At 68.6% G+C, this 55,246-nt stretch carries 56 protein-coding genes and 2 tRNA genes (1 of these 58 cut by a window edge); 27 read left to right on the top strand and 31 right to left on the bottom strand.

Annotated features, from left to right (window positions below):
- The 3 genes from ubiB to KHC23_RS00500 form a co-directional block, all read right to left on the bottom strand.
- Positions 1-10, bottom strand: the start of a protein-coding gene (gene ubiB, locus KHC23_RS00510; protein ID WP_213368240.1) for a 2-polyprenylphenol 6-hydroxylase. It extends 1,559 nt beyond the left edge of the window; only the first 10 of its 1,569 coding nucleotides appear in the window; the start codon lies at positions 8-10; its stop codon lies beyond the left edge, outside the window.
- 4 nt (positions 11-14) lie between these two features.
- Complete coding sequence (gene ubiE / locus KHC23_RS00505) at positions 15-812, bottom strand: bifunctional demethylmenaquinone methyltransferase/2-methoxy-6-polyprenyl-1,4-benzoquinol methylase UbiE (RefSeq protein ID WP_246543949.1); 798 nt, start codon at positions 810-812, stop codon at positions 15-17.
- A gap of 198 nt (positions 813-1,010) precedes the next feature.
- A complete protein-coding gene (locus KHC23_RS00500) occupies positions 1,011-1,487 on the bottom strand; it encodes a hypothetical protein (protein ID WP_213368237.1) in 477 nt (158 codons plus the stop codon).
- A gap of 200 nt (positions 1,488-1,687) precedes the next feature.
- On the opposite strand from KHC23_RS00500, the gene KHC23_RS00495 reads away from it, so the two are divergent.
- The 7 genes from KHC23_RS00495 to KHC23_RS00465 all read left to right on the top strand — a co-directional run bounded on the left by KHC23_RS00495 (position 1,688) and on the right by KHC23_RS00465 (position 8,485).
- The gene (locus KHC23_RS00495; protein WP_213368235.1) at positions 1,688-2,209 is read left to right on the top strand and encodes a GNAT family N-acetyltransferase; all 522 of its coding nucleotides are present in this window, start codon (positions 1,688-1,690) and stop codon (positions 2,207-2,209) included.
- Between the two features lie 6 nt (positions 2,210-2,215).
- A complete protein-coding gene (locus KHC23_RS00490; protein WP_213368227.1) occupies positions 2,216-3,130 on the top strand; it encodes a DMT family transporter in 915 nt (304 codons plus the stop codon).
- A gap of 108 nt (positions 3,131-3,238) precedes the next feature.
- The gene (locus KHC23_RS00485) at positions 3,239-4,513 is read left to right on the top strand and encodes an ABC transporter substrate-binding protein (protein WP_246543947.1); all 1,275 of its coding nucleotides are present in this window, start codon (positions 3,239-3,241) and stop codon (positions 4,511-4,513) included.
- Between the two features lie 19 nt (positions 4,514-4,532).
- Positions 4,533-6,416, top strand: coding sequence for an ABC transporter permease (locus tag KHC23_RS00480; RefSeq protein WP_213368225.1), 1,884 nt, complete (start codon positions 4,533-4,535; stop codon positions 6,414-6,416).
- Positions 6,413-7,198, top strand: coding sequence for an ABC transporter ATP-binding protein (locus tag KHC23_RS00475; protein WP_213368223.1), 786 nt, complete (start codon positions 6,413-6,415; stop codon positions 7,196-7,198). The genes KHC23_RS00480 and KHC23_RS00475 overlap by 4 nt, the downstream gene beginning before the upstream one ends.
- A gap of 14 nt (positions 7,199-7,212) precedes the next feature.
- Complete coding sequence (locus tag KHC23_RS00470; RefSeq protein ID WP_213369041.1) at positions 7,213-7,923, top strand: ABC transporter ATP-binding protein; 711 nt, start codon at positions 7,213-7,215, stop codon at positions 7,921-7,923.
- A gap of 100 nt (positions 7,924-8,023) precedes the next feature.
- Complete coding sequence (locus KHC23_RS00465) at positions 8,024-8,485, top strand: MarR family winged helix-turn-helix transcriptional regulator (protein ID WP_213368221.1); 462 nt, start codon at positions 8,024-8,026, stop codon at positions 8,483-8,485.
- 42 nt (positions 8,486-8,527) lie between these two features.
- Here KHC23_RS00465 and KHC23_RS00460 read toward each other — a convergent pair whose 3' ends face one another.
- The 13 genes from KHC23_RS00460 to KHC23_RS00400 form a co-directional block, all read right to left on the bottom strand.
- Positions 8,528-9,268, bottom strand: coding sequence for an aspartate/glutamate racemase family protein (locus KHC23_RS00460; protein WP_213368219.1), 741 nt, complete (start codon positions 9,266-9,268; stop codon positions 8,528-8,530).
- Between the two features lie 119 nt (positions 9,269-9,387).
- Positions 9,388-10,122 carry a GDSL-type esterase/lipase family protein gene (locus KHC23_RS00455; protein ID WP_213368210.1) on the bottom strand — a complete coding sequence of 245 codons (735 nt, stop codon included), beginning with the start codon at positions 10,120-10,122 and terminating at the stop codon, positions 9,388-9,390.
- Between the two features lie 28 nt (positions 10,123-10,150).
- Entirely contained in the window at positions 10,151-11,221 is a 1,071-nt protein-coding gene (locus KHC23_RS00450; RefSeq protein WP_213368208.1) for an acyltransferase family protein, read from the bottom strand.
- A 133-nt stretch (positions 11,222-11,354) separates the two neighbouring features.
- The gene (locus tag KHC23_RS00445) at positions 11,355-12,146 is read right to left on the bottom strand and encodes an ATP-binding cassette domain-containing protein (RefSeq protein WP_213368206.1); all 792 of its coding nucleotides are present in this window, start codon (positions 12,144-12,146) and stop codon (positions 11,355-11,357) included.
- Complete coding sequence (locus tag KHC23_RS00440) at positions 12,143-12,997, bottom strand: alpha/beta hydrolase (RefSeq protein ID WP_213368198.1); 855 nt, start codon at positions 12,995-12,997, stop codon at positions 12,143-12,145. Before KHC23_RS00440 ends, KHC23_RS00445 begins: the two co-directional genes overlap by 4 nt.
- Complete coding sequence (gene fhuB, locus KHC23_RS00435) at positions 12,994-15,006, bottom strand: Fe(3+)-hydroxamate ABC transporter permease FhuB (RefSeq protein WP_213368197.1); 2,013 nt, start codon at positions 15,004-15,006, stop codon at positions 12,994-12,996. The genes KHC23_RS00440 and fhuB overlap by 4 nt, the downstream gene beginning before the upstream one ends.
- The gene (locus KHC23_RS00430) at positions 14,999-15,913 is read right to left on the bottom strand and encodes an iron-siderophore ABC transporter substrate-binding protein (RefSeq protein ID WP_213369039.1); all 915 of its coding nucleotides are present in this window, start codon (positions 15,911-15,913) and stop codon (positions 14,999-15,001) included. Before KHC23_RS00430 ends, fhuB begins: the two co-directional genes overlap by 8 nt.
- A gap of 5 nt (positions 15,914-15,918) precedes the next feature.
- Positions 15,919-18,357 carry a TonB-dependent siderophore receptor gene (locus KHC23_RS00425; protein WP_213368195.1) on the bottom strand — a complete coding sequence of 813 codons (2,439 nt, stop codon included), beginning with the start codon at positions 18,355-18,357 and terminating at the stop codon, positions 15,919-15,921.
- Positions 18,358-18,482: 125 nt separating this feature from the next.
- Positions 18,483-19,430, bottom strand: a complete 948-nt coding sequence (locus KHC23_RS00420; RefSeq protein WP_246543945.1) for a FecR family protein — start codon at positions 19,428-19,430, stop codon at positions 18,483-18,485.
- A 154-nt stretch (positions 19,431-19,584) separates the two neighbouring features.
- Complete coding sequence (locus KHC23_RS00415; protein ID WP_213368191.1) at positions 19,585-20,079, bottom strand: RNA polymerase sigma factor; 495 nt, start codon at positions 20,077-20,079, stop codon at positions 19,585-19,587.
- A 351-nt stretch (positions 20,080-20,430) separates the two neighbouring features.
- On the bottom strand, positions 20,431-20,631 hold the full coding sequence (locus KHC23_RS00410; protein WP_213368190.1) for a P-loop NTPase family protein: 201 nt from the start codon (positions 20,629-20,631) through the stop codon (positions 20,431-20,433).
- A 57-nt stretch (positions 20,632-20,688) separates the two neighbouring features.
- Entirely contained in the window at positions 20,689-20,925 is a 237-nt protein-coding gene (locus tag KHC23_RS00405; RefSeq protein ID WP_213368188.1) for a P-loop NTPase family protein, read from the bottom strand.
- Between the two features lie 160 nt (positions 20,926-21,085).
- Positions 21,086-21,160, bottom strand: a tRNA-Gln gene (locus KHC23_RS00400).
- A gap of 173 nt (positions 21,161-21,333) precedes the next feature.
- On the opposite strand from KHC23_RS00400, the gene KHC23_RS00395 reads away from it, so the two are divergent.
- Both KHC23_RS00395 and KHC23_RS00390 read left to right on the top strand, forming a co-directional pair.
- Positions 21,334-21,410: transfer RNA gene (locus KHC23_RS00395), tRNA-Pro, on the top strand.
- Positions 21,411-21,539: 129 nt separating this feature from the next.
- Entirely contained in the window at positions 21,540-22,445 is a 906-nt protein-coding gene (locus KHC23_RS00390; RefSeq protein WP_213368186.1) for an amidoligase family protein, read from the top strand.
- Positions 22,446-22,492: 47 nt separating this feature from the next.
- Here KHC23_RS00390 and KHC23_RS00385 read toward each other — a convergent pair whose 3' ends face one another.
- Both KHC23_RS00385 and KHC23_RS00380 read right to left on the bottom strand, forming a co-directional pair.
- Complete coding sequence (locus KHC23_RS00385; RefSeq protein WP_213368184.1) at positions 22,493-23,038, bottom strand: YciE/YciF ferroxidase family protein; 546 nt, start codon at positions 23,036-23,038, stop codon at positions 22,493-22,495.
- A 97-nt stretch (positions 23,039-23,135) separates the two neighbouring features.
- Entirely contained in the window at positions 23,136-23,750 is a 615-nt protein-coding gene (locus KHC23_RS00380; RefSeq protein WP_213368182.1) for a carbonic anhydrase, read from the bottom strand.
- Between the two features lie 111 nt (positions 23,751-23,861).
- Between KHC23_RS00380 and KHC23_RS00375 the strand changes: the two genes are divergently transcribed.
- Positions 23,862-24,773 (top strand): MBL fold metallo-hydrolase, encoded by a 912-nt coding sequence (locus KHC23_RS00375; protein WP_213368180.1) that lies wholly within the window; start codon positions 23,862-23,864, stop codon positions 24,771-24,773.
- A 35-nt stretch (positions 24,774-24,808) separates the two neighbouring features.
- Here the strand turns inward: KHC23_RS00375 and KHC23_RS00370 are convergent, their stop codons facing one another.
- Positions 24,809-25,594, bottom strand: coding sequence for a DUF1499 domain-containing protein (locus KHC23_RS00370; protein WP_213368178.1), 786 nt, complete (start codon positions 25,592-25,594; stop codon positions 24,809-24,811).
- A gap of 25 nt (positions 25,595-25,619) precedes the next feature.
- Positions 25,620-26,348 (bottom strand): HAD family hydrolase, encoded by a 729-nt coding sequence (locus KHC23_RS00365; RefSeq protein ID WP_213368176.1) that lies wholly within the window; start codon positions 26,346-26,348, stop codon positions 25,620-25,622.
- Between the two features lie 57 nt (positions 26,349-26,405).
- On the opposite strand from KHC23_RS00365, the gene KHC23_RS00360 reads away from it, so the two are divergent.
- Both KHC23_RS00360 and KHC23_RS00355 read left to right on the top strand, forming a co-directional pair.
- Complete coding sequence (locus tag KHC23_RS00360; protein ID WP_213368175.1) at positions 26,406-27,812, top strand: extensin-like domain-containing protein; 1,407 nt, start codon at positions 26,406-26,408, stop codon at positions 27,810-27,812.
- 91 nt (positions 27,813-27,903) lie between these two features.
- A complete protein-coding gene (locus KHC23_RS00355; protein ID WP_213368173.1) occupies positions 27,904-29,286 on the top strand; it encodes an aminotransferase in 1,383 nt (460 codons plus the stop codon).
- 235 nt (positions 29,287-29,521) lie between these two features.
- Here KHC23_RS00355 and KHC23_RS00350 read toward each other — a convergent pair whose 3' ends face one another.
- Positions 29,522-30,124, bottom strand: coding sequence for a L,D-transpeptidase (locus KHC23_RS00350; protein WP_246543941.1), 603 nt, complete (start codon positions 30,122-30,124; stop codon positions 29,522-29,524).
- 290 nt (positions 30,125-30,414) lie between these two features.
- On the opposite strand from KHC23_RS00350, the gene KHC23_RS00345 reads away from it, so the two are divergent.
- Both KHC23_RS00345 and KHC23_RS00340 read left to right on the top strand, forming a co-directional pair.
- The gene (locus KHC23_RS00345) at positions 30,415-30,660 is read left to right on the top strand and encodes a hypothetical protein (protein WP_213368171.1); all 246 of its coding nucleotides are present in this window, start codon (positions 30,415-30,417) and stop codon (positions 30,658-30,660) included.
- Between the two features lie 237 nt (positions 30,661-30,897).
- Complete coding sequence (locus KHC23_RS00340; RefSeq protein ID WP_213368169.1) at positions 30,898-31,875, top strand: magnesium transporter CorA family protein; 978 nt, start codon at positions 30,898-30,900, stop codon at positions 31,873-31,875.
- Positions 31,876-31,931: 56 nt separating this feature from the next.
- Here KHC23_RS00340 and KHC23_RS00335 read toward each other — a convergent pair whose 3' ends face one another.
- The gene (locus KHC23_RS00335; RefSeq protein WP_213368167.1) at positions 31,932-32,672 is read right to left on the bottom strand and encodes an SDR family NAD(P)-dependent oxidoreductase; all 741 of its coding nucleotides are present in this window, start codon (positions 32,670-32,672) and stop codon (positions 31,932-31,934) included.
- A gap of 65 nt (positions 32,673-32,737) precedes the next feature.
- A complete protein-coding gene (pdxH, locus tag KHC23_RS00330) occupies positions 32,738-33,364 on the bottom strand; it encodes a pyridoxamine 5'-phosphate oxidase (RefSeq protein ID WP_213368165.1) in 627 nt (208 codons plus the stop codon).
- 39 nt (positions 33,365-33,403) lie between these two features.
- On the opposite strand from pdxH, the gene KHC23_RS00325 reads away from it, so the two are divergent.
- From KHC23_RS00325 to KHC23_RS00290, 8 genes are all read left to right on the top strand, one after another.
- A complete protein-coding gene (locus KHC23_RS00325) occupies positions 33,404-33,895 on the top strand; it encodes an RT0821/Lpp0805 family surface protein (protein ID WP_246543939.1) in 492 nt (163 codons plus the stop codon).
- Positions 33,896-33,985: 90 nt separating this feature from the next.
- The gene (locus tag KHC23_RS00320; protein ID WP_213368163.1) at positions 33,986-34,942 is read left to right on the top strand and encodes a DnaJ C-terminal domain-containing protein; all 957 of its coding nucleotides are present in this window, start codon (positions 33,986-33,988) and stop codon (positions 34,940-34,942) included.
- Between the two features lie 118 nt (positions 34,943-35,060).
- A complete protein-coding gene (gene fabI, locus KHC23_RS00315; protein ID WP_213369028.1) occupies positions 35,061-35,876 on the top strand; it encodes an enoyl-ACP reductase FabI in 816 nt (271 codons plus the stop codon).
- A 26-nt stretch (positions 35,877-35,902) separates the two neighbouring features.
- Positions 35,903-36,526, top strand: a complete 624-nt coding sequence (locus KHC23_RS00310; RefSeq protein ID WP_213368161.1) for a hypothetical protein — start codon at positions 35,903-35,905, stop codon at positions 36,524-36,526.
- On the top strand, positions 36,523-37,110 hold the full coding sequence (locus KHC23_RS00305; protein ID WP_213368159.1) for a histidine phosphatase family protein: 588 nt from the start codon (positions 36,523-36,525) through the stop codon (positions 37,108-37,110). Before KHC23_RS00310 ends, KHC23_RS00305 begins: the two co-directional genes overlap by 4 nt.
- Positions 37,111-37,131: 21 nt before the next feature.
- Positions 37,132-38,511: a leucyl aminopeptidase family protein gene (locus KHC23_RS00300; RefSeq protein WP_213368157.1), complete on the top strand. Its 1,380-nt coding sequence runs from the start codon at positions 37,132-37,134 to the stop codon at positions 38,509-38,511.
- Positions 38,512-38,616: 105 nt separating this feature from the next.
- Positions 38,617-38,967, top strand: a complete 351-nt coding sequence (locus KHC23_RS00295) for a MarR family transcriptional regulator (protein WP_213368155.1) — start codon at positions 38,617-38,619, stop codon at positions 38,965-38,967.
- A 43-nt stretch (positions 38,968-39,010) separates the two neighbouring features.
- Positions 39,011-39,874 (top strand): C40 family peptidase, encoded by an 864-nt coding sequence (locus tag KHC23_RS00290; protein WP_213368153.1) that lies wholly within the window; start codon positions 39,011-39,013, stop codon positions 39,872-39,874.
- Here the strand turns inward: KHC23_RS00290 and KHC23_RS00285 are convergent.
- The 7 genes from KHC23_RS00285 to KHC23_RS00255 all read right to left on the bottom strand — a co-directional run bounded on the left by KHC23_RS00285 (position 39,871) and on the right by KHC23_RS00255 (position 49,622).
- The gene (locus KHC23_RS00285; RefSeq protein ID WP_246543935.1) at positions 39,871-40,503 is read right to left on the bottom strand and encodes an NUDIX domain-containing protein; all 633 of its coding nucleotides are present in this window, start codon (positions 40,501-40,503) and stop codon (positions 39,871-39,873) included. The two genes, KHC23_RS00290 and KHC23_RS00285, sit on opposite strands and share 4 nt — an antisense overlap.
- 41 nt (positions 40,504-40,544) lie before the next feature.
- Positions 40,545-42,182 carry an ABC transporter ATP-binding protein gene (locus KHC23_RS00280; protein WP_213368149.1) on the bottom strand — a complete coding sequence of 546 codons (1,638 nt, stop codon included), beginning with the start codon at positions 42,180-42,182 and terminating at the stop codon, positions 40,545-40,547.
- Entirely contained in the window at positions 42,179-43,339 is a 1,161-nt protein-coding gene (locus tag KHC23_RS00275) for an ABC transporter permease (protein WP_213368147.1), read from the bottom strand. The genes KHC23_RS00280 and KHC23_RS00275 overlap by 4 nt, the downstream gene beginning before the upstream one ends.
- A gap of 2 nt (positions 43,340-43,341) precedes the next feature.
- Positions 43,342-44,448 (bottom strand): microcin C ABC transporter permease YejB, encoded by a 1,107-nt coding sequence (locus KHC23_RS00270; RefSeq protein ID WP_213368145.1) that lies wholly within the window; start codon positions 44,446-44,448, stop codon positions 43,342-43,344.
- A gap of 109 nt (positions 44,449-44,557) precedes the next feature.
- Complete coding sequence (locus KHC23_RS00265) at positions 44,558-46,516, bottom strand: extracellular solute-binding protein (RefSeq protein ID WP_213368143.1); 1,959 nt, start codon at positions 46,514-46,516, stop codon at positions 44,558-44,560.
- 116 nt (positions 46,517-46,632) lie between these two features.
- Positions 46,633-48,519 carry an extracellular solute-binding protein gene (locus tag KHC23_RS00260; protein ID WP_213369026.1) on the bottom strand — a complete coding sequence of 629 codons (1,887 nt, stop codon included), beginning with the start codon at positions 48,517-48,519 and terminating at the stop codon, positions 46,633-46,635.
- A 245-nt stretch (positions 48,520-48,764) separates the two neighbouring features.
- Positions 48,765-49,622 carry a c-type cytochrome gene (locus tag KHC23_RS00255; protein WP_213368141.1) on the bottom strand — a complete coding sequence of 286 codons (858 nt, stop codon included), beginning with the start codon at positions 49,620-49,622 and terminating at the stop codon, positions 48,765-48,767.
- A 217-nt stretch (positions 49,623-49,839) separates the two neighbouring features.
- On the opposite strand from KHC23_RS00255, the gene KHC23_RS00250 reads away from it, so the two are divergent.
- The 5 genes from KHC23_RS00250 to KHC23_RS00230 all read left to right on the top strand — a co-directional run bounded on the left by KHC23_RS00250 (position 49,840) and on the right by KHC23_RS00230 (position 54,500).
- A complete protein-coding gene (locus KHC23_RS00250) occupies positions 49,840-50,640 on the top strand; it encodes a 3-deoxy-manno-octulosonate cytidylyltransferase (RefSeq protein ID WP_213368139.1) in 801 nt (266 codons plus the stop codon).
- Positions 50,637-51,485 carry a prephenate dehydratase gene (locus KHC23_RS00245; RefSeq protein ID WP_213368137.1) on the top strand — a complete coding sequence of 283 codons (849 nt, stop codon included), beginning with the start codon at positions 50,637-50,639 and terminating at the stop codon, positions 51,483-51,485. The genes KHC23_RS00250 and KHC23_RS00245 overlap by 4 nt, the downstream gene beginning before the upstream one ends.
- A 213-nt stretch (positions 51,486-51,698) precedes the next feature.
- A complete protein-coding gene (locus KHC23_RS00240; RefSeq protein ID WP_213368135.1) occupies positions 51,699-52,649 on the top strand; it encodes a heme/hemin ABC transporter substrate-binding protein in 951 nt (316 codons plus the stop codon).
- Positions 52,650-52,651: 2 nt separating this feature from the next.
- Positions 52,652-53,734 (top strand): FecCD family ABC transporter permease, encoded by a 1,083-nt coding sequence (locus tag KHC23_RS00235; protein ID WP_373878538.1) that lies wholly within the window; start codon positions 52,652-52,654, stop codon positions 53,732-53,734.
- A 4-nt stretch (positions 53,735-53,738) separates the two neighbouring features.
- On the top strand, positions 53,739-54,500 hold the full coding sequence (locus tag KHC23_RS00230; protein ID WP_213368131.1) for a heme ABC transporter ATP-binding protein: 762 nt from the start codon (positions 53,739-53,741) through the stop codon (positions 54,498-54,500).
- 132 nt (positions 54,501-54,632) lie between these two features.
- On the opposite strand, the gene KHC23_RS00225 is transcribed toward KHC23_RS00230, so the two are convergent.
- Positions 54,633-55,214 carry a biliverdin-producing heme oxygenase gene (locus KHC23_RS00225; RefSeq protein ID WP_213368129.1) on the bottom strand — a complete coding sequence of 194 codons (582 nt, stop codon included), beginning with the start codon at positions 55,212-55,214 and terminating at the stop codon, positions 54,633-54,635.
- Positions 55,215-55,246: the final 32 nt, after the last annotated feature.

Below are 55,246 nucleotides of genomic sequence, written 5' to 3'. Positions count from 1 at the left end.
GAGTGGCCACGGCGCTAGATCCGCACGCCGGAATGCAGCGCCACGATGCCGCCGGTCAGCGGCTGCCACGCCACGCGCTTGAACCCGGCCTCGCGCATCAGCTCGGCGAACGCCTCCGGCGGGGGAAACTTGCGGATCGATTCGACGAGGTACTGGTAGGATTCGGCATCGCCGGTCACCAGCCTGCCCATGCCGGGGATCAGCTTGAACGAATAGATATCGTAGATCGCGTCCAGCCCCGGCAGGTCGACGCGGGAGAATTCCAGCACGAAGCAGCGCCCGCCGGGCTTCAGCACCCGGCGCATCTCGGCAAGCGCCTTGTCCATGCGCGGCACGTTGCGGATGCCGAAGGCGACGGTGGCGGCGTCAAAACTCTTGTCGGCGAAGGGCAGCGCCTCCGCATTGGCCTCGACGAATTCCACCCGCTCGGCGAGGCCGAGCGCGGCGGCGCGCTCGCGGCCGACGCCGAGCATCCCGCCATTGATGTCGGCGACCACGGCGCGTGTGCCGCGCCCGCCGGCCTCGACGGTGCGGAAGGAGACGTCGCCGGTGCCGCCGGCCACGTCGAGCAGCCGGAAGGCCCGCTCATTCCGGGGCGGGCGCAGGCGCGAGACCAGAAGGTCCTTCCACGCCCGGTGCAGGCCGAGCGACATCAGGTCGTTCATCAGGTCGTAGCGGCGCGCGACCGAATGGAACACCTCGTCGACCATGCGCTGCTTGTCGCCCAGCGGCACGGTCCGGAAGCCGAAATGGGTGTCGGCGCCGGCACCCATATCCTGCGTGTCGCCAACCAGCTGTGTCTCCGCAACCATAGGCTCGCGGCTCCCGCGTTCGATCCGAAATCGGGCCGGACCATAGCGGAGAGGCCGCGCGCCTCCAAGCGGCCGGGCGGGAGAGGAAGAGGACCCAGCCATGCGGGAAGGTCTGGCCGCCGGAGACCGGTGGCCCGGCGCGCCGCCGGGCCGAATCGCCTGCCGCTATCGCCGGAGGGCGTTGCGCCCTCCCTCCGCTCACGGGCAGCGGACATAGACCATGGTGCCGTAGCGGCCGGCCACTTCCTGGTCCACCCATTTGAGCACCAGGATCTGGCCGTCGAAGCGCACCACCTCGCGGTCCGACTGGGCCCCCGGCGGCTCGTCCGCCAGGCCGATATAGATCGGGCCGTTGCCGACCTGCTTGGAAATCACCTCGGAAGGCTGGGCGTCGTCGGCCAGATACATCATGAAGCCGCCCGAGGGGCCGGCATTGATGACGTAGGGCTGGCGGCAGCCCTGGCGCGCCTGCGCCTCGGTGCGGGCCGCGTCGTCCGGGCGGTGATAGGCGGCGAGCCCCCATTTGCCGACGACCTGCTGCGCCGTGATCGGCGACGTGTACTGGGGCCGGGCCGGCTCGATGGGCTGGGGCGCGGGCGAGCTGGCGCAGCCGGCGAGGACGGCGGCGAGGACGGCGGCAAAGGCCAGACGGACGACGGGGAAAAACACGTTCATTGAGCACTCCGGAACGGAAGGCTGGCGGGCGGGCGGTCACGGATCAAGCACGAGCCTGCCAATTCTGATCCATGTATCGGGCATAATGAATGGTCTTTACGCCAGAAGACCAGCCGAACATAGTCCGCCCGCGCCCCGCCGTCGAACTCTCCCGGCCTTCCCGGCGAGAAAATGGACCGCGCCGGGCCGGAGTGACCGACGTGACCGATTTCCTCATCCGACCCGCGAGCGACGACGATGGCGATGCCATCGCCGCGCTGATCGCCGCCGCCTTTTCCGAGTATGAAGGCTGCGTGTTCGACCGCGCCGCCGAGTTCCCCGAGCTGGACGCCATCGCCAGCCATTTTTCCGCGCGGGGCGGCGCGGTCTGGGTCGCGCAGGGCGCGGGCGGGGTGATCGGCTCCATGGCGCTGGCGCCGACCCGGGACGCCGACGCGCCGCCCGGCGGGCACGAGATCTTCAAGGTCTATGTGGCGCGCGCCGCCCGGCGGCGCGGCGTCGCCCGCGCGCTGTTCGCCACCGCCCTCGCCGCGGCGCGGGCCGCCGGCGCGCCGGAACTGCGGCTGTGGACCGACACCCGATTCGCCGACGCGCACCGCTTCTACGAGCGCTGCGGCTTCACCCGCGCCGGCGCGGCCCGGGAGTGCCACGACCTTTCCCTCACCTGGGAATATGCCTACCGCCTGCCCCTCCCCGGGGCGGCCCGGCACCGGGAAGGTTGAGCCGACATGCTCCGACCTTTCATGCGCGGCCGCCGCCTCGTCGGGCCCGCCCTGGTGACGATCACCGCGATCGGCCTTTTGTCGATCATGGACGGGATGATCAAATACGTCACCGCCGAGCATGCCGCCGGCCAGATCGCGGTGCTGCGCTATATATTCGGGTCGCTGGCGGCGGCGGCGGTGTTCCTCGCCACCCGCACCCCCCTGCCCGCTCCCGCGACATGGCGCCCGCATCTGTGGCGCTCGGTGCTGGTGTCGATCACCGCCGTCACCTTCTTCTATTCGCTGTCGGCGCTGCAGCTCGCCGTGGCGCTGGCGCTTTCCTTCACCTCGCCGCTGTTCATCGCGGTGTTCGCGGCGCTGTTTCTCGGCGAGCGGCCGGGCAGGCCGGTGTTCATCGCGCTGGGGCTCGGCTTCGCCGGCGTGCTGGTGGTGCTGTGGAACGAGCTGGACGTCGGCGCCGGCGGCGATTTCGCCAGCGGCCCGGGCATAATGGCGGCCCTCGTCGCCGCCGTGACCTATGCGCTGGCCATGGTGACGCTGAAGAGCCGGGCGGCGCGCGATCCCGCGCCGACCATCGTGCTGCTGCAGAATGTGTTCTCGCTCGTGCTGCTGGCGCCTCTGGGCGCGCTGCAATGGACCCCGCCGACGGGGGCGGCGCTGGCGCTGTTCTTCGTCATCGGCCTGCTCGGCACGGCGGGGCATCTGTGCCTGGCCTGGGCCTATGCGCGGGCCGACGCCAGCCGGCTCGGCGTGTTCGAATACACCGCCTTCATCTGGGCGCTGGCCATCGGGCTGGCGGTGTTCAACGAACTGCCGGCGCCGAGCACGCTGGCCGGCGCGGCGCTCATCGCCGCCGGCGCCCTCATCGCCTCGCGGCGCAGCCAGGTGCGCGAGGCCGAGGTCGAGATCGGCCCGTGAGCGCCGGCCATGCCGGTGGCGGGGCTGGACCCCGCGCCGCAAGACGATAGGTTAGGCCGCGAAATGCCCCCTCGACGCCTCCCTCGGCGACCCGTCCGGAGTTCTGCGATGCGCCCCACCAAGGTTGCGCCCCCGAAGGCCGCGCCCCTTCCGCGCCTGCGCGCGGCCCTGTTCGCCGCCGCGTCTCTTGCCGCCGCGTCCCTTGCCGCCGCGCTCGTCCTGCCGGCCGGCGCCTCGCCGGCGGCCGCGGCCGAGCCGATCCGCATCGGCGAACTCAACAGCTACAAGGCGCAGGCCGCCTTCCTCGACCCCTATCGCAAGGGCATGGAGCTGGCGCTGAACCAGATAAACGCCGCCGGCGGCGTGATCGGGCGCCCGCTCGAACTCATCTCCCGCGACGATGGCGGCAATCCGGGCGACGCGGTGCGGGTCGCCACCGAACTGATCACCCGCGACAGGGTCGACCTCATCACCGGCACCTTCCTCTCCCATGTCGGGCTGGCGGTGTCCGAGCTGGCCAAGCGCCGCAAGGTGTTCTTCCTCGCCGCCGAGCCGCTGACCGACAAGCTGACCTGGTCGGACGGCAACCGCTACACCTTCCGCCTGCGCCCCTCCACCTACATGCAGGTGGCGATGCTGATGCCGGAGGCGGTGAAGGCCAACCGCAAGCGCTGGGCCATCGTCTATCCCAACTACGAGTACGGCCAGTCCGCCGCCGAAACCTTCAAGACGCTGCTGAAGGCAGCGCAGCCCGACGTCGAGTTCGTTGCCGAGCAGGCCACCCCGCTCGGCAAGATCGACGCCGGCCCGGTGGCGCAGGCGATCGCCGACGCCAGGCCCGACGCGGTGTTCAACGTGCTGTTCGCCGCCGACCTCGCCCGCTTCGTGCGCGAGGCCAATACCCGCCGGGCGCTGGAGGGCACCTTCGTCGTCAGCCTGCTGTCCGGCGAGCCGGAATATCTCGACCCGCTGAAGGACGAGGCCCCGGTGGGCTGGGTCGTCACCGGCTATCCCTGGTACGCGATCACGACCCCGGCGCATCAGGCCTTCCTCGACGCCTATCGCGCCGCCTATGACGACTATCCCCGCCTCGGCTCCATCGTCGGCTACGCCACCATCAAGTCCATCGCCGCCGGCATCGCCAAGGCCGGCAGCACCGATACCGAGAAGCTGGTGGAGGCGTTTGCCGGGCTTGAGGTCGACGGCCCGTTCGGCCCGTTCATCTACCGCGCCAGCGACCACCAGGCGACGATGGGCGCCTTTGTCGGCACGCTGGCGGTGAAGCACGGGCGCGGCATCATGCTCGATCCGGTCTATGTCGACGGCGCCAGCGTGCTGCCCTCCGACGCCGAGGTCCTGAGGCTGCGGCCGGCCGCGAACTGAGCGGAGGCGGGGCGCCGGCATGTCGTTCGAGTCGCTGCTGTTCCAGGCGGTCAACGGCCTCGCCTCGGCCTCCGGCCTGTTCCTCGTCGCGGCGGGGCTGTCGATCATCTTCGGCGTCACCCGCATCGTGAACATGGCGCATGGCTCCTTCTACATGCTGGGGCTCTATCTCGCCGTCACGCTGGCGCCGCTGCTGGGCGAGACGGTCGGCGGCGCGCTGGGATTCTGGGGCGGCATCGTCGCGGCCGCGCTGGTCACGGCCGGGCTCGGCGCGCTGGTGGAGGTGGTGCTGCTGCGGCGCATCTATGCGGCGCCGGAGCTGTACCAGCTGCTCGCCACCTTCGCCCTGCTGCTCATCATCAACGACGCCGCCCTCTATTTCTGGGGGCCGGAGGACATTCTCGGCCCGCGCGCGCCGGGCCTGTCCGGCTCGGTCGAGTTCCTCGGCCGCCACCTGCCGCAGTATGACATCTTCCTCGCCCTCATCGGTCCCATCGTCCTCATCGGCCTCCACATCGTCCTCACCGGTACGCGCTTCGGCCGGCTGGTGCGGGCGGCAACGCAGGACCGCGAGATGGTCGCGGCGCTCGGCATCAACGAGGCGGTGCTGTTCACCGCCGTGTTCGCGCTGGGCACCGGCATTGCCGGCCTCGGCGGGGCGCTGCAGATGGCGCGCGAACCGGCCAATCTCGCCCTCGACCTTTCCGTGCTGGGCGACGCCTTCGTCGTGGTGGTGGTCGGCGGCATGGGTTCGCTGCGTGGCGCCTATCTCGCCGCCCTGCTGGTGGCGGAAGTGAAGGCGCTGTGCACCGCGCTAGGTGTAGTGGAAGTCGCTGGCATCACCTTCAACATGTCGCGGCTGACGCTGGTCGCCGAGTTCCTGGTCATGGCGGTGGTGCTCGTCATCCGTCCGCACGGCCTGTTCGGCCGGCCGCAACCGGCCGCCGCAAGGCGCGGCGAAGCCGAGGCGCCACTGGTGCCGCTGGGCCCGCGCGGCCGCCTTGTCGCCCTCGCGGTGCTGGCCTTTTTCGCCGGCATCCCGTTGTTCAGCGCCTTCGCCAGCTACGCGCCGGTGCTGGCGCTGGACATGGTGATCGCCGCCCTGTTCGCCGCCTCGCTGCACCTGCTGATGGGGCCGGGCGGGCTCGCCTCCTTCGGCCACGCCGCCTATTTCGGCCTCGGCGCCTACGGCACCGCCTGTGCCGCGACCGTGCTGGGCTTGCCCACGCCGCTCGCCTTAGTCATTGGAATCGCTACGGCATCTGCCGGCGCGGTGCTGTTCGGCTGGTTCTGCGTGCGGCTGGAGGGGGTCTATTTCGCCATGCTGACGCTGGCCTTCGCGCAGATCGTCTGGTCGATCGCCTATCAGTGGGAGGAGGTTACCGGCGGCTCCAACGGGCTGTTCGGGGTCTGGCCGGACCCGCCTTTCGACAGCGCGAACGGGCTCTATCTCGCCGCGCTGGCGGTGACGCTGGCGGGCCTCGTCCTCATCCGGCGCCTGGTCTTCGCCCCCTTCGGCCTCGCCCTGCGGGCGGCGCGGGATTCGCGCCTTCGGGCGGAAGCCTCTGGCATCGCTGTGGAAAAGGTCCGCTGGCTCGCCTTCGCCCTTGCCGGCACGCTGTGCGGCGCGGCGGGCGGGCTGTTCGCCTTCGCCAAGGGCTCGATCTCGCCGGAGGCGATCTCGGTCGGGCGCTCCATCGACGGGCTGGTGATGGTGCTGCTCGGCGGCGTCAACAGCCTGACCGGGCCGCTCCTCGGCGCCGGCGGCCTCACGCTTCTGCAGGACATGGTGATGCGCGAGAGCGCCTATTGGCGCGCGCTGCTGGGCCTCATCATCCTCGCCGCCGTGCTGCTGTTCCCCGCCGGCCTCGCCGGCGGCCTGCGCCGAAGGCGCGCGCCATGACCGCGCCGGTACTAAAAGTCTCCGCGTTGACAAAGCGTTACGGCGGCGTGCAGGCGCTGGACGGGGTGAGTTTTGCCATCGCGCCCGGCGAATTGCTGGCGCTGATCGGCCCGAACGGCGCCGGCAAATCGACCTGCTTCAACATCGTCAACGGCCAGTTGAGGCCCGATTCCGGCCATGTGCGCCTCATCGGCAGCGGCACTGCGGGGCGCGACATCACCGGGCTCGCGCCGCGCCGCATCGCCCGGCTGGGCGTCGGCCGCACCTTCCAGGTCGCCACCGTGTTCGGCTCGATGACGGCGCTGGAGAATGTGCAGATGGCGCTCATCGCCGCGCGCGGGCAGGTTTTCGGCCTGTGGAGGCCGGCGCGCGACCTCGCGCGGCAAGAGGCCCTCGACCTGCTGGAACAGACCGGCATGGCGGCGCAGGCCGGGCGCCCCGCCGCCAGCCTCGCCTATGGCGACGTCAAGCGGCTGGAACTCGCCATGGCGCTGGCCGGCGAGCCCCGCCTGCTGCTGATGGACGAGCCGACCGCCGGCATGTCGGCCGGCGAGCGGCACGACATGATCGCGCTGGTGCGCCAGCTCACCCGCGTCCGCGGCCTCGCCGTGCTGTTCACCGAGCATTCGATGGATGTGGTGTTCGGCCATGCCGACCGGGTGGTGGTGCTGGCGCGTGGACGGCTGATCGCCGATGGCAGTGTCGAAGCCGTGCGCGACGACCCCGCTGTGCGCGAGGTCTATCTCGGCGGCATACCCGTCGGCGGGAGGAACGAGCGGTGACGACGCCCGTCCCGATGCTCGATATTGACGGCCTCGACGCCTGGTACGGCGCGGCACAGGTGCTGTTCGGCCTGTCGCTGAAGGTCGAGACCGGCGAGGCGGTGGCGCTGGTCGGCCGCAACGGCGCCGGCAAATCCACCACGATGAAAGCACTCATCGGTCTCATAAGCCGCCGCGCGCACCGCCTCACCCTGCGCGGCGCGGACATTTCCGCGCTGCCCACCCATGTCATCGCCCGCCTCGGCATCGGCTATGTGCCGGAGGACCGACGTATTTTCTCCGATCTGACCGTGCTGGAGAATCTCGACCTCGGGCGCCGCCGCCGCGCACCCGGCAACACGATCACCGACTGGTCGCTGGAGGCGGTGTTCGACCTCTTCCCGCATCTCGCCGAACTTCGGCACCGTCCCGGCGGGCAGATGTCCGGCGGCGAGCAGCAGATGCTGGCGGTGGCGCGCGCGCTGGTCGGCAACCCGGCGCTGCTGCTGCTCGACGAACCCTCCGAGGGCGTGGCGCCCATCGTCGTGGAGCAGATGACGCTCGCCCTCACCCGGTTGAAGGCGAGCGGTCTTTCGCTGCTGGTCTCGGAACAGAACGCGCAGTTCTGCGCCGCGATCTGCGACCGGGCCTACACGATCGAGCAGGGCGCCGTGCACTGGCACGGCCCGATGGCCGCACTGGCGCAAGGCGGAAGGTCCCGGCCTGCCTTTGGGCCGCCGGGATAATTGGTTCCATTTCGGAACGGATTGTTTGTACTCGTGGATTTGCGCGCCGGCTGCGTTGTGCTCTGATAACCGGAGGTATCCGGAGCAGGACAGCGGACATATGACCACGGACGGCCCTGGAGAGTTGGCCGGTGCCGAGACCCGGACCGACAACACCTATCGGCTCGACGAACAGGTCGGCTTTCTCATACGCAGCGCCAACCAGCGCCACACGGCCCTGTTCGGCGCCCGCATGATCGAGGGACTGACGCCGCCGCAATTCGCCGCCCTGGCCAAGCTCTCCGAGGTCGGCCCCTGCTCGCAGAACCGTCTGGGGCGGCTGGTCTGCCTCGACGCGGCGACCATAAAGGGCGTGGTTGACCGGCTCGCCGCGCGTGGCCTCGTTCTCGCCACCGATGACCCGCTGGACCGGCGCCGCCTCGCCGTCGACCTTTCCGAACGCGGCCGCGCCGTCGCCGCCACCGCGATCGTGGTGGCGCGTGACATCTCGGAAGCGATGCTGGAACCACTCACCCCTGCCGAGCGCGAACAGGCCATCCGGCTGCTGCGCAAGCTCTGCTGAGCCCCGGATCGGTTGAGCCCCTTGGGGGCCCGCGCGCCTCGGTCAGTCTTCCCGCGGGGCGAAATCGGCCAGCCGGCCGACATAGGGCTTGGAGCGGGGAGCGGCATAGGCGCCCGCCTTCGAGGTCGCCAGACCCACCCGCACCAGCCCCTCCGCCAGCGTCACCGCGCTCGCCACGCCGTCGATCACCGGCACCCCGTGCTGCTCGCCCAGCGCGCGGGCAAGATCTGCCATGCCGGCACAGCCGAGCACGATGGCCTCTGCGCGGTCCTCGCGCACGGCGCAGCCGATCTCGGCGGAAATGCGCGCCCGCGCATCCGAGGCAGGGTCTTCCAGTTCGAGCACCGCTACCTCCGAGGCCCGCACCCTGGCGCAGCGCCTGTCGAGCCCCGCGCGCAGCAGATTGGCCTCGATGACCGGGATCGAGCGCGACAGCGTGGTGACCACGGTGAAGCGATGGGCGATCAGGCTGGCGAAGTGGAACCCCGCTTCGCCGATGCCCACCACCGGAGCGCGGGCGAGGCTGCGGGCGGCATCGAGTCCGGTATCGTCGAAGCAGGCGATGATATGGGCATCGACTCCGGCCGCCTCGGCCGCGGCGATCGCCGCCAGCAGGCCCGGCAGGGCCAGAGCGTCGTCATAGTGGCCCTCGATCGAGGCCGGCCCCATGCTCGAGGTCGCCGCGTGGATCTCCGTCCCCGGCGCCGCCACGGCCCGCGCCGCGGTCGCGATCTTGTCGGTCATGGAACGCGTGGTGTTGGGATTGACGAGATGGATGCGCAAGGGAAGCCTGCGTGAGAGGTTCGGGTCACGCGCATCTAGAGCCTGTTCCGCAGGAATTGGAAGATGTTCCGCGAGATCAGGCTCAGCGCCGACGACGCGAGAGACCGAGGAAGCCGGCGCTACTTGCCGGCCGGGGCCGCGAGAATGTCGTGGATCAGGGCGCTCCATCTTGCGTATCCGAGATCGTTCAGGTGGAGGCCGTCCGTCGTCACCTCGTCCATCAGCCTGTCATCGGCCGTCAACGCGGCGTTCACATCGACGAAGGTGCATCGCGGCGTGGAACGGCACAGGCGTGCCACGGCGTCGTTGGCGATCGCGATGGCGGCGTTGGGCCAGCCGCCGTCCAGACCGGTCAGGAGGATCGACTGGATGTAGAGCGACCTGCCATTGCCGGACAGACGATCGACAATGTCCTCCATACGATCCAGAAAGCCGCGAGAGCGCCCCCTCAGAAGATCATTCACACCGATCATCAGGAAGATCGTGGAGGGCGACGCCCGGTTGGTCACATCGATCCGCGCCAGAACATCCAGCGTCGTATCGCCCGAGATGCCGTGATTGGCGATGGACCGACCGTCGAGCGCCATGTCGGTCCATGGACCCCCCTCGGTGATCGAATCCCCGAGCATGACGACATCGTAGGTCGACACATCCGCGGTGATGTCGGTCAGGCGCTGGCGCCGAAAGGCTTCTCCAGCTCCGTCCCAACCGACCATCACCTTCAGGGCGCGAACAAAATCCGCCGGTCCGGGAGCAAAATTGGCGACGGACCACCCCAGAACGCCGCCTGCGAGAACTGCACAGAGACAGATCCGCCAGCTACGCCGGATCTTCCTGATGGAAATCACGATCATGCCGACGGGCCCCTCGTCCGGATAAACGTCACGCCGACGAATATTTAGGTTTCAGGGACAGTGACAGCACCCCCATGATGGGACGCTCGACAAATAGATGCACCATCAGGCCCAGAACAATCGACAGAATGACCGCCGTGACGACAAACACAATCTGTAACATTTGAGAAAGTTGATTTATCGGGGCGAATTTCAATGCAAAAGCGTAGGATATCATCACGAACGGATGCGTCAGATACAACGAATAGGACGAATCCCCGATCTTGGCAAAGAAGGTCGACAGACGCGTCGATGGCCGATCCATACCAATAAAATATATGAGCATGAGAACAGCCGGCACTCCCCACGCGAAAACCCGTGGCCACGCCGGCAGCCCGGCGGTGGAATCCGTTGGCACAATCATCGACGACAGCAATATCGATCCAACTCCAATCATCGCCAGTATCTTGCTTTTGTACGTCGACGACTGTCCCCGCCGGTAGGTCAGATGGAAAACTCCAAGCCACATACCCATGAGGAATTCGAGGACGATCGGATTGGCCAAGAAATCGGTCAACACGCCACTTGGCGCGCGGTTCGATGCCACCAGTATACCGACCATGGCGGCCGTGATGGCGGCCGACGCCGGCACCGAGCGCCTCAACAGGAGAGCAAGTGCGAAGAGTAGATAAAAGTACATTTCATAGACAAGCGTCCACGAAACTCCCATGATTCTCTGATCTGATGGAATGAGAAAAAACGAGAGAATAGCCTGGTCGATGTCAGGGCGATTATTTCTCAACAGGCCTACGGAAAAAATTCCAAATACTGCAAAACAGCACACCCAATAAATGGGGTATATCCTGAACACCCTACGGATGAAAAATTTTCCCGGAGTGATCGCAGATTTTCCCTGAGGAAAACTTGTATAGACCATTATGAAACCGCTGATGACGAAAAAAATATCGACACCGGCTGCGCCGAACAGGGTGAACCAGTCCGGGCTGAATGCCCCTTTTGCTCCGTTGGACTCTTCGAGCGAATGATGGACAACCACCAATATTGCGGCGATAGCCCGCAGATATTGTATTCCATACAATTCCGGAGCCGCGCTTTTCATATCATTGAACGCCGATCAATTTAAATGATTCGGAAGATAACACTCAAATATAAAACATCTATTTCGCAGATCACAGCCTGCCTGGAGGCACTCCTACCCCCGCCATCCCGGAAGAAGCGGGGCGACGCCGCCTTCACGCCCGCGGGACGGCGACATATCCCCCGCCATCCTGGCGGATCACCTCCATCGCGATGCCGTAGACGCGCTCCAGCGTCTCGGGCGTCACCATCTGCGCCGGTGCACCGCGCGCCAGCAGCTTGCCGCCATGAAGCGCGATGATGTCGTCGCAGAATCGCGCCGCCATGTTCACGTCGTGCAGCACCACCACAACGCCGGTACCGCGCTGGCGACACAAATGGCGGATCAACGCCAGCACTTCGATCTGGTGGGCGATGTCGAGCGCCGATGTCGGCTCGTCCAGCAGCAGGCAGCCGGCATCCTGCGCCACCAGCATGGCAATCCACACCCGCTGGCGCTCGCCGCCGGACAGGGTGTCGACCAGACGGTCGGCGAAGGCTGTGGTGTCGGTCAGCGAGATCGCCTCGTCGATCTTCTGCCGGTCCTGCGGGCTGAAGCGACCGAGCGCCCCGTGCCACGGGTAGCGGCCCAGCGCGATCAGTTCGCGCCCCGTCATGCCCCCGGTCGCCGGCGCCGTCTGCGGCAGATAGGCGACACGACGGGCGAAGGCCCGCGCGTTCCAGGCGCCGATCGGGCGGCCCTCGAAGCGGATCTCGCCCGCGCTGGCCGCGAGTTGCCGGCCGAGCAGCTTCAGCAGCGTCGACTTGCCGGAGCCGTTATGCCCGATCAGCCCGACCACGCGCCCGGCCGGCACCGTAAGGGTCAGCGGATGCAGCAGCATGCGCCCGCCGACGCAGAAGCGGGCATCGGCAAGCTCGAACAGGCTGTCTGCCGGCGAAGAGATCATGCGGGCGGACCAAAGGCGAAGCGGATGGCGAGATTGACGCTGGCGGGCAGCACCGACATGTGGGTCTCGCCGGACACCGGGATATATTCCGTGGTCAGCCCGGGCACGCCGGCAAGCCGCGCGGCCATGAGGCGGGTATTGTCGACAATGCGGCTCTCCTCGAAGCCGGCGAGACGTTTCCCGGCGTCGGGCGCGCCGATCTGAAACGGAGCCAGTTTCTGCTCATATTCCCCGGCCAGAAGCAGCAGCCGGCCGCTCGCCCGCGTACCCGCGGCGACGAACGCCTCCGCCGAGCCGATAATGCCCGCCCCCTCCCACCAGATCGCCGGGCTGGCGGAAATCCAGTGCGCAAAGGCCTGCGGCCGGCGGAACAGCGCGTGCAACACGAACAGCCCGCCGAAGGAATGGCCGAGGATCGCCTGCCGCGACGGGTCGAGCGCGACGCGGCGGGCGATCTCCGGCTTCAGCTCGTCCTCGATGAAGGCGAGGAAGCCGTCGGCGCCACCGGTGCGCACCTCCGGGCCATCGGGCGTGTGCGGCGGGTAGGTCTCGCCGGGCGGCGGACCCATGTCCCAGGAACGGCGAGCGCTGTCATAGGCGCCCTCAGAGGGGTAGCCGATGCCGACCATGACGCCCCACTCGACACCGGTGCCCAGCGGGTACGCGGCCTGCACCCGCATGATGTCCGCCGCGGTGCCGGCGACCGCATTGGCATCGAGATAAAAGAGCGCCGGCCAGCCCTGCGCCGGCGGCTCGCCCGGCGGCCGGTAGAGGAAGATGCGCCAGGGCGCACCGCCGGCGGCGGGAGCGATATCAAAAATCGTCGTGTCGGGAATCAGGGCGGCGGTCATGGAGCGGCCTGCTTGTGGGTGAGAAGCCAGAGGAAGGCGGGTGCGCCGATCATGCAGGCGACGAGACCCGCAGGCAGTTGCCAGGGAAAGGCGATGGTGCGGCCGATGAAATCGGCGCCGACCATGATCAGACTGCCGAGCAGCGCGGCGCCGATCAGTTCGGCCAGCGGCCGGCGCAGGCCGGCCAGTCGCGCCAGAGGCGGGGCGATCAGCCCAACGAAGGACAGCGGCCCCACCAGCAGCGTCGCCATCGCCGTGGCGAGCGCTGCCAGGGCGAGCAACAGCGATCGGCTGAGGAAGGAGGGCATGCCCACCGCCCGCGCCGAGACGCCGCCGAGCGGCAGGATGTCCAGCCAGCGGGCCACCAGCGGCAGGGCGGCGAGCGCGAGCCCGGCGGCGGCGAGGCTGATGGTCGCCGAGGAGAGGTCGATGCCGTAGGTCGAGCCGGTCATCCAGTTGAACAGCAGCACGGCGCGCGGGTCGCCGCTCGCCATCAGCAGGCTGACCAGCGAGTCGAGCAGTGCGCCGATGGCGACACCGGCCAGGATGACCCGTTCCGGCGCGCCTTTCGAGGCGCGGGCCAGCGCCAATATGCCGACCAGCGCGACGAGGGCGCCGAGCGTGGCGGCCAGCGTCTGCCCGGCGCGTCCGACGACATCGAACGCAAACATCGCGACCACCAGCCCGCAGGCCGCTCCCGCGCTCACGCCCAGCACTTCCGAGCTCGCCATCGGGTTGCCGGTCATGCGCTGCAGGATGCCGCCGGCCACCGCCAGCAGCGTTCCGCCCGCCATCGCTGCCAAGATGCGCGGCGCGCGCAGCGCCCAGACTGGATCGGCGGGCCCGCTCAAGGTCCAGCCCCCGCCCCCCGGACCCAGAGCGGCCGAGGCGAGGGCCGCGACGGCCAGCAGCAGCGCCAGCCCGGCGAGCAGCGGCAATGGGCGGACAAGACCGGTGGCATGGGCGACGAGCCCGGCGCCCACCTGCGGCGGCAGCCGCAGCCGGGGCACCATCCACAGCAGCAGCGGGGCGCCGAACATGGCGGTGACGGCGCCGGTCGGCAGCATCGCGCCCGTGACACCCGACAGAAGCTGCACCATCTGGTCGGTGAGCCACAGCAAAGCGGCACCGATGAGGGCGGCCGCCAGCAGCCGGGCGCCGACCCGGCGGGCGCCGCCGATGCGGGCGAGCACCGGCGCGGCGAGCCCGATGAAGCCGAGGCTGCCCACCCCCGCCACCACGAAGGCGGTGAGCGCCACCGCCACGGCCAGCGCCGCGAATCGGGCCAAGGCGAGCGACAGCCCAAGGCTGCGGGCGGCACCGTCGTCGAGCCCCAATAGCGTCAGCGGACGCAGCAGCAGCGCCGCCGCGAGCCCCGCCAGCGCGAGACGCGGGGCGAGAAAGGCCGGCGCCGACCAATCCTGCTGGCTCAGCGAGCCGGCCCCCCACAGGAACAGCCCGGCGAGATAATGGCTGTTGAACAGAGCGAGCAGCGCCGCCAGCGCGGCGCAGGCGAGGCCGGCGACCATGCCGGCGAGAATGACCACCAGCGGCGCGAAGCCGCTGCGCCGCGACAGCGCCAGCACCAAAGCGATGGCCAGAAGCCCGCCGCCAAGCGCCACCCATTCGCGCCCCAGCCCGACGAGCGCCGGGGCTCCGACAAGGGTCGCGGCGAGGGCAAGCGTCGCGCCGGCCTCGAGGCCCAGCGTCGTGGGCGAGGCGATGGGATTGCGCAACACCTGCTGCAACAGCGCCCCAGCCAGCCCCAGCGCGCCACCGGCGAGCAGGCTGACGACCAAGCGCGGCGCAAAACTGTACAGCGCCAGGATCACGGCGGTGTCGTCGAGACCGTGACCAGCAAGCGTCGCCCACCAGCGTTCCGGGGGCAACTGTATCGACAGGTTGACGAGGCTGGCGGCCAGCGCCGGCGCGGCGAGCAGCAGAACCGGCAGCACCGGGCCGAGGCGCGGGCGGGCGGCTCCGGCAAAGGCAGCCGTGATGTCAGCCATCGGAGGGCCTTCGATCCAGAACGCGGGAGAGCTGGCCAGCGAAGCGCATGGCTGAGGGGAGCATGCCGAACATCAGCACCGGCGGCAGGCGAAGCACCCGTCCCGCCTTGACGAAGGCGAGACTGTTCCACAACGGGCTCGCCGCCAGCCTGTCCAGCGTGTCGACGGAAATAGGCTCCAGATAGAGCAGGCTGCTTGCCGGGCTTTGCGCCAGTTCCTCGATGCCGACCGTGCTGAAGCCCCAGTAATTGCTTGGCCGGGTCCACCCATTGACCAGACCGGTGCGCTCCATCACGTCGCCGAACAGGCTGCCGGAACCGTAGACGCGCACATGACGGGTATCGAGGAAGTTCACCGCCAGCACCGGCCGGTCGGCGATCCCCGCCCGCACAAACCCGGCGCCGGCCTGCGCCATGGCGGCCTGCGCGCGGGCGATCAACGCCTCGGCCTCGTCTGTGCGGCCGACTGCGGCGCCGAGGCTGCGGGTCGCCGCTTCGCTCAGCGCGTAGGGATGGCCGCCGGGCGGGGCATAGACCGGGAATTCCCGCGTCGGCGCGAAGCCCTCCAGCAGGGGCCGGATGGCTGCGAGATAGGGCGTGGTGACGATGAGGTCCGGCTTGAGCGCGGCGAGCAGTTCCAGATTCGGCTCGCGGTCGGTGCCGAGATTGACGATGCCGGGCGGCAGCGCCGGCTCGACCACCCAGTCCGCCCATCCCCCGGGATCGGGAAGGGCGACCGGCGGCAGGCCGATCTCGATCAGGGTTTCCGCCAGACCGAAATCCATCGCCACCACCCGGAACGGTGGGCGCAAAGCGGTACCTGCGGGCGCAGGCCCGGCCAGCGGAAGCGAGAGCACGCCGGCGGCAAGCCCGCCGCGCAGCAGGGCACGGCGGGAGAGCGGCGTCATCGTCTTCACCAGCGATACTTCAGCCCGGCGATCACGGTGCGCGGCGCGCCCATGTAGCAATAGCCGGCATCGCAGGTGACGTATTCCTCGTCGAGCAGGTTCTGGGCGTTGACCTGCAGACTCCAGCCCTTGAGCGCGGCGTCGAGATAGCTGAAATCGTAGCTCAGCTTGGCGTCGACCAGCGTGTAGGCGCTGTTCTGGAAGGTGTTGAGCGAGTCGCCCCAGGTGGAGCCGGTGTAGCGCACGCCCGCGCCGATGCCGAGGCCGGCCAGCTTGCTTCCCTCCTGAAACTGGTAGTCCGCCCAGAAGGAGAAGGCGTTCTCCGGCTGGCCGGAGGGCGACAGGCCGATGGTGTCAGGGTCGCCGGACACATTGGTGAGGTCGAGATAGGTGTAGGCGCCGCGCAGTTTCAGGCCGTTGCCGATATTGGCGACCGCTTCCAGTTCGAAGCCGCGCGCGCGCACCTCGGCGGTCTGCACCTGAAAGAGCGGGTTTCTGTCGTCGGTGGTGAGCCCGTTCTCCTGGTTGATCTGGAACACGGCGGCGGTGAAGTAGCCGTCGAAGCCCGGCGGCACGTATTTCACACCGCCCTCGATCTGCCTCGCCGTGGTCGGGGCGAAGGGATTGCCGCTGATGTCGACGCCGAGATTGGGCGCGAACGAGGTGGCGTAGCTGACATAGGGCGCGATGCCCTTGTCGAAGAGATAGGTCAGCCCGGCACGGCCGGTGAACTCGCCGTCGTCGGTGTTCTCGGTTGTGTAGGTGAGCAGGTCCTCATCCTTGGAGTCGACCCAGTCGTAGCGGCCGGTCAGGGTCAGGATCCAGCGGTCGAACGTGGCCTGCTCCTGCACATAGAGCCCGGTCTGGCTCTGCGTCTGCTGATAGCGGGAGTAGTTGAAGCCGGGATCGAAGGTCGGGCCGAGCGGCTGCCCGGTGTTGAAGTTGAAGTCCGCCGCCGTGCCGAAGCCGATACCGCCATCGAGCGCAAGGTAGGTATAGTCGAGCCCGACCAGCAGCTTGTGCGTGACCGGGCCGGTGGCGAAATCAGCCTGCAACTGGTTGTCGACGACGAAGGAATCGAGCTTGTCGTGCACATAGCCGGTGCCGCGGGTGGCGATGTTGGTCACCGGATCGACGTCGTACACGCTGGTGTAGCGTACCGTGGTGTCGGCATGGCCGTAGCGCAAATTCTGCCGGACGGTGAAGACGTCGTTGAAATCATGCTCGGCGAGATAGCCGATCCGCCACTGTTCCTGCGGCTGGCTGTTGTAGTCACCCGGGGCACGGCTGAACGTCCCGCCTGCCCCCTGCCACTGATAAAAGGGAAGCGAGGCTGGCGTCTCTGATTCCTGGTACTCGCCGAGGAAGGTGATCCGGGTCCGGTCGTTCGGCTTCCAGGTCAGCGCCGGGGCGATGAAGGTCATGTCGTTGACGCCGCCGCCGAGCGTGTTCGGCGAGCCGGCATCGCGCAGCAGGCCGGTCAGGCGGTAGAGAAACTCGCCGTCCGGGTCGATCGGCCCGCCCACGTCGAACTGGCCCTGCCACCACTCGTAATTGCCGCCCTGCAGCTCGACCTCGCCGAACGCCTCCTCGGTGGGGCGCTTGGAAGTGACGTCGACGAGACCGCCGGGCGAGCCGAGGCCGTACAGCGCCGAGCTCGGCCCGCGCAGCACTGTGACGCTTTCCACCCCATAGGGCTCGATCTTGAAGACCGACATGTTGGCGCCCGGCCAGCGCAGCCCGTCGCGGTAGATGCCGTTATAGGTGGCGTCGAAGCCGCGGATGGTGAAGGCATCATAGCGCGGGTCGAAGCCGCTCTGGCCGGTGCGCACGCCCGGCGTGTAGGCCACAGCCTGCGTCAGCGATTGCACGTTTCGATTGTCCAGCTCGTCGCGGGTGACGACGGAGATGGATTGCGGCGTCTCGATCAGCGGCGTGTCGGTCTTGGTGCCGACGTCGCTGCGCGTCGCGACATAGCCGACCGTGCCGCTGCCATCGCCCTGCACGTCGATGGCGTCGAGCTCGATGCCGCCCGCGCCGTCGCCGCCGGCCAGGGAGGCGCTCGGGTCGACGATGGTGACGCGGTTCGGCGCGGTGAAGCGATAGGTGAGCCCGGTGCCGCGCAGCAGCGCCTGCAGCGCCTCGGGGGCGCTCATGGCGCCCGCCACCGGGGCGGAGCGGCGCCCGCCGAGCTTCGAGGTGTCGAAGAACACCCTCACCCCGGCCTTCTGGGCGAAGGCGAGAATGGCGCCGTTAAGATCCTGCGCCGGGATATCGAAGGCGATTCGGGCGGGGGCGACGTTCGCCGCCGTCTGCGCCCACGCCGGCGGCGGCGCCAGGGTCGCCCCCGCAGCAAGCAGGCCAAGGACCAGGGCATTGGACGCCGCGCCGCCGCGCCAGTACCGGCGCGGGCGCCGTGTGCGGAAATTCACCCGGGTCGTCATGAGGCCTCGTTCCTTCCAGATCGCGCGGTGGACGCGCCAGCCCGCGTTTCGCGCCGGCTCGCAGGAAGGAAGACAACCGGGCCGAAGGACTCAGTAAAAAGAAGTCCGCGAACCTGTGCGGAAAACTAATAAAGCACTGTAATCAAAGGATAAATTGACCTGTAACGGATACCGAGCTCGGAGGTCATGGTCTCGATGGCGTCACCGAGGTCACCGGTGGCGAACACGCCGCTGACTCGGCGCTGGGCCAGCGCGCCATCCAGGATGACGATGCGTCCACGCCGGTAGCGGTTCAGCGTCTCCACCACATGGCGCAGGGGGGCGCCGTTGAACACCAGCATGCCGCGGCGCCACGCCGTCGCCGCCTCGAGATCACGGGTCCGAACCTGCCCCATGCCCCCGTCAGGCGTGTAGCGCACCTCCTGGCCGGGCGAGAGCACCACGCCCTGCCGCGGCCCATCGTGTTGCAGCGCCACCTCGACCCGGTGTTCGATGGCGAGCACATCGGCGCCGGCGCCGGCCTCCTCGATGACGAACTGCGTGCCGAGCGCGGTGGTGGTGCCCCCCGCCGCCTCGACCACGAAGGGGCGCGGCTCCGCGGCGGTGCGCGGCGCGGCGGCGAAGTACACCTCGCCGGCGAGAAACCTCACCCGTCTTTCGGTATCGTCAAAGTCGATGGCGATGGCACTCGCCGGCCCGAGTTCGACCGAGCTGCCGTCGTCCAGAATGACGGTCCGCAATTCGCCCGGCGCGGTGCGGTAGTCGGCGGCGGCGAGCAGCCAGGGATCGCCGAAATGGAAGCGGGCCATGCCGGCAGCAAGCACCGCCAATGCGACAACCGCACCGATGCCGGTGGCCCGGCGCCCCGCACGGCGCTGCCGGCGCGCCGGCAGCCAGTCGCGCAACGGACCCGGATCCTGCCGCAGCAGCGACAGTTCCCGCCAGGTCGAGCTGGCCTCGTCGAACGCCGCGCGGTGATCCGGCGCCTCCGCCAGCCAGGACCGCAGCGCGCGCGTCTCGTCTTCGCTCAGCGCAGAGCCATCAAGGCGCGCCACCCATTCGGCGGCGCGCATGCCGATCTCATCCGCGTGTTCGTCGACACTGCTCACCGCTGACGTCCGTAAATCGATGCCCATTCCCTATAAGACAACCAAAAGGGCGGAACACGGTAAATCGCGCTCGTGGAGCGCGCCCCTCGCCTGAGATCGCCTCGCCAATGGCCAGTCTTCAGCGCCCGCGCAGACGGCGCGTCATGCGCGCGATGGCGAGAGCGAGGTGCTTCTGAACCGCGCTTTCGGAAAGGCGCAACTGCCGGGCCACCTGGGCATGGGTGAGCCCCTCGATGCGGTTCAAGACGAAGATTTCCTGCGTGCGATGCGGCAACTCCCGCACCAATGCGTGGACGCGCTCAAGCTGGAGCCGCGAATCGACCACGTCTTCCGGCGAGGGTTGGTCCGCCGCCATCTGGGTGAAGGCTTCGGGCGCCCGCGTCTCGGTGCGCCGCCGGGCCTCCTGCTTGCGGTGGTTGAGCAGCAGGTTGCGGGCAATCGCGTAGAGATAGGCGCGAATGTCGTGAATACGGGTGTCCGGACGCTCCAGCACATTGAGGAACGCATCCTGCACCAGATCGCTGGCCGTATGCCCATCGCCGAGCCGATGCTGGAGATAGCTCCGCAGCTCGTTGCCATGGGTTGAAAAGACAAGCGAAAGGTCTGGCTGCATGAACCGGCCCACACTCCACCTCACAGTCGCGTGTGCGAGACCGTTATCATGCATGCCCGGGCAAGATAAGTTACATGGATCGACTTTATCATTGCTATAAATTTATATTGGAACGGCTCCAGATATTGAGCCTTAGGATGGCGAGCATACTGGCCGTGCCTCGTTCCCCGGATCGACGCATGGGAGCGAAAGAGAACAGGCGCGAACGGCAAGCCTCTTCCAGCTCTCCTCACCGCTGCGAGGTCAGGTTCTTCCGGACAGATGCCCACCGTGCCGTAGCGGGCGGCTTAGCCTTCCCCCGAGATTCCAGCCGACGGCTTCGCGGCGAGGGAGCGAGGCGTCATTCTGCGATCAGTCGCGAAGCGAGCGGCTTGGAAGCGCTTCGGCAACGCACTGCGCCAATTGGCCGGTGGGGTGTTCGCCTTGAAGGCGAAGCACCGGCGCGGATTGATCGTTTAACCAGCGCTCGTGCTGCGCCTGATTGCGCCCATTGAACGAGGGATCATCATAGCGCGATGCCCATTCCCGGAACGCGCGATGCGCCTCATGCATGTCCCCACCAAGCCGAATACGCCCGCCGTGCCGTTCCGCCTCCCGCGCGTCCAGGCGCTACAGTCGCACAGCCGTAGGCGTCCAGAGAAAAACGATCAGATCGACGCTCTCAATCAGCGCGTCGCCCCAGCCGATGAACGACCCCGTGAGAACCCAACCTTCGGCTTCCTTCTGCCTCTGCGCTATCAGGCGTACGCGGTCCTGCGGTGAACGCTTCGTGCTGAACGGAGGATCGGTTGGCAACCAGTAGAAGTCGTCCACATCGATATGCGGAAGGCCGAGCCGCTTGGCCAAGACACTTCCCAACGTGGAAACACCCGAACACGACGCCCCCATCACATAGACACGCGGCTGTTCTGACATCGTCCCCAAAGACATATTTGTTGCGCCCGGTACGCAAAAGGGCAGGTGCGGACCGACAACTGGGGCTCTAAAATCAATAACATAAAGAAAGTGGCTGGGGCGGGAGGATTCGAACCTCCGCATGGGGGAATCAAAATCCCCTGCCTTACCACTTGGCGACGCCCCAACGGGTCGCGGCCCGGTCGGGCGCGTTCCGTGGGCGCGGACATAGCCACAGCTTGCCGCCGCTTTCAACCTCGATACAGGGGGAAGCCGCAGGGCTTATCCACCGATCCGCCGACAAGTGGCCAAGGCCTCTTGCCGGCCGCGGCATCCGCATGCTAGTTGCTCGCGCCGCGGCGGAGTGTAGCGCAGCCTGGTAGCGCACCTCGTTCGGGACGAGGGGGTCGCAGGTTCAAATCCTGCCACTCCGACCACTATTTCCCGAGACTATCCCTGTTTCTGCCGAGACGAAGCCACCCCCCCCACCGGGGCGGCGGCGCGGCTGGACACAGCACGCGCGCTCCCTATATCCGGCGGATGAGACAGACCCTGCGGTTGTTCGCGTGAGCGCACCCCCCTCGCGCTTCCACCCCCTGCCCGCCCCGCTCACCACGGATGGCCGTCGCCGGCGCGTCGGCGTCGAGATCGAGTTCACCCACCTGTGCGAACGGGAGGCGGCGCGCTGCCTCAGTGAATATCTGGGCGGCCGCGTCGAGGAAGAGGACCCGAATGCCTACCGGATTGCGGGCTCGCGCCTCGGCGACATCGGCGTCGAACTCGACATCCGCCATGTCCACCCGAAGCGCGTCGACGGGCCGGGGCGCTGGCTGCGCCCGCCTTTGTCGGGCTGGCTCGGCGCTGCGGCGCGTCCCTTCGTCCCGCGCGAACTGGTCACCGGACCGCTGGAGGTGGAGCAGATGGAGGATCTGGACGGGGCGACGGCGGCGCTGCGGCAGGCCGGGGCGCGCGGCGAGGGGGCGGGCCTCTTCGATTCGCTTGGCCTGCACTTCAACATCGCGCCACCGGCGACGGATGCGACGACGACGCTCGCGCTGCTCAGGGCGTATCTGGTGCTGGAGCCGCGCCTGCGGGCGGAAAGCCTCACCAGCGGCCTGCTGCGCTTCCACGCCCCGCCACCCTACCCACCGGGCTTCATCCACCGCGTGCTGTCGCCGGACTATCGCCCGAACCTGTTCCAGCTTTGCGACGACTATGTCGCGGCCAATCCGACGCGCAAGCGCTCGCTCGATCTGCTGCCGTTGTTCCTGCACCTGTTTCCCGAACAGGTCGCGCCGCGCATCCGCGGCAAGGTCAAGCCGCGCGCCGTTATGCATTACCGGCTGCCGCTGGCCTATGTCGGCCGGCCCAGCTGGAGCCTGTCGGCGGACTGGAATCGCTGGGTCGAGGTCGAGGCGCTAGCCGCCGATCCGTCCCAGCTCGCCGCCGCCTGCCGGCGTGCGCTGGGTTAGCAGCCCGCCCCCAAGGCAGCGCAGGCGTGCGCGCCTGGCAATCCGCATCAGCTGGCGATCGCCACCGGCACCGAGCCCCGGCCGCCGCGGCGGAGCGCTCGCTCGTTCAGGCGCTGGTCGGCGAGCAGCCGCATGGTGTCCGCCGCCCGCTGGTGGTGGAGGAGCCCGGCCTGCAGCAGCCGGCCACAATCGGGGCGCCCGAGACCCGACAGGCGTCCCATCAGCGTGGCATAACGCGCCGCCGTATAGGCTGCGGCGGCCTGGACCGCGCCGGCAATGGCGATGTCGAGCACATGGCAATCTTCGATCTCGCCGGCGAGTTCCTCCTCGCTGATGAAGATCCCATCGATCGCCGGCGATTCCAGCACGCGCGGGCTGCAGTCGCGCCGCCGGCAGACCTCCTCGATCTTGGCGATATTGCCGACGGCAGCGGCCCGGCACTGCTCGATCTCACGTCGCAGCGCCGCGTCGGAGGCCTTGCCGGACATCAAAGAAAGGGTCTTGGCGATCCGGCGCTCGGTATAGAGCAGTTCGCCCAGGCCCTGAATCAGGAGGTCATCGAGTGACCTGATGTCTTTCGAAAGCAATCCCACGGCACGTCCTCCCGCCTTGGTTCATGGGCCAGTGAAACCGGCCGACGGAGAAACGCGGGGACGGGCGCCAGGGTTCCGTCCCTGTGCGCCGAAAGTATTAGGCCGGCTGGAAGGCTCCATCCGGGCGCAGCCGTTCGAGCACGCCGGTCGCCACCGCGAAATAGGCACCCTGCAGCGTCAGCCTTCCATCCTCGATCCGCTCGCGCACCCAGGGGAAGGTTTCGAGATTACGCAGCGAGAGCTTGACGCATTCGTATTCGAGGATGGTGCGCCGCTCGGCGGGATCGTCGCTGAGCTTGAGGGCAATGTCGCGCGCCGGCCCGGCGATGCGGATCCAGTCGGGCAGGAAGTCCTGCGCCTGCGGTGGGGCGCCGTCGACCAGCGCCCCGGCACCGCCGCACAGCGCGTGGCCGAGCACGACGATCTCCCGCACCTCCAGAACCCGGACGGCGAACTCGATCGCCGCGCTGGTGCCGTGATGCTGGTGGTCCGGTGTCAGATAGGGCGGCACCAGATTGGCCACGTTGCGCACGACGAACAATTCGCCCGGCCCGGCGTCGAAGATCATCGTCGGATCGACCCGGCTGTCCGAACAGGCGATGACCAGCGTATCGGGCTTCTGCCCAAGGGCCGCCAGTCTCTCGAAAAGCGCCTTGCGTTCCGGCCACGAGGTGGCACGAAAGCGGCGATAACCATTGAGCAGTTTGTCCATCCCTCACCCTTGCGATAGGCAGGCCGCGCAGTAGCTGAATAGACGTGCCGGGGCCGGCGCGCAAACCAGGTCTGGCCCGACCGGCAGCGCCGTGGCGCGAGGGAGACAGAGATGGCCGAGAACATTCCCTTCGACCGGCGCTTCAACGCTGTCCCGGGTGTTGTCGAGGAGGTCGCGCCCAGCGTACGGCGCGTGCTGGCGCCCAATCCGGGTCCATTCACCTTCACCGGCACCTGCAGCTACATCGTGGGACGCGGCGAGGTGGCGATCATCGACCCAGGGCCGGACGATGCCGCCCATCTCGCCGCCATGCTCGACGCGGTGCGCGGCGAGAAGGTGACGCATATTTTCCTCACCCACACCCATCGCGACCACAGCGGCGCGCTGGCGGCGCTCAAGGCGGCGACCGGGGCGCCGTCCTACGCCGAGGGCCCGCACCGCGCCGCCCGCCCGCTGCACGAGCGAGAGGCCGCCACGCTCGATTCCTCCGGCGACCGTTCCTTCCTGCCCGATGTTGCCCTGGCCGACGGCGCCAGGATCGAGGGCGCCGGCTGGGCGCTGTCGGCGCTGGCGACGCCCGGCCACACCGCCAACCACATGGCCTTCGTGCTGGAGCGGGAGGGGGCCGTTTTCGTCGGCGACCATGTCATGGGCTGGTCCACCACCGTGGTGGCGCCGCCGGACGGCTCGATGAACGACTATATGGGCTCGCTGCGCCGTCTCGGTGCACGGCCGGAGACGCTGTACCTGCCCGGCCATGGCGGGGCGATCGCGCAGGGGCCCGCCTTCGTCGAGCGCTTCCTGCGCCACCGCCAGGCGCGCGAGACGGCAATTTTGCGGGCGCTGGAGCGCGGGCCGCGGTCGATTCCGGATATCGTGCGGGCGATCTATTTCGGCCTCGACCCGCGCCTCGCAGGGGCGGCGGGACTCTCGACCCTGGCCCATCTCGAAGACCTGGTGGAACGCGGCGACGTGCTCACCGACGGGCCGGCGCTGCGGGAAGGCATCTATCGCCTGCCCTGAAGCTCTCTCGTTGCCGTGCGCCCGCCCATGGCGCGCTAGCGGCGCAACGGTCGGCCCTGCTGGTCGGCAAGCTCGGCGAAGAGCTGGGAGATGCGGCGCGCATTCGAGCCGAAATCGGCCTCGCCGCTGCGCGCCGTGGAGCGCATGTCGACGCGGGTGCCGGTGGCCGTGCCGCGCACCCGGATCACAAGGTCGTCGCGCAGGCCGAAGGGCAGGCTGCGCGCCACGGCCTCGATCCGCCCGTCGCGGCCCTCGCGCGGCGGCACGGCGTCGACCACCAGCCATTTGTGGCGCTTGGCCAGCGTCAGCAGCCCGCGAAAAATCGCGTCGGCCGGCGCGTCGAAGGTGATCGGCTTGATACCGGGATAGAGGTCGAGCTGGACCACGGCCAGCCGGTCGCCAGGATAGACCAGGCTGTTGGCGGTGCGCGAGCGGACGGTGCCGAGAGTGACAAAGTCCGGCGGGTCCCGCGTGTCGGTGGTCACGTCCGGCAGGTTGCGCACGGCCATGCCGAGCGCGGCAAGGGTCGCCGTCGGCGTGATCAGCACCAGCGCCAGCGCGGCGGCCCCGATCACCCGCCAGAGGCCCTTCAGTCCCTCGTTCCATATCACCACGAAACCGGCCAGCGCCAGCAGCAGCGCCAGCACCGCCACGGCGACGCCTGCCAGCACGGTGTAGAGCGCGCTCTGGAAATCCAGCGTTTCGGTGGCGTAGAGCACCACCCCGATGAAGGTCACCGGAAAGGCGAAGATGGCGGCGCGCAGGCTCCAGACGGCGAGCCGCGACATGCGCTCATCGATGTAAAGCCGCCGGCGGATCATCGCTGGGCGCTCCCCCTGCCCCGCCTCACGCGACGGCGACCCGCAATTGCGCCCCGGCGAGGATCAGTTCGGCGAGTTCCTCCACCGTGTCGACGACGAGGTCGGCCTCATGGGCGAAGGCGTCCACGGGGCTCGGCCCGCAGCGCACAAGCACCGCCATCGCGCCGGCGGCGCGGGCGGTGTCGAGATCGTGCCGCGTGTCGCCGACCAGCGCGATGGACGCCACAGGAAGGCCGATGAAGGCACTGAACGCCTGCACCATGCCGGGCGACGGCTTGGAGCCGTAGCCCGAATCATGGCCGTACACCGCCCGCACATAGGGTGCGAGGCCGAGCCGATCGACCTGCAGCCGCGCATTGGGCTCCGCGTCATTGGTGGCGATGCCGAGCGGCAGGCCGAAGGCATGCAGCCGCGCCAGCGTTTCCGCCGGCCGGCCGATCGGGGTGAGGAACCGCTCCCCCTCCTCGCGGAACAGGCGGTCCACCTCGTGATAGAAGTCCGAATCGGCGCGGCGCGCGAGGATATCGGCCCAGAGCGGGCCGTACTGGCGCGAGGAACCGGCGATCAGCGGCGAGGTCTGCAGGAAGCGCCGCTCCTCGGCCAGATAGTGGCTGGCACCGAACAGCCGGTCCAGAATCAGGGCGTCGTCGCCGGCGAGACGGCGCATCACCGCACCGGCCGCCGGCCCCCAGGTAAGGTCGAAGTCGACAAGAGTACCGTCCTTGTCGAACAGAATGGCGTGTGGGGCGTTCACGGTAGGACGCAATCCGGTTGGTTCCGGCGTAATGCCTGCAGGTGGAGGCCTGATAGCATGGATTTCTCCTCGCTCCCATCCGGACGCTTTTTTCCCCGCTCCGGGTTAGCGGGCCTCGCCCTGCTGATGGCGGGCACGTTCCCGCTGTCGGCCGAGCCGATGCAGGAGCTGAAGCGCTCCATCGACGAAGCCGGCACCGCCGTCAACCGCCAGCTCGGCGACTGGCTCGGCGTCGCGCCGGAGAAGCCGGCCAGGCGCAGTACCCGCGCCAGAAAGCCAAATGTCAGCACGGCCATTCCGCTGCCGCCCCGGCGCCCCAGTGAGGAGGGAGCGCGCGCCGACGCGGCGGTTCCGGCGGCCAAGGACACCGCCGCCGACACCGCCGTCTCTGCCCCCGTGACGCTCGCCCCGCCGCATGCCGCCCCGCCGCCCGCCGCCGCGTCGATAGGGCCGCCTTCGAGCCGGCCGTCAAAGCCGGTCGTTGCCGCCCCGCAGCAGGGGGGAATCCATCCGGAGGGCGCCACGGACGAGGCGCCCGACGCGCCGGAGCCGGTCGCGCCGGATCGGGCCAAGTCAGAAGGGGCCGCGCGAATGCAGGCCGCCACCGCCTCGGCGAATGTCGCGCCGTCCGCGCCGATCCCCCTGCCCATGCCCGGGCCGGAGCGCCAGATCGCCGCCCTGCCCCCGGTACCGCCGCCCGTGTCCCGCCCCTCCGGCGAGCCGCAGACATCCGAGCCCCGGGCCACTGCCGTGCCCACCATCTGCCCGGAACTGTCGAACGAGGACCTCGGCGTCTTCACCCCGGTCGCGGTGACGGCGACCAACACCGCCTGCACCGTCGACCGCGGCGTCAGCCTTTCGGCGGTGCGGATGAAGGACGGCCGGCTGGTGACGCTGGAGCCGGCGGCGACGCTGCGCTGCGAGATGGCGGCAGCCGTTGCCCGCTGGCTGCGCGACGGCGTGGAGCCGGCCGTCGCCACTCTCGGCGCGCCATTGGACAAGGTGCTGGTCGCCGCCTCGCAGCAATGCCGGCCACGCAACCGGGTCGCCGGCGCCAAGATCAGCGAGCATGGCCGGGGCAACGCCATCGACACGCGCGGGTATGTGTTGACGGACGGGCGCCGCTTCGTCATCGGCACCCCGGCGGCGGGCAGCGCCGACCAGCCGATGCCGGTCGCCTTCCAGGAATCGCTGAAGGCCAGCGCCTGCGCCGACTTCACCACCATTCTCGGCCCAGGTTCGGACGGCTATCACGAGTTGCATTTGCATGTGGACCGCGCCGAGCGGCGCAGCGGTGCGGTACTCTGCCGCTGGGCCGTCGCTGACACGAGGGCCAAGGCGCCCAGCCCGCCCAGAAAGCCGGAGATTCCAGCGGCGTCCGACCAGACGGAGGCCGCGAAGAGCCCGATGCCTGCGGATCCGGACACCTCGCCTGCCCTCGAATCCCCCGGGACAAGTCAATAGCGCGACGGCTCCGACCAAGGGCGCGCTTCCGGCGCGCCCGCAGGCGCTCTAGGGTGAGCACCGGTTCCACCCGGTCGGCGGAGTAGCTGCCATGCTCACCAATCTTCAGGCTCGCGACGTCGAGACGCTGATCCACCCCTATACCAATCTCGTCACCGTACGCGAGACCGGTCCGCTTATCCTTGAACGCGGCAAGGGCGTGTGGGTGCACGATGTGGACGGCAAGCCCTATCTTGAGGGCATGGCCGGTCTCTGGTGCACCGCGCTCGGCTACGGCAATGAAGAACTGGTGGAAGCGGCGGCGACGCAGATGCGCAAGCTGCCCTTTACCCACATCTTCGGCGGCAAGAGCCACGACCCCGCGATCGAGCTGGCCGAGAAGCTGAAGGAAATGGCCCCGGTGCCGATTTCCAAGGTGTTCTTCACCAATTCCGGGTCCGAGGCCAACGACACCCAGATGAAGCTCGTCTGGTACATGAACAACGCGCTGGGCCGGCCGAAGAAGAAGAAAATCATCTCCCGCATGCGCGCCTATCACGGCGTGACCATCGCCTCGGCCTCGCTGACCGGGCTGGCCGGCAACCACAATGACTTCGACCTGCCGATCGCCGGGGTGCGGCACACCACCTGCCCGCACCATTACCGCCTGGCGGAGGAGGGGGAGAGCGAGGAGGATTTCGCCACCCGCCTCGCCGCCGAACTCGAAGCGCTGATTCTCGCCGAGGGCCCGGAGACGGTCGCCGCCTTCATCGCCGAGCCGGTGATGGGCGCGGGCGGGGTGATCGTGCCGCCGAAGAGTTATTACCCGAAGATCCAGGACGTGCTGAAGAAGTACGACGTGTTCTTCATCGGCGACGAGGTCATTACCGGCTTCGGCCGTCTCGGCACCGCCTTCGGCTGCGAGGCGATGGAGATGCGGCCCGATTCGATCTCGATCGCCAAGGCACTGTCCTCGGCCTACCAGCCGATCGGCGCGGTGATGATCCCCGAGGAAATGTACCAGGCCATGCTGGCCGAGAGCGGCAAGCTCGGCAGCTTCGGCCATGGCTACACCTATTCCGGCCATCCGGTGGCCGCCGCGGTGGCGGTGAAGACGCTGGAAATCTATGAGCGCGAGAGCATCTTCGAGCGCGTGCGGGCCAAGATCCCGCAATTCGACGCCCGCCGCGCCGCGCTGGAGGACCACCCGCTGGTCGGCGAGGCGCGCGGCAAGGGGCTGGTCGCCGGCATCGAGTTGGTGGCCGACAAGAAGGGCAAGCACCAGTTCGACCCCAAGCTCGGCATGGCGGCCAAATGCGTCGCCTTCTGCCAGCAGGAAGGGCTGATCCTGCGCAATGTGTTCGGCGATGCGGTCACGATCTGCCCGCCTCTGGTCATCTCGCCGGCGGAGATCGACGAACTGTTCGACCGCCTCACCCGGGCGCTCGACATGACCCTCGACTACGCCGTGCGCGAGAAACTTCTGGCGGCGTGAGGCCCGGTAACGCGGCCAAGATCCCGGAGCAACGTCATCCCCGGGTTTGGCCCGGGGTCCACGACTGTCCACACAACCCGCGTCGGGCAGGACGTGGATGTCAAGACATGAATGGCCGGGTCAAGCCCGGCCGTGACGGCCATCTGGCGGAGACGGCTGACGAGAACCCCTCGGCGCAAACAAAAAGGGCGCTGCCGCCGGCAGCGCCCTTTTCATATGAAGCGTGTCGCCCGCGTCAGAGAACGACGACGTTGGCCCCCTGCGGAACGCGGGTGTAGAGGTCGATCACGTCCTCGTTCAGCATGCGGATGCACCCGGAGGAAATCGCCTGGCCGATATATTCCGGCTGGTTGGTGCCGTGAATGCGGAACAGCGTGTCCTTGTTACCCTGGAACAGGTACAGCGCCCGCGCGCCCATCGGATTGTGCGGGCCGGGGCCGACGAAGTTGGGAATGCCGGCGAGGCGCTGCTTGATCTCGGGCGTCGGGGTCCAGGTCGGCCATTCGGCCTTGCGGCCGACCTTGGCCTCGCCCTTGAACGCGAGTCCTTCCTCGCCGACGGTCACGCCGTAGCGAATCGCCTTGCCGTCGCTTTCGACGAGATAGAGGAACTTCTTATCGGTATCGACGACGATGGTGCCGGGCTTTTCGGTGCCGGCATAATCGACGATCGACCGCTGGTACATCTCCGGCGGCAGCACCTTCTTGTACGGTGCATTGGCGAGCAGTTTCTTATCCCGCGGCGTCAGCGACGCCTCGGGCGCCGGCTGCCGCTGCGCATTGCTGCAAGCGCCGAGAAGAACCGCCAACAGGACAACCACCGCCCCGCGCAAAACCATTTTCAAAGCTCCGAATCCCCGCCACGCGCCTCGCGCGTCGAACCGCTCGCCAATGTCGATTAGCCCATGTGGGACCCGCCTTGAAGGGGCCACATGATCGACACCGGTTCGTCGCCACAAGTTGTTGCGGAAAAACCTCAGTTCCGTTGGAAGAGGTCGAGAAACCCGCAAAACCCGCCGTACGTAGCGTGAGGCCTTATCTCCGACCGCGACTTTGCATATTTTTGACGCAGTCGACGCCCACTTGGTCGACATTCGCCCGGATCGGGCGATCAACCTTGGAGAGAACCATGTCTACCGAAGAAAGCCCGGCCCAACAGAGCCAGGCTGACGAGCCCCGCCCCAGCCAACGCTGGGACCGTTCACAGCAGAGTGCCCATTGGCGCGAGATCGGCATTTCCGCGGTTGCCGCTGCGGCCCGCTACGCCACCCAGACGAAGACGGTATCCGATGCCCCCATTACGGGCGCGGCGCGGACCGAAGATGCGGAAACCAAAGTCGTCACGCTTCGCGACGTAGAATATTTCGCGGCCTGACGCCGCCGGCCAAACGGCCGGGCTGCGACCGCCGCCTCCTCTCCCAGAGCCGTTGGAAGACGAATCGCCGCCGACCGGGCGCGACGCCTGCGTGCGCCCGGGTTTCGCGGGTTTCGCCGACCGGTTCAGCCGGAGCGACTGCAACGGGCCGGCCCTGTGCCTGCGGCGCGGGGCCGGCTGGAATCCGCCTGCGAACCAGAGCATGGTCGGCGCCGACACGAGCGAGTCGGAGCGGCCATGATCACTGCCTATTGCCTGCGAGACGGTGCTCTCGCTTCGGTACCTGTGCCGGCCGGATCGAACATTCCCCCCGACGCTGTCTGGGTCGACCTGTTCCGCCCCGGCGAGGGCGAGGACCGGACCATTGAGGCCGCCCTCGGCATTTCGGTGCCGACGCGCGAGGAGATGGTGGAGATCGAGCCTTCCAGCCGGCTGCGGGTGGAAAACGGCGCGCGCTACATGACCGGCGCCATCGTCTGCAACAGCGAGGGGGAGCGTCCTGCCCTCGCCGAGATTTCCTTCATCCTCGCCGGCCATCGTCTCACCACGGTGCGCTATGACGAGCCCCGGCCCTTCCGCCTCGTCGTCGCCAAGCTCGACCGCATCTGCGCGCCAGGCATCCAGGGCGAGCGGCTGCTGCTGATCATGCTCGACACCATCATCGACCGTGCCGCCGACATCATCGAACGGTTGTCGGCCGATATCGACGCCGTCTCGCGTCAGGTATTGGAGCCTGAATCGGAGCGCTCGGGCGACAGCCAGCGGTTCCGCACCATCCTCAAGCAGCTCGGGCGGCGCGGCGACCTCGCCTCCAAGGTCCGCGAGAGCCTGGTCTCGATGGGGCGCCTCGTCACCTTCCTGTACACCGAGGGCGAGGCGCAACGCTTCGACAAGGACCAGCGCGCGTTGCTGAAGAGCATGCAGCGCGACGTCGCCTCGCTAACCGACCACGTGTCCTATCTCGGCAGCAAGATCACCTTCCTGCTCGACGCCACGCTCGGCATGGTGGGCATCGAGCAGAACAACATCATCAAGATCTTCGCGGTGCTCTCGGTGGTGTTCATGCCGCCGACACTGATCGCCTCGGTCTACGGCATGAACTTCCAGCACATGCCCGAACTCGACGATCGCTGGGGCTATCCCATCGCCCTCCTCGGCATGCTGGCGGCAGCCGTGGGACCTTATCTGTTCTTCAAGTGGAAGCGGTGGATGTAGACCAGCGCCCCAACGGGGCCGGAGACCCGCGCACAGCGGATGGTGCCCGCGCCGCCTCAGACGTGCTGGCCGCCATTGATGTGGATTTCCGCCCCGTTCAGATAGGACGAGGTGTCGGTGCACAGCACATAGATGATCTTGGCCACCTCGTCGGGCGTGCCGAGCCGCTGCATCGGGATCTGCTCGACGATCTTCTCGGTCCCCGGCGAGAGGATGGAGGTGTCGATCTCGCCGGGCGCGATGGCGTTCACCCGCACCCCCAGCCGGCCGAAATCGGCCGCCATCTCGCGGGTGAGCCCGGCAAGCGCCGCCTTCGAGGTGGCGTAGGCCGCCCCCGCGAAGGGATGAACCCGCGAGCCGGCGATCGAGGTGACGTTCACCACCGCGCCATGGGTGCGCTTCAGTTCCTCCAGCAGACCGCGCGCCAGCAGGATCGGCGCGAAGAAATTCACCTGGAACACCCGCCGCCAGTCTTCCTCCGGCGTGTTCAGCGTGCCGAGCCGGGCGCCGCCCTGCCCCTTGGGCGAGATGCCGGCATTGTTGACCAGCGCGTGCAACTCGCCATTGGCCAGCCGGTCCTTGATCTCGTCCACCGCCCGCAGCGTGTCCGCCGGGTCGGAGAGGTCGACCTGGATATGGTCCTCCGGCCCCATCTCCCACGGGCAGTTCTCCGGGAAGGCATGGCGCGAGCAGGTGATGACGCGCCACCCCGCGGCCGAGAAACGCTTGACCGTGGCATGGCCGATGCCGCGCGAGGCGCCGGTGAGCAGAAGGGTGCGGCGAGGCTGGTTGTTCATGGGCGATGTCTTAGCTCAGCGACGGGGCGGTGTCAGGGACAAAGCCGCCCGGGGAAGGGGGCCACTCACGGGAAAAGCCTGATCTTGGTCCAATCCGGCGTGTCGGCAGTGTCGCGGGCGAACACGACGCGGTCGTGTAGGCGGAACGGCCGGTCGTGCCAGAACTCGATCTGCAGCGGGCGGATGCGGAAGCCGGTCCAGTGCGCCGGGCGCGGCACCGATCCCAGCGCATATTGCGCCGTGAATTTCGCCACCGCCGCCTCCAGCGCGAAACGCCCCTCCAGCGGGCGCGACTGCTGGCTCGCCCAGGCGCCGATCTGCGACAGCCGCGGGCGCGAGGCGAAATAAGCATCGGCCTCCGCCTCGCTCACCGTTTCCACCGGGCCGCGCAGCCGCACCTGCCGGCGCAGCGACTTCCAGTGGAACACCGCCGCCGCCTTCGGCACGGCCGCCAGCTCGCGCCCCTTGGCGCTGCCGGTATTGGTGAAGAACACGAAGCCGCGCGCGTCGCGCTGGTTGAGCAGCACCATGCGCACATCGGGCAGGCCGTCGGCGTCGACGGTGGCGAGCGCCATGGCGTTGGGATCGTTCGGCTCGCTCTCCTTGGCCTGCGCGAACCATTCCTCGAACAGCAGGAAAGGCTCCGTCGAGGCGGTGAAATCACCGGATGTTAACTGTTCGGGCGCTTCCATAGGGGCATCTTCGGACGGTTGAGTACGGGACCCATGGGCATGTTCCACAGGTGGCGGCGGACGGCACAGGGCGAGGCAGGCACCGGCCTCCCATATAAGCCCGCAGCATCGTTCCGCACAGCACCCTGCGCGCTGACTTTGGTCGCCGGCACCCTCCTTCTCGGCGGCTGCTCGACCGGGCCGGACCTCGACACGCTGGCGACGGGCTCGGTGACCCCCCGCGCCTATGCCCGCGAGCCGGTGCCGAAGGGCATCGCGCCCGACGACTGGGCTGCCGCCCGCACGGCTCTGGCCGAAGCGCTCCACGAAAAGGAAGCCGCCCCTAGCGTGCCGTGGGAGAACGTCGCCAGTGCCACGCGCGGCACCGTCACCCCGCTGGCCGGGCAGCCCTCCGGCGAGCGCGGCAAGTGCCGCGAATTCCTGATGAGCTTCGTGCGCGAGACGGGCGAGGACTGGCTGCAGGGGGAGGCCTGCAAGGCCGGCAAGAGTGGCTGGAAGGTCGACCAGGCGCGGCTGCTCGAACGGGGCTGAGCACACACAACGGCGCCTATGGCCGTTGCATCGCGGCAACACCGTGACTACATGGTCGAGAGCCGGAACCGCCGGACGAGATCACCATCCATGCGCGATCCCTATGAAATCCTCGGCGTCGCTCGCAACGCCGACCAGAACGAAATCAAGCGGGCTTTCCGCAAGCTCGCCAAGAAGCTGCACCCGGACGCCAACAAGGACAGCCCGAAGGCGCAGGAGCAGTTCGCCGAGCTGAACACCGCGCACGAGATCCTGTCCGATGTCGAGAAGCGCGGCCAGTTCGACCGCGGCGAGATCGACGCCGAAGGCAAGCCGCGCGGCTTCGAGGGCTTTCCGGGCGGCGGCGGCTTCAACCGCGGCTTCCGTCGCGGACCGCAGGCCGAAAATCCTTATGAGAGTTTTTCGTTCGGCCCGGAGGGCGTGCGCCGTTCCGGCCACGCGCCCCATGATGCGGGCGGCTTCGACGACGTGATCGCCGACATACTCGGCGGCCTTGGCGGGCGTGGGCGCGGGCGCGGCGGCCCGGGCGGCGAGGTTCCGCGCGGCGGCGACATCGACATCAAGGTGCCGGTCGCGCTGGAGCGGGTGGTCGAGGGCGGCTCGGTGAAGGTCCACCTGCCGAGCGGGCGCACCGTCGAGGTGAAGATCCCCGCCGGCGTGGTCGAGGGCCACCGCATGCGCCTGAAGGGACAGGGCGAGCCGAGCCCGTTCGGCGGCCCGGCGGGCGATGCCTATGTGGTGGTCTCCTACGCCCCGCACCGGCATTTCCGCATCGAGGGATCGGACCTGCGCACCGATGTTGCGCTGCCGCTGGTCGACGCGGTGCTCGGCGGCAAGGTGCGGGTACCCACGCTCAGCGGCGAGGTCGAGCTGTCGGTGCCGGCCCACACCAATTCCGGCCGCACGTTCCGTCTGCGCGGCAAGGGTCTGCCCAAGGCGGGCGGCACGGCGGGCGACCTTCTGGCGACCACGCGGATCATGCTTCCCGATGCGCCGGACAAGGAGCTGGAGGAGCTGATGCGGCGGCGGCGCGAGGGCGCCGGCTGAGCCCTGTCGCTCATGGGAAGCGGTCACGCGCCACCGCTCGCTTGAGCGGCCCCTGCTGCTGTGCGATAGGAACGTGCGCCCAATCACGTGGGCAACGGTACGGAGCATCGTGACGAGCATGGCATCGGGCGGATTGATGAGCGGCAAGCGCGGCCTGGTGATGGGAGTGGCGAACAACCGCTCCATTGCCTGGGGAATCGCGAAGGCGGCCCACGCGCATGGGGCGAAGATCGCCCTCACCTATCAGGGCGAACCGCTGCGCAAGCGCGTCGAGCCGCTCGCCGCCGAGCTCGATGCCGCCGTCGTCGGCCATTGCGACGTCACCGACCCGGCGACTATCGACGCGGTGTTCGCCGAGACCGAGCGCCAGCTCGGCGGGCTGGACTTCCTGGTCCACGCCATCGCCTTCTCCGACAAGAACGAGCTCGACGGCCGCTATGTCGACACCACGGCGGATAATTTCAGCAAGACCATGCTGATCTCCTGCTACAGTTTCACCGCGGTCGCGCAGCGCGCCGAGAAGCTGATGACCGATGGCGGCTCGATGCTCACCCTGACCTATTACGGCGCCGAGAAGTGGATGCCGCACTACAACGTCATGGGCGTCGCCAAGGCCGCGCTGGAGGCGAGCGTGCGCTATCTCGCGGCCGACCTCGGTCCGAAGAACATCCGCGTCAACGCCATTTCCGCCGGTCCCATCAAGACCCTGGCTGCCTCCGGCATCGGCGATTTCCGCTACATCCTCAAGTGGAACGAGCTCAACGCCCCGCTGCGCCGCACCGTCACCATCGACGAGGTCGGCAATACCGGCATGTACCTGCTCTCCGATCTCGGGCGCGCCGTCACCGGCGAGGTGCATCACGTCGATGCGGGTTACCATATCGTCGGTATGAAGAATCCCGACGCGCCCGACCTCACCCTCGATCGCGACTGAGCCGACCCACACGCGGAGCACCCACCATGATGACGGCCCGCCTGATAACGCTCTTCCGTCCCTGCGGGCTCGCGGCCCTCGTCGCCGCGGCGCTGTCGCTGGGCGGCCTCGCCGCCACACCGGCCGCAGCACAGTCCGGGCCCATCATCATCAACCCGCCGCCGGGCTCGGGGCTCTCCGGCCTTCCCTATGTGCCGCCGCCGGACGCGCAGGACAGCGGGGTGCCGCCGACCTTCCAGCAATACCCGCTGATGGACCGCATCTTCGGCTTCGGCGGCGCGATCTTCCCCGGCTATGTCAGCCCCAGCGGGGGGCGCAACGATTATGAGCGGCGCGGCTTCCTCACCGGCGGCGGCAACGGCCCGGTCCTCTTCGCCGCCGGCTCCGCCGATTCGCTGTGCCAGATGACGCAGGCGCCGCAGGTGAAGGTGCTTTCGGCACCGCCGGGGGTCAAGCTGCACTTCACCATCGGCAAGTTCATCGCCACGGGCGTCGATGGCGGCTCGCATCGCTGCCTGGGCAAGCCGGTCGGCGGCGTGCTGGTCACCTACAAGGGGCGCGCCCCGGCGGGCGCCACGGCGACGCTGCGGGTCTCCTACCCGTTCAAGCGGATCAGCTACACGCATGTCGTGAGCTTTCCGCGCAAATGACCCGGCGCATCTTTCTCGTCCGGCACGGCGAGACCGACTGGAACCTCGCCGGCCGCCTGCAAGGCACGCATGACATCCCGCTCAACGATCTCGGCCGCGAGCAGGCGGCGGAGACCGCGCGGGTGGTCGAGCGCCTGAGCGGCGGCGCGCGCAATCTCGACTTCGTGGCGAGCCCGCTCAGCCGTGCCTCGCAGACCATGGCGATCCTGCGCGCCGAGCTTGGCCTCCCGCCCGACGGCTTCCGCCGCGACCCGCGGCTGCGCGAGATCGGCTTCGGCCGTTGGGAGGGATCGACCTGGCCGGAACTGCGCCGGCGCGACCCGGTGAGCCTCGCCGCGCGCGACGCCGACCCCTGGAACTTCACCCCGCCCGGCGGGGAGAGCTACACCGAGCTGTCGGTCCGCGTGCTGGCCGCCGTCGGCGAACTCGCCGGCGACAGCGTGGTGGTGACCCATGGCGGCGTGGTGCGCGCCATGCTGCACGCCTTCGCCGGCATGCCACCGGCCCAGGCGGTAGAACTCCCCGTCCGCCAGGGCGCCGTCTATCTGATCGAGAACGGCGCGTTCGAACTCGCCGTCGCCTGACCACACTCCGGAGGTGACGCGATGGGCGTCCAGCTGATCCGTGCCGACGAGGCACTCACGCCCCGCCCGATCTGGTGCGTCACGCCGCAGAACTGGCGCGAGGTGGCCGGTGGCCTGCCTGCCCCGGCGCTCGCCTTCGGCGAGGCCACCGGCTTCAAGGCCGAGGCCGGCGCGCTCCTGGTGCTGCCGGCAGCGGACGGGGCGATCGCCGGCGTGCTGTTCGGCTGCGAAGGCTCGCCGCGCGACCCGCTGACCTTCGGCCGGCTCGCCACCACGCTGCCGGCCGGCGACTACGCCATCGCCCATCCGCCCGCCGATCCGCGACTTGCCGCGCTCGGCTTCCTGCTCGGGGGTTACCGCTTCACCCGCTACGGCAAGCGGCCGGTGGCCGATGTGCGCCTCGTGGTGCCCGACGGGACCGATGAGGCCTATCTGCGCCGCACCGCCGAGGCCGTGGCGCTGACCCGCGATCTCGTCAACACTCCGGCCAACGATCTCGGCCCGGCCGAGATCGAGGCAGCGGTGCGCGCTCTAGCCTCGCGCTTCGGTGCGCAGGTGGAGGTGACGAGCGGCGACGACCTGCTCGCCGCCAACTTCCCGCTGATCCACGCCGTCGGGCGCGCTTCGCCCCGTGCCCCGCGCCTCATCGACCTCAGCTGGGGCGACCCCGGCGCGCCGAAGGTGACGCTGGTCGGCAAGGGCGTCGCCTTCGACACCGGCGGGCTCGACATAAAGCCGTCGAGCGGCATGCTGCTGATGAAGAAGGACATGGGCGGCGCCGCCAACGCCATCGGCCTGGCGCAGATGATCATGGCGCGTGCCCTGAAGGTGCGGCTGCGCCTCATCGTGCCGGCGGTGGAAAATTCCATCGACGGCTCGGCCTTCCGCCCCGGTGATGTGTTCGCCTCGCGCAAGGGGCTCACCGTGGAGATCGGCAACACCGATGCCGAGGGCCGGCTGATCCTCGCCGACGCGCTCAGCCTCGCCGACGAGGAGGCGCCGGAACTGCTGATCGACTTCGCCACGCTCACCGGCGCCGCCCGCGTCGCGCTCGGCCCGCAACTGCCCCCCGCCTATACCGGGGACGATACGCTGGCCGCCGACCTTGCCCGCCACGGCGCCGCCGAGGCCGACCCGTCCTGGCGCATGCCGCTGTGGCCGCCCTATGCCTCGATGCTTGACAGCAGGATCGCCGACCTCAACAACGCTCCCAGCGGCGGCTTCGCCGGCTCCATCACCGCGGCGCTGTTCCTGCAGCGCTTCGTCACCCGCGCCGGCGCCTGGCTGCATCTCGACATCTTCGCCTGGAACCCGACCACGCGGCCCGGCCGGCCGGAGGGCGGCGAGGCGCAGACCATCCGGGCGCTCGACGCGCTGATCGCCGAGCGCTACGGCGCCTGACACAACGTCAGCTCCGCGCCCGCGTTAATCTTTTCTTCGCCGCGAAGCCGCCATAGTCCGGGGAACAATCCGCAGCCGTAACGATTGCGGACCGGGAACGGGCCAATGGCGGTCGAACTGCGTCCATCGCAGGCTTTGCGTCTCCTGCACGAGCTGTCGCTCGCGCAGGTACGCGACGGCGCGCCCGACCTGAGCCCGCGCCAGCTTGCCATTCTGCTCAGCGTCTATCTGGAGGCACCGCCACACACGGTGCGCGGCCTCGCCGCCCGGCTCGGCGTCACCAAGCCGGTGATCACCCGCGCGCTCGACACGATGGGGCAGCTCGGCTTCGTCTCGCGCCGCCGTGACGAAGCGGATCGACGCAATGTCATTATCCAGCGTACGGTGGAAGGTGCGCTTTATGTGGAGCGGTTCGGCGACCTCGTCGTCGCCACCGCCAGGGCACTTCCCAGATGAACGCCGTTGCTCGTTGAACACCCACACCGATGAATTTGCCCCGATGAACGCGCTTCCCGCCGGTCTCGACGCCCGCCTCACCCCGGCCCGGCCGGACCTTGCCGCTCTGCATCTCCAGGGCGTGGTGACGGCCGAGCGTTTCGTCGCCGGGGAGCCCCACCGCGTCATCCGCCCCGCCGCGCCGGTGCGCGGCGAGCCCGACCCGCTGGCTCCGCTGGTGACGGAAACGCTGGCCGGCGAGGCGGTGACGGTGTTCGAGACCACGATGGAGGGCTGGGCCTGGGGCCAGCTCGACGCGGATTCGTATGTTGGCTGGCTCCCTGCCGAGGCGCTGGCGCCAGCGGGCCCGGCGCCGACCCACAAGGTCGTGGCGCTGCGCACGCCGGTGTTTCCCGGCCCCTCGATCAAGCTGCCACCGACCGGGCTTCTCTCCTTCGGCAGCCGCCTCGCCCTCACCGGCACGCGCGAGCGCTTCGCGGTGACGGTGGAGGGCGGCTTCGTCTTCGCCGGCCATCTGGCGCCGCTCGACACGTTCGAGGGTGATTTCGTGGACGTTGCCGGCCGCTTCCTCGGCGCCGCCTATCTCTGGGGCGGGCGCTCCAGCCTCGGGCTGGACTGCTCGGGTCTGGTGCAGGTCGCGCTGAATGCCTGCGGTATGGCCTGCCCGCGCGACACCGACATGCAGGAGAGCACGCTCGGCAACGCGGTCGCCTTCTCCGGCGATCTCGCTGAACTGCGGCGCGGCGACCTGCTCTATTGGCCCGGCCATGTCGGCATGGTCGCGGATGGCGCCACGCTGCTGCACGCCACCGCGCATTTCATGTCGGTGGTGCGCGAGCCGCTCGGCGCCGCGCTGGCCCGCATCGAGGCTTCAGGCACGCCACTGCGCACCGTGCGCCGTCTCTAGCCATTCGCCGCGACGAAGGCGTTCACCCGCGCCCGGTTCAACGCGAACCATTGCAGCGCGATCAGCACGAAGCCATTGGCAAAAGGGGCGGGAGAAGGCGCGGCAAGGCTCGCCAGCGCGTCCTCCACCAGCACCAGGAAGGGCCGCGTCAGCTCGGTCTCGCCCGGTTCCCCGGCCACGTCCGGCACCAGCGAGGAATCGACGAGGCCGAGATAGATTGTGGCGTATTCGTCGGTCACGCCGGGCGTCGGCAGGAAGCGGGCGATCGGCAGCAGCGCACGCGGCGCCACGCCGATCTCCTCGACGCATTCGCGCCGTGCCGCCGCGTCGGCGTCCTCGCCCGGATCGATCAGACCGGCGGCGATCTCGACCAGTTCGCCGGCGCCCGTCGCCAGTTGCGCGCCGAGGCGGAACTGGCGGATGAACACGAAGCAGCCTGCTTGCGGATCATGGGCCAGCACGCCCACCACCTCGCCCACCCGCAGGATGTCGCGCCGCTGGCGCAGCCGCGCGCCCCCGGCGCCCTCGAACGTCGCGGTGAAGCGGTGATAGGGGCGGAAGCCGGTGCCGACATCGTCGGGGCCGGTCAGTTCGAACGGGATCGAACGGTCGGCCAGTTCGCCGAACATTGCCCGTCCGCCCGTTGGAGGTCCACCAGCCGGGCGTCCACTCATGAAGCGTCCACCGCCGTCTCCATGTCGAAGGCCGCCGCGAACAAGGCGCGGGTGTAGTCGGTCTTCGGACGCGCGAACAGTTCAGTTGCCGGCCCCTCCTCCATCAGCACGCCGCCCTTCATCACCATCACCCGCGAGGCGAGTGCGGCGACGACGCGCAGGTCATGGCTGATGAACAGATAGGTCAGGCCGCGCTTCTGCTGCAGGTCACGCAGCAGGTCGACGATCTGCGCCTGCACGATCATGTCGAGCGCGCTGGTCGGCTCGTCCAGCACGATGAAGGACGGTTCCAGCACGATGGCGCGGGCGATGGCGACGCGCTGGCGCTGGCCGCCGGAGAATTCATGGGGGTAACGGTGGCGGGCCTCGGGATCGAGCCCGACATCGGTGAGCGCGGCAACCACGCGCGTCTCGCGTTCCTCCGCCGTGAGCTTTGGCTGATGGACGCGCAGCCCCTCGCCGATGATATCAGCCACCGACATGCGCGGGCTGAGCGAGCCGAACGGGTCCTGGAACACCACCTGCATCGCCCGGCGGCGGGAGCGCATCTGCCGGAAGCCGAGCGTGTCGATGGGATCGCCCATGAACACGATCGGCCCCTCGCTGGAGATGAGCCGCAGCAAAGCCAGGCCCAGCGTCGTCTTGCCCGAGCCGCTCTCGCCGACCACGCCGAGCGTCTCGCCGCGCCTTATCTCCACCGAGATGCCGTCCACCGCCTTGATGTGGCCGACCGTACGGCGCATCACCCCGGCCTTGATCGGGAACCAGACCTTGAGCCCCGAGGCCGCCAGCACCACCGGCGCCTCCGGGTGGGGCGAGGCCGGGTTGCCACGCGGCTGGGCGGCGATCAGCGCCTGGGTGTAGTCATGGCGGGGATTGGCGAACAGCTCCGCCACCGGCCGTTCCTCGACGATCTTGCCGCGGTTCATCACGCAGACCCGGTCGGCGATCCTGCGCACGATGCCGAGGTCGTGGGTGATGAACAGCATGGCCATGCCGAGCCGGCGCTGGAGGTCCTTCAGCAGAGCGAGGATCTGCGCCTGCACGGTGACGTCGAGCGCGGTGGTCGGCTCGTCGGCGATGAGAAGCTGCGGCTCGTTGGCGAGCGCCATAGCGATCATCACCCGCTGGCGCTGGCCGCCGGAGAGCTGGTGCGGGTAGGAGCCCAGCCGGGTCTCGGGCTCGGGAATACCGACCTCGGTGAGGAGTTCGATCACCCGCGCCCGCGCCGCCGGCCCACGCATGCCGCGATGCAGGAACAGGATTTCGGCGATCTGCTGCTCCACCGTATGCAGCGGATTGAGCGAACTCATCGGCTCCTGGAACACCATGGTGATGTCGTTGCCGCGCACCCGGCGGATGTTCCGCTCGTCCATGGCGAGCAGGTCCGCGCCCTTGAACAGCACCTCGCCCGAGGGATGGCTGGCGGCGGGGTATTGCAGCAGCTTGAGAATGGACAGCGCGGTGACCGACTTGCCCGAGCCGCTCTCGCCCACCAGCGCGACCGTCTCGCCGCGATGAACGTCGAACGACACCCTGTCGACCGCGAGCGTGCTGCGCCCGCCCTGGGCGAAGGCCACGGAGAGGTCGCGGACGGAAAGGAGGGGTTCGTCTTTCAATGGCGTTTCGCTCACTGGAAGGTCTTCCGGGGGTCGAAGGCGTCGCGCACCGCTTCGCCGACAAAGATGAGCAGGCTCAGCATGATCGCCACGGTGAAGAAGCCGGTGAGGCCGAGCCAGGGCGCCTGCACATTGGCCTTGCCCTGCGCCAGCAATTCGCCCAGCGAAGGCGACCCGGGCGGCAGGCCGAAGCCGAGGAAGTCCAGCGCCGTCAGCGTCATGACGGAAGAGGAGACGATGAAGGGCAGCATGGTCAGCGTCGCCACCATCGCGTTGGGCAGCATGTGCCGCCACATGATGACGCCGTTCGACACCCCCAGAGCCCGCGCCGCCTGTACATATTCGAAGTTGCGGGCGCGCAGGAACTCGGCGCGCACCAGCCCGACCAGCGACACCCAGGAAAACAGCAGCAGGATGCCGAGCAGCACCCAGAAGCCGGGAGCCAGGATCGACGAGATGATCAGCAGCAGATAGAGCGCCGGGATCGAGGTCCAGATCTCGATGAAGCGCTGGAAAATGAGGTCGGTCCAGCCGCCGAAATAGCCCTGCACCGCGCCCGCCGCGACGCCGATGATGGAGGAGATGACGGTCAGGATCAGACCGAACAGGACGGAGAGGCGGAAGCCGTAGATCAGCCGCGCCAGCACGTCGCGGCCCTGGTCGTCGGTGCCGAGCCAGTTCCATTCCAGCGCGTCGCAGCCCCCGGTGAGCCCGAGCCGCTCCACCACCGGCGCGCATTGCGCCTCGGTGAGCATCCAGGTCGGCGCCGAGGGCGCCGGGGTCGGCAGATCGAGATTATGGGTGGAGTAGGAGTAGCGGATCGGCGGCCACACCATCCAGCCGCCTTTCTCCTCGATCAGCTTCTGCAGGTAGGGGTCGCGATAATCCGCCTCGGTCTCGAAATCGCCGCCGAACGCGGTTTCGGGATAGGCGACCAGCCCGGGAAAGTAGTAGCCGCCGTCATATTCGACCAGGAACGGCTTGTCGTTGGCGATGAATTCCGCCCCGAGGCTCAGGACGAAGAGCACGGAGAAGATCCAGAAGCTCCACCAGCCGCGGCGGTTGCGCTTGAAATTGGTCCAGCGGCGCTGGTTCAGCGGCGACAGAAAGGGCCGGCGCGGCCTCTCGCTGGCGGGCGCCACGGCCGGCGCGGCGGTGCTTGCGGCGTCCATGCTCAGACGTCCCGCGTGTCGAAGTCGATGCGCGGATCGACCCAGGTATAGGTGAGGTCGGAGATGAGGTTCACCACCAGCCCGACCAGCGAGAAGATGTAGAGATTGGCGAACACCACCGGGTAGTCGCGGTTGAGCACGCTCTCGAAGCCGAGCAGGCCGAGACCGTCGAGCGAGAAGATGGTCTCGATCAGCAGCGAGCCGGAGAAGAAGGCGGCGACGAAGGCGCTGGGAAAGCCGGCGATGATAATCAGCATCGCGTTGCGGAAGACATGGCGGTAGAGCACCGCGCGTTCCGACAGTCCCTTCATCCGCGCCGTCACCACATATTGCTTGCGGATCTCGTCGAGGAACGAGTTCTTCGTCAGCAGCGCCATGGTGGCGAAGGCGCCGAGCACCATCGAGGTGATGGGCAGCGCAAGGTGCCAGAAATAGTCGAGGATCTTGGCGCCGAGCGAGAGCTGGTCGAAATTCTCCGAGGTCAGCCCGCGCAGCGGAAACCACGAGAAGAACGAACCACCGGCGAACAGGATGATCAGCAGGATGGCGAACAGGAAGCTCGGGATCGCGTAGCCGACGATGATGACCGCCGACGTCCACACATCGAAGCGCGAACCGTCGCGCACCGCCTTGGCGATGCCCAGCGGAATGGAGATGGTGTAGGTGATCAGCGTCATCCACAGGCCGAGCGAGATCGACACCGGCATCTTCTCGATGATCAGGTCGATGACCGAGACGTCGCGGAAATAGGAGCGCCCGAAATCGAAGCGGGCATAGTCCCACAGCATCTTCAGGAAACGCTCGGGCGCCGGTTTGTCGAAGCCGAACTGCTTTTCCAGATCCTTGATGAAGGCGGGGTCGAGCCCCTGCGCCCCGCGATATTTCGACGAGACCGGGTCGCCTCCCGGCGCGCTCTGCTGCATGCCGCCGAAATCGCCGCCGCTGCCGGAGATGCGGGCGGTGGCGGAGGAGCCCTGCCCGGTCAGTTCGGCGATCACCCGCTCGACCGGGCCGCCGGGCGCGAACTGCACCACCACGAAGGAAATCAGCATGATGCCGATCACGGTCGGCACCATCAGCGCGATGCGTCGGACGATATAGGCGAGCATACGATCGGGTTTCTCCGCCGGGACGCAAATCCCACGACGCACAGGGTGGAGGTAGGGCGTTAGCGCGTCAACTTAACGTCCGTTCATGCAGGCTTTACGCACCATGGCCTCACCCCGCCGATCGCGTGCGCGCCGACCAGATCTCCGGGATGGCGCGCGCATAGGTCGGGCGGGGGGACGAGGGCCAGCCGAATTCGTCCCAGAAGGCGATGCGGAACTCGGCGGAATACCATTGCGGCACCCAGTAGCGCCCCGCCCGCAGCCGCCTGTCGAGCACCCGGCAAGCGGTGCGCAACTGCGCACGCGTCGGCGCCGCGATCACCTCCTCGATCAGCAGGTCGACGACCGGATCGGCGATGCCGGACAGGTTGCTGGCGCCGGGCGTGTTCGCCGCGCTTGAACCGAAATAGTTGCGCAGCGACTCGCCGGGCACGGTGGACATGGAGAAGCGCCGCACCGTGGCGTCGAAGTCGAATTCGTTGAGCCGGCGCTGGTATTGCGGCGAGTCGACGAGGCGGAAACGGGCCTCGATGCCGAGCAGCTTGAGGTTCTTGATGAAGGGCGCGGTGTGGCGCTCCAGCCCGTTCTCGTCGTCGAGGAACTCGACGGTGAGCCCGTTGCCCTGCGGGTCCACCAGGCGGCCGCCCTTGATGACCCAGCCCGCCTCGCGCAGAAGCTGCGTGCCCCGGCGCAGCAGCGTCCGGTCCTGTCCCGAGCCGTCGGAGACCGGCGGCGACCAGGGCGGGGCCTTCAGCACCGCGATTTCCTCCGGCGTGAGCCGGTCACCGAGGCGCGCGATCAGCGCCACTTCGTCCGGCCCGGCCGGACCTTCCGCCTTGAGGTCGGAATTCTCGAAGAACGAGGTCGTGCGCCTGTAGGCGTCGTACATCAGGTTCTTGTTGGTCCACTCGAAATCGAAGGCGCAGGACAGCGCCTCGCGCACCCGCGGATCGACGAATTGCGGGCGGCGCAGATTGAGGAACCAGCCCTGCGCGCCCGAAGGCGTGCGGTCGGGCAGGATCTCGCGCTTGACCTTGCCTTCGTTAAGGGCGGGAAAGTCATAGCCGGTGGCCCAGGTGCGGGCGGTGAATTCCTGCCGGAACAGATAGGCCCGCGCCTTGAACGCCTCGAAGCCGACCTCGCGGTCGCGGAAATACTCGTAGCGCAGCACGTCGAAATTGTTGACGCCGACATTCACCGGCAGGTCGTTGCCCCAATAATCGGGGTCGCGGCGATATTCGATGAAGCGCCCCACCTCGAAATGCCCGACCCTGTAGGGGCCCGAGCCCAGCGGCGGCTCCAGCGAACTCGCGTCGAACGGGGTGGCGCTGTAATAGGCTTTGGAAAAGATCGGCAGCGAGGCGGCGAACAGCGGCACGTCGCGGGCGCGCTTCGGCGCGAAGCGGATGACGGCGATCTCCTCGCCCTCCGCCTCGGCGCTCTCCATGTCGCGCAAATTCTGCGCGATGACGGGGTGCCCCTTGCTCTTCAGCAAATTGAGCGAGAAGGCGACATCCTCGGCGGTGAGCTTGGAGCCGTCATGGAAGCGCGCCTGCGGGCGCAGGCGGAAGCGGTAGAGCGTGCCGTCTTCCGAAACCGAGACGCTCTCGGCCACCAGCCCGTAAATGGCGTCCGGCTCGTCGTCGGCGCGCGCCATCAGCGTGTCGAACAGAAGTTGGACGCCCTGCGCGCCATCGCCCTTCAGGACGTAGCCATTGAGCGAGTTGAAGGTCTGGAACGACTGGTTGAAGGCGGCTGTCGGGCCGATCTGCGAGAAGGTGCCGCCCTGGAGCGCGTCCGGGTCGACATAGTCGAAATGGGCGAAATCGGCGGGGTATTTCAGCTCGCCGAATACCGAGAGCCCGTGCCGCGCCGGCCCGAAGCCGGGCGCGACGGCGGCCGGGGCAGCCGCTGTTTCCTGGGCCACGGCCCGGCCGCCGAGCCATGGCAGGAACGAGGCGCCGGCGGCAAGGGTGAGAAGGGCGCGGCGGGAAAGCGGCGCCGGCAAAAACCGGCGGCCTCCTTCGAGACGGCCGCCGATGGCGGCCTCCTCAGGATGACGGGTCATGATCGGTGGCTTTCCACTCATGCCCGGGCCCCCCTCATGCTTCCGGCCTCCGTCATGCTGATGTGCCCGGGCGCCGCCCGGGCCTCGAAGCACGCAGGGCCCCGTCCCCGCGCCGCTCACCGTGCCGCTCCGGTCCTGGCCGCCTTTTCCGCGTCCCACCACCAGATGTCGGGGAAGCCGAAGGAATATTCCGGCAGCGTCTCGGGATGACTGAAGCGGTTCCAGCGCGCGGTGCGGGTGTTGGGATAGTTCCACGCCGGCACCACATAGTCATGCGCCAGCAGCACCCGGTCGAGCGCATGGGTGGCGGCGACCAGCTCGGCGCGGTCCTTGGCGTAGATCACCTTCTCGATCAGCGCGTCGACGCCGGGATCCTTGATGCCGGCATAATTGTTCGAGCCCTCACGGTCAGCGGCACTGGAGCCCCAGAAATCGCGCTGCTCATTGCCGGGCGAGAGCGACTGGCCCCAGCCGGAGATGATCATGTCGTAGTCGCGGGCGCGCAGCCGGTTGATATACTGGGACGTATCGACCTGCCGGACACTCACGGTGATGCCGAGACGTTCGAGCGAAGGCTTGTAGAACAGCGCCACACGCTCGAAGGCAGGATTGGCCAGCAGTATCTCGATGGTGAAGGGCTCGCCCTTGGCATCCACCAGCTTGCCGCCCTTCACCTCGTAGCCCGCCTCGCGCAGCAGCTTGGCCGCCTCGCGCAGGTTGGAGCGGCGAACGCCCTCGCTGCCCGATGGCGGGTTCTCAAAGGGCTTGGTGAACACGCTTGCCGGCACCTCGCCCTTCACGCTTTCCAGAATCGCCAGTTCCTGCCCCTGCGGCAGACCGGATGAGGCGAGTTCCGTGTTCTGGAAGAAGCTGGAGGTCCGCTTGTACTGGCCGAAGAACAGCGTACGGTTCATGCCCTCGAAGTCCAGCGCGTAGTTGAGCGCCCGGCGCACCCGCTGGTCCTGGAACTTCTCGCGCCGCAGATTGGGAATAAACGCCTGCATCGCACCCGAGGCGCGGTCGGGAAACTCCTCGAGGATGACCTTGCCTTCCTTCACCGCCGGGAAATTATAGGCGGTGGCCCAGTCCTTGGCCGAGGACTCGACGCGAAAGTCGTACTGGTCGCCCTTGAACGCCTCCAGTTCCACCGTCGAGTCGCGGAAATACTCGTAACGCTGCTCGTCGAAATTGTTGGTGCCGATGTTCACCGGCAGGTCCTTGCCCCAATAGTCCGGCACCCGCTCGAACGAGATGGAGCGGCCGGGCTGGACCTGCTTGACCTTGTAGGGACCGGAACCGAGCGGCGCTTCCAGCGTGCCCTGGCTGATGTCGCGCGGCTTGCCGTCAGGCCCGTTGGCCGTCCACCAGTGCTTGGGCATGATGCGGATCTGCCCGACGATCTGCGGCAGTTCGCGGTTGCCGGCCTGGTCGAAGGTGAAGGTCACCTCGCGCTCGCCGGTCTTCTCCGCCCTGGCGACGTGGCTATAGTAATAGGCCTGACGGGGGCTGTTCTTGGTCAACTGCTCGAACGACCACACAACATCGTCGGCGGTGATCGGCTGGCCGTCGTGCCACTTCGCCTCCGGCCGCAGCCGGTAGGTGACGGAAGAGAAATCGGCGGGGTAGCGCACGCTCTCGGCGATCAGCCCGTATTCCGTCGCCACCTCGTCATAGGCCGGGCTCATCAGCGTGTCATAGATGAGCTGGAGTCCGGCCGCCGGCGTGCCGCGCGGGATGATGTCGTTCAGCGAATCGAAGGTGCCATCAACCGCGAGCCGCAGCAGGCCGGCCTTCGGCGCGTCCGGGTTCACATAGTCGAAGCGCTTGAAGTCGGCGGAGTACTTCGGCTCGCCCATCAGCGAGAGCCCGTGCCGCCATTCGCCCGCACCCGCCGGCGCCGCCGCAACGGCGGTGGGGGGCGCCTCCTGCGCCATCGCCGGGCCGAGCAGCCCTAGGCCCAGCAGACCCAAGCCGAGCGCGGCGGCGACCAGGGACCGGGCCATCGCGTCGCTCAGAGCCGGCGGGCGCCAGCCGGGAGCGGCGGGGCGGACGGAGCGGCGGAAGCGGATCATGCGCATCATCCCTCTGGCACGTCGTCTGGCGGAGCGGCCACATGCGCGGCCCCTCATGACGATTATGAACATTGGCGGCGAATAGAAGGGGCAGTCCGGAAAAGAATAAGGCCGGCGACGCAAAGCGCCGCCGGCCTGACGTGATCGTGAAAGTGGCGCCCCGCAGGGCGCGCACCTCAGGGCGTGGCGGGCGCGGGCTCGGCCGGAGCCGGTTCCGCCGGAGCGGGCGTGGCGGGAGCCTCAGGCGCGGCCGGTTCGGCAGCGGCGGGAGCCTCAGGCGCAGGCTCCGCCGGGGCGGGCGCGGCCGGGGCCGTATCTGCGGGGGCCGGCGCCGCCGGCTCGGCAGCGGCGGGAGCCTCGGGGGCAGGAGCCTCGGGGGCCGGGGTGGCGGAGTCCGGCGCGGCGGAGCCGGCAGCCGGCGGCGTGTTGCCACCCGGCTCGCCCGAAGCGGGAGCCACCGGCGCGGGCTCGGCCGAAGCCGGCGTCGCCGCCTCGTCCGGCTGGGGCAGCGGCAGGGGATTGTGCGACAGCGTGTTCAGATAGGCGATCAGGTCGGCGCGGTCGGTTTCCTTGGCGATGCCGGCAAAGCCCATCGCCGTGCCGGGAATGTCCGCCTTCGGGTTCTTGATGAACTCGTTGAGGTTCTCGAAGGTCCAGTCGCCGCCATGTTCCTTCAGCGCCGCCGAATAGGCGAAGCCCTCGACGCTGGCGATCGGGCGACCGACGACGGCGTAAAGATCCGGCCCGACCTTGGCGCCGGCGCCTTCCACGAAATTATGGCAGGCGGCGCACTTCTTGGCCTGGGCCGCGCCCTTCTCGGGGCTGGCGGCCGCCAGCAATTGAGCGATCGGCACATCGGCGGGAGCCGCCGCCTGGGCTTCGCCGGCCGAACCCTCCTGGACGGCGATCTCGAAACCCGGCTTCTCCGGCGCATGGCTGGAGAACAGGATATCGGCGAACACGTTCAGACCGAGCGTCAACGTCAGCACGCCCAGGACCGCACCAGCAACCTTGTTCAGCTCGAAGCTGTCCATCGAAATATTCGCTCCCTCACCCGGCACGACGACCATCCGGCTGGCCTGCCGATACCCCGCGCGCAATGTATCAGCGCTCGCATATGACCGCCAATGGCGGCGGGAACTAATCATTTTGACGGTTGGCGTGCAACCCGTATAAGCACCGCGCGGTGCTACGTTTCGCCACCCTGAGAGGGGCGCCCGGCGCCGCATAGGACGATGACAAGGCACCGAAATGTCCTCCCAGGACACACTTATTCTTATTCCAGCCCGCATGGCCTCGACCCGGCTGCCGGGAAAGCCGCTCGCCGACCTCGGCGGCCGTCCGATGATCGTCGAGGTGGCGCGGCGTTCCGCCGCGGCAGGCATCGGCCGGGTGGTGGTGGCCACCGACGATGACGGCGTGCGCGCGGCGGTGGCGGCGGCCGGATTCGGCGTGGTGATGACCCGTTCCGACCACGCGTCCGGCTCCGACCGAATCTTCGAGGCGCTCGGCCATATCGACCCGGAGCGCCGGGCGACCCGCGTCGTCAACGTGCAGGGCGACCTGCCGACCCTCGACCCAGCGCTGATCCGCGCCGCCCTCGATCTGCTCGACGACACGGCGGTCGACATCGGCACGCTGGCGGCCGAGATCACCAACCCGGCCGAGCGCACCAGCCCCCATGTGGTGAAGGCGGTCGGCAGCCCGCTCTCCCCGCAGCGCCTGCGCGCGCTCTATTTCACCCGCGCCACCGCACCTTATGGCGAGGGCCCGCTGTTCCATCATATCGGCCTCTATGCCTATCGCCGCGCGGCGCTGGAGCGCTTCGTCGCCCTGCCGCCCTCGCCGCTGGAGCAACGCGAGAAGCTGGAGCAGTTGCGCGCGCTGGAGGCGGGCATGCGCATCGACGTCGCCCTCGTCGACACCGTCCCGCTCGGCGTCGACACGCCGGAGGACCTGGAGAGGGCGCGCATCATGCTCGCCGAACAAAACGCAGACGAGGAAGCCACGCAGATGCCAGCCGCCGCGCACGAATCGGGGACGCTCTCATGACCCGCCGCACCATCGTCTTCCAGGGCGAGCCGGGCGCGAACTCGCACATCGCCTGCCGCGACGTCTATCCCGACCACGAGGCGGTGCCCTGCGCCACCTTCGAGGACGCCTTCGCCGCCTTGCAGAACGGCGAGGCCGATCTCGGCATGATCCCGATCGAGAACTCGGTCGCCGGCCGGGTGGCGGACATCCATCATCTCATGCCGACTTCCGGCCTCACCATCGTCGGCGAGTTCTTCCTGCCGCTCTCGCACCAGCTCATGGTGACGAAGGGCGCTTCGCTGGCGACGGTGAAGACGGTGGAGAGCCATGTCATGGCGCTGGGCCAGTGCCGCAACATCATCCGCAAGCTGGGGCTGAAGGCGGTGGTCGGCGCCGACACCGCCGGCTCGGCCCGGCTGGTGGCCGAGGCACGGGACGAGGCCCGCGCCGCCATCGCCTCGCGCCTCGCCGCCGAGATCTACGGCCTCGACATCATCGCCGAGAACATCGAGGACGAGGCCCACAACACCACCCGCTTTGTCATCCTGGCCAAGGATGGGGAATGGGCGCCGGCCAATAACGGCCCGACCGTCACCACCTTCGTGTTCCGGGTGCGCAACGTGCCCGCCGCGCTGTACAAGGCGATGGGCGGTTTCGCCACCAATGGCGTCAACATGACCAAGCTGGAATCCTACCAGCTCGACGGCGAATTCTTCGCCACCCAGTTCTACGCCGATGTCGACGGCCACCCGGACGATCCTGCCCTCAAGCTGGCGCTGGAGGAACTCTCCTTCTTCTCCAAGGAGGTGCGCATTCTCGGCGTCTATCCCGCGCACCCCTACCGCATCGCGCTACGCGCCTAGGAGGCGGGGCCGCCCCCGAGAGCGCCGCGTCCGCCGCCGACCGGCGCCCTTCGCGTCGCCCTGAAGGGCATCGGCTGAAACAGTTCGGCACCTATGCAGTTGAATTTATTACATTTATAATCTGCAATTTCCCTCGCATTTGATCAATCCCGCTGTGGAATTGGCCCTGCTCCCTGCCTATTGTCGCCGCGACGAATGAAGGCGATGAGGTCGATGGTGCGGAAATTCTCGCGGATACGGGTTCTGGCGGCCGGGCTGATGGCGGTGGCGGGCCTTGCGGCCGGCATGCCCGCCGCGACGGCCGAGCAGGCGCCCCAGCGCATCCTGGCAATCGGCGGTGCCGTGACCGAGACGCTCTATGCCCTCGGGCTGGAGGACCAGGTGGTCGCGGTCGACACGTCGAGCACCTATCCGCCCCGCGCCTTGGCCGAGAAGCCCAATGTCGGCTACATCCGCGCCCTCTCGCCCGAGGGCGTGCTCTCGGTGGGGCCGGATCTCATCATCGCGCTCGACGGCGCCGGGCCGCCGGACGCGGTCAAGGTGCTCAAAAGCGCCGCCATTCCGTTCGAAACCCTGCCGGAGGCACGGGACGAGGCCGCCATCATCGCCAATATAAGGCGTATCGCCACGCTTGCCGGAGTGCCACAGCGCGGCGAGGAACTGGCGACGGCGGTGGCCGACGATTTCAAGGCGCTGGCGCAGGTGCGGGCGCGGATCGCCGCGCCGCGCAGCATCGTGTTCGTGCTGTCCGCCTCCGGCGCCGCGCCGGTGGTCGGCGGTGCCGGCACCAGCGCGCAGGCCATGTTCGAACTCGCCGGCGTCAGCAACGCCATGGCGGCGCTCTCCGGCTACAAGCCGGCGGTGGGCGAGGCGGTGCTGGCCGCCGACCCCTATGCCATCGTGCTGATGAAGGACCAGAACCACGGCGTTTCCGACGCGGCGATCAAGGCCATGCCCGCCTTTGCCGGCAGCCAGGCGATGGCCGAGGACCGGTTCTTCCGCATGGATGGCGGCTATCTCCTGAACTTCGGGCCACGCACGCCGCAGGCGGCCCGCGATCTCGCCGCGCTGATCTATCCCGAACTCGACCTGCCGGCGATGCCGGAGCATGCCTGGACCACGGACCAGCCCGGCGTCGAGCCGCCCGCTGCCGCCCGGCCATGAGCGTGGCCGCGCCCGCCGCGACGGGACATTACGGCCGCCGGCCGCGCCGCGCGCCTCTCGCCCTCGGCCTGTGCGCCGCGCTGGTTGTTCTCGCCTTTCTGGCCTCGCTGGCCATCGGGCCGGTAACCATCGCCCCCGGCCGGATCCTGGACATCATAGGCGCGGCGCTGCGCGGTGAGCGGGCGACGGGCGCGGCGCTGCGCGAGGCGGTGATCGTGCTCGACGTGCGCCTGCCGCGCACCCTGCTCGGCCTGCTGGTCGGCGGCGGCATCGCGCTGGCCGGGGCGGTGACGCAGGGCATCTTCCGCAACCCGCTGGCCGATCCAGGCCTGGTCGGCATCTCCAACGGCGCGGCGCTGGCAGCGGCGGTGTGGATCGTCGCCGGCAGCCACCTCGCCTTCTATGTGCCACCGGCCCTGATGGATGTCGGCCTGCCGGTCATGGCGTTTTGCGGCGCGCTCATCGCCACGGTGGCGCTCTACGCCATCTCCACCCATGAGGGGCGGACCTCGGTCGTCACCATGCTGTTCGCCGGCATCGCCATCGCCGCGCTGGCCGCCGCCGGCACCGGGCTGACCGTCTTCGTCGCCTCCGACCAGCAGTTGCGCGATTTCACCTTCTGGTCGTTCGGCTCGCTCGGCGGCGCCACCTGGCAGAAGGTGGCGGCGGCGCTGCCCTTCATGGTGCTGCTGGGGCTGATCTGCACCCGGCTCGCCCGCGCGCTCGACGCGCTGGCGCTCGGCGAGGCGGAGGCGTTCCATGTCGGCATCGACGTGCAGCGGGCGAAATGGCTGGCCATTCTCGGCATCGCCGCCGGTGCCGGCGCTTCGGTGGCGGTGGCCGGGGTGATCGGCTTCGTCGGGCTGGTCGTGCCGCACCTTATCCGGCTGATGATCGGGCCCGGCCACCGGCTGCTGCTGCCCTGCGCCGCGCTGCTCGGCGGCGCGCTGTTGCTCGGCGCCGATGTAGTGGCGCGCACCATCGTCAGCCCGGCCGAACTGCCGCTGGGCGTCGTCACCGCAGGCTTCGGCGCGCCGTTCTTCCTGTGGCTGCTGCTGCGCCGGCGCGCGGCACTGATGGGGTGAGCCGATGTATTGCGCACACGACATCGGCTTTTCCGCCGGCGGCCGCGCTCTGCTCGACGGCGCGTCCGTCGAGGTGTTGCCGGGCCGCGTCACCGTGCTCATCGGGCCCAATGGCGCTGGCAAGTCGACACTCTTCAAGGTGCTGGCGGGCGAGCGGCGGGCGCAGCGCGGGCAGGTGACGCTTGCCGGCGCCGACCTTGCCGGGCTGAAGCCGGCGCGCCTGGCGCGGCTGCGGGCGGTGCTGCCGCAGAGCGTGCATGTCGCCTTCGCCTTCACGGTGGAGGAAGTCGCGGGCATCGGCGCCAAGCCGGGGCGCGACACCGCCGCGCCCATTCGCCGGGCGCTGGCCCGGGTCGAGCTCGCCGGGCTGGCGGGCGAGAACTACGAGCATCTCTCGGGCGGCGAGAAGCAGCGCGTGCAGCTTGCCCGCGCGCTGGTGCAGCTGGAGGGCGGCGAGGGCCCCGGCTACCTGCTGCTCGACGAGCCGACCGCCAGCCTCGATCTCGCCCAGCAATTGCTGGTGCTGGCCCTGGTGCGGGAACTGGCGGGGGAAGGCGTCGGCGTGCTTGCCGTGCTGCACGACCTCAACCTCGCCGCCATGGTGGCCGACGAGATCGTGGCGCTGAAGCAGGGCCGCGTCGCCGCCCGCGGCACGCCGGGCGAGGTGCTGACCGACGCGCGCATCGCCGAGCTCTACGGCGTGTCGGCGCGGATCGGCTGGGCGCCGGCGACACCGTTCCTTTTGCCGCAGGCGGCCTCACGCTGAAGGAGGCCGGGATAAAAGGACAACGCCCCGCCCCGGCCGTGGCGACCTGGGCGGGGACTTGGCTTGCTGGGCAGGGACTTGCCTTGCTGGGCAGGGACTTGCCTTGCTGGGCAGCGACTTGGCTTGCGGCGCTCAGCGCATCTCCTGGCCGATCAGCGTCTCGACATGCTCGAAGGCAGCGGTCGCGGCCGCCTCGATGCGCGCCTCTTCCTCGTCGGTCAGCTCGACCTCGTTGAGCGCGGCGGTGAACCGGCGCCAGTGCAGGGCACGACCTTCGGGATGGCCGGCGAGATGGCGCGCGCCATGTTCGGCGGTAAAGCCGATCTTCACCGCCTCCTTGGCGAGGATAGCCGCGCCCATGTTGGAGCCCTCGACCACATAGAGCCAGCCAAGCGCCTCGGCCCGCTCCAGCGTCGGCCCAGGCGCGGCGTCCGGCGGCGTCAGGCCGAGATCGGCGAAGTCCTGCTCCAGCGCCGCGAGGCGGGAGCGCTCCGCGAGATCCGGCAGCAGTTCCTGGAGCGCCGCGTCGGCATAGAGCGTCTCGACCCGACGGTGCAGATGGTACTGGAAGCGCAGGAAGCGCTCGTAATTGGCGCGCCCGGCAAAGGGGGCCGCGTGCATCACACCTGAATCCACGCGCTCATGCGCGGCGGTAGAAGCGGCCTTCAGGCGCTTGGCGCGGTTCGGCGCCTCCACATCCGTGGCGATCGACATATCGTGCTCCTCTCATCCCGCCATGCACCGGC

Origin of the sequence: Ancylobacter dichloromethanicus (assembly GCF_018390645.1) — a bacterium.
Taxonomy (GTDB): Bacteria; Pseudomonadota; Alphaproteobacteria; order Rhizobiales; family Xanthobacteraceae; genus Ancylobacter; species Ancylobacter dichloromethanicus.
The sequence above is the reverse complement of the archived record's forward strand: the minus strand, read 5'-3'. Positions and strand labels throughout refer to the sequence as shown.

Excerpts from the sequence above, each read along its gene's own strand:
- ubiE (WP_246543949.1), bottom strand. The coding sequence starts at position 812 with ATGGTTGCGGAGACACAGCTGGTTGGCGACACGCAGGATATGGGTGCC.
- KHC23_RS00500 (WP_213368237.1), bottom strand. The coding sequence starts at position 1,487 with ATGAACGTGTTTTTCCCCGTCGTCCGTCTGGCCTTTGCCGCCGTCCTC.
- KHC23_RS00490 (WP_213368227.1), top strand. The coding sequence starts at position 2,216 with ATGCTCCGACCTTTCATGCGCGGCCGCCGCCTCGTCGGGCCCGCCCTG.
- KHC23_RS00485 (WP_246543947.1), top strand. The coding sequence starts at position 3,239 with ATGCGCCCCACCAAGGTTGCGCCCCCGAAGGCCGCGCCCCTTCCGCGC.
- KHC23_RS00480 (WP_213368225.1), top strand. The coding sequence starts at position 4,533 with ATGTCGTTCGAGTCGCTGCTGTTCCAGGCGGTCAACGGCCTCGCCTCG.
- KHC23_RS00475 (WP_213368223.1), top strand. The coding sequence starts at position 6,413 with ATGACCGCGCCGGTACTAAAAGTCTCCGCGTTGACAAAGCGTTACGGC.
- KHC23_RS00470 (WP_213369041.1), top strand. The coding sequence starts at position 7,213 with ATGCTCGATATTGACGGCCTCGACGCCTGGTACGGCGCGGCACAGGTG.
- KHC23_RS00465 (WP_213368221.1), top strand. The coding sequence starts at position 8,024 with ATGACCACGGACGGCCCTGGAGAGTTGGCCGGTGCCGAGACCCGGACC.
- KHC23_RS00455 (WP_213368210.1), bottom strand. The coding sequence starts at position 10,122 with ATGATCGTGATTTCCATCAGGAAGATCCGGCGTAGCTGGCGGATCTGT.
- KHC23_RS00450 (WP_213368208.1), bottom strand. The coding sequence starts at position 11,221 with ATGAAAAGCGCGGCTCCGGAATTGTATGGAATACAATATCTGCGGGCT.
- KHC23_RS00445 (WP_213368206.1), bottom strand. The coding sequence starts at position 12,146 with ATGATCTCTTCGCCGGCAGACAGCCTGTTCGAGCTTGCCGATGCCCGC.
- KHC23_RS00440 (WP_213368198.1), bottom strand. The coding sequence starts at position 12,997 with ATGACCGCCGCCCTGATTCCCGACACGACGATTTTTGATATCGCTCCC.
- fhuB (WP_213368197.1), bottom strand. The coding sequence starts at position 15,006 with ATGGCTGACATCACGGCTGCCTTTGCCGGAGCCGCCCGCCCGCGCCTC.
- KHC23_RS00430 (WP_213369039.1), bottom strand. The coding sequence starts at position 15,913 with ATGACGCCGCTCTCCCGCCGTGCCCTGCTGCGCGGCGGGCTTGCCGCC.
- KHC23_RS00425 (WP_213368195.1), bottom strand. The coding sequence starts at position 18,357 with ATGACGACCCGGGTGAATTTCCGCACACGGCGCCCGCGCCGGTACTGG.
- KHC23_RS00420 (WP_246543945.1), bottom strand. The coding sequence starts at position 19,430 with ATGCGCGCCGCCGAATGGGTGGCGCGCCTTGATGGCTCTGCGCTGAGC.
- KHC23_RS00415 (WP_213368191.1), bottom strand. The coding sequence starts at position 20,079 with ATGCAGCCAGACCTTTCGCTTGTCTTTTCAACCCATGGCAACGAGCTG.
- KHC23_RS00410 (WP_213368190.1), bottom strand. The coding sequence starts at position 20,631 with ATGCATGAGGCGCATCGCGCGTTCCGGGAATGGGCATCGCGCTATGAT.
- KHC23_RS00380 (WP_213368182.1), bottom strand. The coding sequence starts at position 23,750 with ATGGACAAACTGCTCAATGGTTATCGCCGCTTTCGTGCCACCTCGTGG.
- KHC23_RS00375 (WP_213368180.1), top strand. The coding sequence starts at position 23,862 with ATGGCCGAGAACATTCCCTTCGACCGGCGCTTCAACGCTGTCCCGGGT.
- KHC23_RS00370 (WP_213368178.1), bottom strand. The coding sequence starts at position 25,594 with ATGATCCGCCGGCGGCTTTACATCGATGAGCGCATGTCGCGGCTCGCC.
- KHC23_RS00360 (WP_213368175.1), top strand. The coding sequence starts at position 26,406 with ATGGATTTCTCCTCGCTCCCATCCGGACGCTTTTTTCCCCGCTCCGGG.
- KHC23_RS00355 (WP_213368173.1), top strand. The coding sequence starts at position 27,904 with ATGCTCACCAATCTTCAGGCTCGCGACGTCGAGACGCTGATCCACCCC.
- KHC23_RS00350 (WP_246543941.1), bottom strand. The coding sequence starts at position 30,124 with ATGGTTTTGCGCGGGGCGGTGGTTGTCCTGTTGGCGGTTCTTCTCGGC.
- KHC23_RS00345 (WP_213368171.1), top strand. The coding sequence starts at position 30,415 with ATGTCTACCGAAGAAAGCCCGGCCCAACAGAGCCAGGCTGACGAGCCC.
- KHC23_RS00340 (WP_213368169.1), top strand. The coding sequence starts at position 30,898 with ATGATCACTGCCTATTGCCTGCGAGACGGTGCTCTCGCTTCGGTACCT.
- KHC23_RS00335 (WP_213368167.1), bottom strand. The coding sequence starts at position 32,672 with ATGAACAACCAGCCTCGCCGCACCCTTCTGCTCACCGGCGCCTCGCGC.
- pdxH (WP_213368165.1), bottom strand. The coding sequence starts at position 33,364 with ATGGAAGCGCCCGAACAGTTAACATCCGGTGATTTCACCGCCTCGACG.
- KHC23_RS00325 (WP_246543939.1), top strand. The coding sequence starts at position 33,404 with ATGTTCCACAGGTGGCGGCGGACGGCACAGGGCGAGGCAGGCACCGGC.
- KHC23_RS00320 (WP_213368163.1), top strand. The coding sequence starts at position 33,986 with ATGCGCGATCCCTATGAAATCCTCGGCGTCGCTCGCAACGCCGACCAG.
- fabI (WP_213369028.1), top strand. The coding sequence starts at position 35,061 with ATGGCATCGGGCGGATTGATGAGCGGCAAGCGCGGCCTGGTGATGGGA.
- KHC23_RS00310 (WP_213368161.1), top strand. The coding sequence starts at position 35,903 with ATGATGACGGCCCGCCTGATAACGCTCTTCCGTCCCTGCGGGCTCGCG.
- KHC23_RS00305 (WP_213368159.1), top strand. The coding sequence starts at position 36,523 with ATGACCCGGCGCATCTTTCTCGTCCGGCACGGCGAGACCGACTGGAAC.
- KHC23_RS00300 (WP_213368157.1), top strand. The coding sequence starts at position 37,132 with ATGGGCGTCCAGCTGATCCGTGCCGACGAGGCACTCACGCCCCGCCCG.
- KHC23_RS00295 (WP_213368155.1), top strand. The coding sequence starts at position 38,617 with ATGGCGGTCGAACTGCGTCCATCGCAGGCTTTGCGTCTCCTGCACGAG.
- KHC23_RS00290 (WP_213368153.1), top strand. The coding sequence starts at position 39,011 with ATGAACGCGCTTCCCGCCGGTCTCGACGCCCGCCTCACCCCGGCCCGG.
- KHC23_RS00285 (WP_246543935.1), bottom strand. The coding sequence starts at position 40,503 with ATGTTCGGCGAACTGGCCGACCGTTCGATCCCGTTCGAACTGACCGGC.
- KHC23_RS00275 (WP_213368147.1), bottom strand. The coding sequence starts at position 43,339 with ATGGACGCCGCAAGCACCGCCGCGCCGGCCGTGGCGCCCGCCAGCGAG.
- KHC23_RS00270 (WP_213368145.1), bottom strand. The coding sequence starts at position 44,448 with ATGCTCGCCTATATCGTCCGACGCATCGCGCTGATGGTGCCGACCGTG.
- KHC23_RS00265 (WP_213368143.1), bottom strand. The coding sequence starts at position 46,516 with ATGACCCGTCATCCTGAGGAGGCCGCCATCGGCGGCCGTCTCGAAGGA.
- KHC23_RS00260 (WP_213369026.1), bottom strand. The coding sequence starts at position 48,519 with ATGGCCCGGTCCCTGGTCGCCGCCGCGCTCGGCTTGGGTCTGCTGGGC.
- KHC23_RS00255 (WP_213368141.1), bottom strand. The coding sequence starts at position 49,622 with ATGGACAGCTTCGAGCTGAACAAGGTTGCTGGTGCGGTCCTGGGCGTG.
- KHC23_RS00250 (WP_213368139.1), top strand. The coding sequence starts at position 49,840 with ATGTCCTCCCAGGACACACTTATTCTTATTCCAGCCCGCATGGCCTCG.
- KHC23_RS00245 (WP_213368137.1), top strand. The coding sequence starts at position 50,637 with ATGACCCGCCGCACCATCGTCTTCCAGGGCGAGCCGGGCGCGAACTCG.
- KHC23_RS00240 (WP_213368135.1), top strand. The coding sequence starts at position 51,699 with ATGGTGCGGAAATTCTCGCGGATACGGGTTCTGGCGGCCGGGCTGATG.
- KHC23_RS00230 (WP_213368131.1), top strand. The coding sequence starts at position 53,739 with ATGTATTGCGCACACGACATCGGCTTTTCCGCCGGCGGCCGCGCTCTG.
- KHC23_RS00225 (WP_213368129.1), bottom strand. The coding sequence starts at position 55,214 with ATGTCGATCGCCACGGATGTGGAGGCGCCGAACCGCGCCAAGCGCCTG.